Raw genomic sequence first — 52,611 nt, forward strand, 5'->3', positions numbered from 1 at the left:
GACGCAGTCACTGTCCACAAAGGCCACGAGGTCGGTTTCGACGTGGTCGAGAGCGGTGTTCCGCGCGGCCGCGGGTCCACCGTTGACCTCCCGGCGTACGAGCTTGGCCCCGTGCGCGGCGGCGGTCGCGGCGATGGCGGCGGGATCGGCCGAGCCGTCGTCGACGACGAGCACGGGGTGCCGGCCGTCGAGCGCGGCCAGGCAGCGAGCCAACGGCCCGGGCCGATCGAGGACGGGGACGACGACGGTGAGCTCCGCGGGCGCGGCCGGGTCGGGCGGCAGGGGATGGGCGAAGCCGGCGTCGGTGAGCCGCCGGGCGAGGGTGCCGGTGGTCGCGGAGCTGACGGGGCCGCGGGCGAGTTCCTGCCAGGCTTTTCGGCCGGCTGGGGTGAGGCGGAGGACCCGGGCGGGGGAGCCGCCGAACCAGAGGTCTTCGCGGAGGGGCTTGGTGTCCTGGTCGAGGGTGATCCGGAAGCCCGGGGGCAGGGGAGTGGTCACGGGGTCGGCCCTCCGACGAGACGCGTGGGCCGGACGGCCGGGTCGAGAACGGTTCGGAGGCCGCCGGGACCGGAAGTCCCGCCCGGCAGCCGGATGCCTGGTTCGGCTCGAAAGCCCACCGGCACCTCCTCGCGCAAGGGGGTCACAGGGCCAGCCCTCCGTCCACCGGCACCACCGCGCCGGTCGTCGCGCCGCTCTCCGGTGCCGCGAGAAACGCCAGGACCCGAGCGATCTCCGCCGGCTCCAGCAACCGGCCCACCGGCTGCTGTGCGGCGAACTCCCTCGCCCCCGGCAGGCCGTACAGCCGGGCGCTCTCGGCGAGGATCGGCGTGTCCGTCGAACCAGGGCTGACCGCGTTGGCCGTCACCCCCGTGCCGCCCAGCTCGACACCCAGCGCTCGGATCAGGCCCGCCACCCCCGCCTTCGCCGCGCAGTACGCCGCGAGCATCGGCAACCCGCTCGTCGCCGCCGCGGAGGCGACTGCCAGGAATCGTCCCGATCTCGGCTCCGGACGGCGCAGCAACGCCGGGATCGCCGCCCGGGCCAGGTTGACCACCCCGCGCAGGTTCACCTCCAGCACCGCGTCCTCCTGCTCCGGTGGCATCTCCCACAAAGGCACGCCGCCGGCGATCACTCCGGCGGCCGCGATGGCGACGTCGAGTCCTCCCCACCGTCGTTCGGCTTCGGCCACCGCCGCGGCCAGCGCCGAGGGATCCCGGACGTCGGCGACGAACGTCTCCGAGGAGACCGCGGCCAGTTCTGCCGGCGACCCCAGCGCATACGGCAGCGCGGGGTCGTCGGCGGCGATGTCGACCGCCAGCACCGCGTACCCCTCGCGCGTCAGGTGCCGGACGGTCGCGGCTCCGATCCCGCGGGCCGCTCCGGTGACGAGGGCGGTCCTCATCGCCAACCGTCCACATGGGACACCAACTGCGTGACGAAGGAGCCCAGCAACGCCTGTCCTTGCTCGGACGTCGCGGCGGTCGGGTCGCCGAGCACCCCGGTCCGGCTCACCGCGCGCACCCCGCCCTCCCGCAGCAGCGGCAGCACCTCCCCGAGGGGACGCCGATCGCCCGCCACCGCTTGGTCCATCCGCACGGACGACGGCCGCAAAGCCAGCTGCAGCGCGGTTTCCGGGCGCCCGGCGTGCGGATCGCCGTCCCAGCGCGGCTGGAACACCTCGACGTCCCGCGACTCCGCCCGCAGCCGGGCGACGGCCCGGGCGACCGGCGCCGCGTTGCCGCCGTGTGCGGAGACGAACAGCAGCCGTCCGAACGTCTCCGCCGCGGACCGGCCCAGCTCCAGCAGCAGCAGTTCGGTCGCTTCCTGCCCGATCGAGAGCGTGCCGGCGAACCCGGCGTGCTCACCGCTGGACCCGAACGCCACGGCGGGCGCCACCAGGACGTCCGGGCGCTTCTCCGACAGCCGGTCGCACAGCGCGAGCGCGATGTCGGTGTCCGTCGACAGCGGCAGGTGCGGGCCGTGCTGCTCGGTCGCGCCCACCGGCACCGCCAGGATCGCGCCGGACGCCGCCCGCGAGGCGACGTCCGGCCAGGCCAGGTCCGCGAGCCGCACGGTCAGCTCCGGAATCCCGCGAGCGGGCTCTCGTCGCAGGCCCGTTCCGGCGGACGGCGCATCCCGATGGTGACCGGGACCGGGCGCCGCCGGTGGGAGTGGTCGAGCGACGGCTTCGGGACGCTGGTGACGCCCGCGAGCGCCGGCTCGCCGTGGCCGCGCACGCACTCCGGGTCGGGCCCGTCGAGCGGCAGGCCGGTGAAGAACTTGGCCGCCATGCAGCCGCCGCGGCAGGCGTCGAACGCCGAGCACGACTCGCACGCCCCGCCGCTCTGCGGCGAACGCAACGACGTGAACAGCTCGGATTCCCGCCACACGCGGGTGAAACCGCCCTCGGAACGGGTGTTGCCGGCGAGAAAGGTGTCGTGGATGGCGAACGGGCACGCGTAGACGTCGCCGACCGGGTCGACCAGGCACACGACCCGCCCGGCGCCGCACAGGTTCAGCCCCGGCAGGTCGCCTTCGCCGTAGCCCGCGAGGTGGAAGAACGAGTCGCCGGTGAGGACGTTCTCGCCGCTCGCCACGAGCCAGTCGTAGAGCTGCCGCTGCTGGGCGGCGGTCGGGTGCAGCTCGCCCCAGGTGTCGGCGCCGCGGCCGGACGGGCGCAGCCGCGTGATGCGCAGCTGGGCCCGGTGGCGGTCGGCGAGGGCCTTGAACTCGTCGAGCTGGCCGACGTTGTGGCGGGTCATCACCACGGAGATCTTGAAGTTCTCGAAGCCGGCGTCGGCCAGGTTCCGCATCGCGCGGATCGCGGTGTCGTAGGACCCGGGGCCGCGGACGTGGTCGTTGACCTCGGCGGTGGCGCCGTCGAGGGAGATCTGGACGTCGACGTAGTCACTGGCGGCCAGCCGGCGGGCCACCTCGGGCGTGATCTTGACGCCGTTGGTGGAGAACTTGACGCCGACGTGGTGCGCGGTCGCGTAGTCGACCAGTTCCCAGAAGTCCGGGCGGACGGTCGGCTCGCCGCCGCCGATGTTGACGTAGAAGACCTGCATGCGCTCGAACTCGTCGATCAGCGCCTTGCACTCCGCGGTGGACAGTTCGCGCGGGTCGCGCCTTCCGGAGGAGGAAAGGCAGTGCACGCAGGAAAGGTTGCAGGCGTAGGTCAGTTCCCAGGTGAGGCAGATGGGCGCGTCGAGCCCGTACTGGAACTCGTCCACAAGGGACATCAGAGACTCCTCGGCTGGATCATGTGCGACGCGGCGAGGGCGGCCAGCGCCGCGCGGTACTTCGGCAGCTCCCCGGCGGCGACGCCGGCCTCGGCGCAGGCCGCCCGCGCGTCCGGGTGCCGGGCGAGGCCGCGGACGACGTCCAGGAGCGCCGGGCTCTTCAGGAAGGACAGCCGGCGGGTGCCGAAGTGGTACAGCAGGGCGCCGAACCGCTCGGGCCGGATCGAGACCCGGTCGTCGAGGCGCCACGCGCCGTCCAGGTCGAAACCCGCCGGCGAGTCCTCAGTAGACACCGCACATGCCGTCGATCGAGACCTCTTCGACCAGGAGTTCCTCCGTGAGGACCTCGTCGGTCTCGGCGGGTTCGGTGGTGGTGGGGTTCTCGGTCATCCTGACTCCTTCGGCAGCGATGATTTTCGGCACTGAGTGACGAATAGGAGGGAGAGTAGTGTCACCCAGTGTCAATAATCAAGGCCCTCGACGAAACGGCACCCGGATGACCGATGACACGCTCGCCCGCCCCGCGACCCGCCGGGGCCGCCCGCCGGGCACCAGCGCCCGGGAGCTCGAGGTCGCCGCGCTGCGCTTGTTCGGCGAGCAGGGCTTCCACGAGACGACGGTCGACCAGATCGCCGCGGCGGCCGGCGTCAGCAGGCGGACGTTCTTCCGCTACTACGACGCCAAGGCGGACGTGCTCTGGAACGAGTTCGACACCGAGGTCGAGACGATCCGCTCCCTGCTGGCGGAGACGCCGGCGGAGCTGCCGGTGTTCGACGCGGTCCGCCGCGCGGTGCTGGAGGCCAACCACTACCGCGCGGACGACGTGCCGGAGCTGCGCCGCCGGATGACGCTGTTGAGCACGGTGCCGGACCTGGCCGCGAGCGCGGCGGTCCACTACGACGCGTGGGAGCGCGCGGTGAGCGCGTTCGTCGCCCGCCGGTCCGGGCAGCCGGAGGACTCGCTCTACCCGCTGGTGGTGGGGCGCGCGGTACTGGCGGCCTGCCGCGCGGCGTACGACCGCTGGTCCGCGCGCGCCGACGCCGACTTGACGGTGTACCTGGACGCGGCGCTGCGAGCCCTCGCGGCCGGGCTCACCGACGACGTGCTGGGGAGGGAACCGGACCCGGTGGCGGGCTGACGCGGCGCGAGCCTGGTGTGGTGGCACCGGTCCCGGGCACGGTGGCCGTCATCGTCGACGACCGCGTGTCCCGGTACCGCGCGCCGGCCGCGCGGCCGCTACCAGTCTGTTTCGGCGAGGACGCCGGGGAGGCCTTCGGTGAGCATCCGCCGGCGGACGCGGTGCAGCAGCCGGGACATCACGAATCCGCCGGCACCGCGGAATCCCGTGTGGCGGTAGGTGAGGCGGGTGCCGGTTCCGGATTCGGTCAGGTGGTACGTCACGGTGCTGGGTGGGTCGGTTTCCTGGTTGCGCCAGCTGAAGCTCAGGAGCCCGGGTGCGTCGGCCGCGAGGATCTCGCAGCGGACGATGCCGTCCCAGCCGGGGACCGGCTTTCCGACGAACCGGAATTTCGTGCCGACTTCGGTCGCGAAGCCTTCGGGACGGCCGCCGCGGCCGGTCGACGTCCACCGCGGGACCAGGGCCGGGTCGGTGAGGGCGCGCCAGACCCGGGCGCGGGGCTGCGGGTAGTCGCGGACGATCTCGAACTCGCTCATTTCAGTCACTCCATTCTCTACAGTCACTGTAAACAGTACTCCTGCTGTACGATGTCCTGGTGCTGAAACCCGAGACGCTGCGAGAGCGGCGGAAGCGCGAACTGCGGCAGCAGCTGTCCGACACGGCGACCGTGATGTTCCTGGAGCGCGGGTTCGACGCGGTCCGCGTCGCGGACGTCGCGCGCGCGTGCGGGGTCACGGAAAAGACGGTGTTCAACCACTTCGGCAGCAAGGAAGAGCTGCTGGCCGACCGCTGGGACACCCACGTGGACGCGCTGGGCGCGCGGCTCGCGGAGGCGGAGCCGCTGGACGCGGCGCTCGAGGTGCTCGGCGAGGAGCTGGACTTCCTGGTGGCGTCGGCGCGGCGGCACGGGTGGGAGGAGATCCGCCGGTTCGGCGAGCTGGTCCGGACGACCCCGGCCCTGGTGGCCCACCACCGAGCGGCCCGCGACCGGCTGACGGAGGCCGCGGTGCAGGCGCTGGCCACCCGAGCCGGCACCACGCCCGACGACCCGGTGGTCCGCATCACGGCGGCGGCGGTGACGGGGTTGTGGAACGTCTACGCGCTGAGCCTCCAGCGACACCTGCCGAAGGGCGCGGCCCGCGCGGCTCGCGAGGTCCGGGCGGACCTGGCCCGAGCGGCGGACGCACTGCGCCGAGGACTCTGACCGCGATCAGCCGGTGCGATCCGGCGGCCGGACAGCTTCGCTCGGGCGGCGGAGGCACTGCGCCGAGGACTCTGACCGCGATCGGCCGGTGCGTGACGCGAGCCGACCCGTGGGCCGGACAGCTTCGCTCGGGCGGCCGGACAGCTTCGCTTGCTCGCGCCGGGCGTATCCGGTCGCCAAGCTCGGTGCGCCGCGCGTTCGGGCCCGCCGCGGGCGGCCCGCCGGGCAGCCGAGACCCGCCTGCCCACGCCGAGCGCATCCCGGCAGGAGGCCCGAAACCCCCGACCTCAGTGGGGGAGCGGCCCCGTCAACTGCCGCTCCGACGTCACCTGGAACGTGCACACCGCCGCGGACTTCCCGGCCAGCCAAGCCTTGCTGTCCGGATAGAAGACCCCCACCGAAGCTTCGACCGGCGGCACGTAACCCGGCCCGAACACCGCCGCCCGCTGGGCGTCGCAACCCGCCTTCGCCTGGGCCTCCAGCATGTCCTCGCCCGGGTACTCGCCCTCGAAGTACCCCTTCAACGGCACCGTCGCGAACGCCTCGCCGTCGTGCGGCACCGTGCACGCCACCTTCGTCGCGTCGAGGCTGTACGCCGGCGGTGCCGTGTAGCACTCGCCGGGCTTGAGGCCGACGATCGTGGGAGTCGTCCCCAGCAGCTCGGCGCGGTTCACCAGGACAATCACGCCGATCGTCAGCGCGCCCACCCACAGCAGGCTGATCACTATCCCGGCGATGGCCATGCCGCGGCCGGCCTGGTTGGTCCGCCCGATCTGCACCAGCGCGACGATGCCGAAGATCAGCCCGAGCACCAGCGAGAACCCGCACACGCCGAGGATCCCCAGGATCAGCGACGCGACCGCGAACGTGTTGCGCCCTCGTGGGCCGGGCGGCGCCGGGGCCACCTGCATCCACTGCGGCGGGTTGGGCGGCGTGGCACCACCCGGGTACTGCTCGGACATCGATCCCCCCTCGGCCGGACGCCGCCGAACGGACGCCCGGCCTGAGCATAGTGGCGGATCGTGACGCGATGTCACACCTGGCCGCTTGTCGCTCGATGGGGTGACTGCTTACAGTTTTCCCTCCGGCTTCGCGGGGAGGAAGCATGCATGCCAGGCGGCGCTCGATCCGGTTCAGCGGCACGGAAGTCACCATCAGCGCGGCCGTCAAGGACGGCTTCTTCGGCACCGATCGCAAGCACACCTTCGACGTCAAGAAGATCAAGAGCATCAGCAACTCCGCGCCCGGGTTCTCCCGTCCCGGAAAGCTGACGTTCACCGTCGAAGGCGCCTCCGACGAAGTCGTCGAGAATCCGGCGAGTGGCGGCGACCGGGTGGACATGAACACGTTCTGTTACGGGAGCCTGGACGCGGGCCGGGTGCGCAAGCTGGTCGCGGAGATCGAGAAGGCCAGGGACGCGACGTAGGCGTACCCGTTGCGCTCCGAGGCGGCCTAGCTATACCGTGAGCAAACTAGAACAGGTTACAGTTTGTGGCGGGCCGGACCGAGGAGCGGACATGGCGAAGAAGGCGCCGCGCGGCGACGAAGCCGACTACGTCGTCGTCGGGTCGGGGAGCTCGGGGGCGGCGATCGCGGGCCGGCTGGCGCAGTCCGGGGCCAGCGTGATCGTCCTGGAGGCGGGCAAGAGCGACGAGCAGCTGCTCGTCAAGAAGCCCGGGCTGGTCGGCCCGATGCACGCGGTGCCCCAGCTCAAGGCCCTCAACGACTGGGGTTTCTACGGCGTCCCGCAGAAACACGTTCTCGATCGCCGCATGCCGGTGCCGCGCGGCAAGGTCGTCGGCGGCTCCAGCTCCATCAACGGCATGGTCTACGTCCGCGGCAACCACGCCAACTTCGACTCCTGGGCCGCCGAGGGCAACACCGGCTGGGACGCCGACAGCGTCAACGCGGCGTACAAGCGCATGGAGGACTTCGAGGACGGCGAGAACGCCTTCCGCGGCGCCGGCGGCCCGATCCGGGTCACCCGCGCCAAGAACCCCCAGGAAGGCTCGCTGCAGTTCATCGACGCGACGTCCGACGCGCTCGGCTGCAAGATCCTCGACGACTACAACGCCGAGTCCCAAGAAGGCGTCAGCCGGATGCAGCAGAACGCCGCCGAAGGCTTGCGCTACAGCGCCTCGCGCGGCTACCTCCACCATCTCGCCCCGCCGACGCTGGAACTCCAGACCGGCGTGCTGGCCAAGAAAATCCTCTTCGGGAACGGCCGCGCCGTCGGGGTCGAGGTCGTCGACGGCGGCCGGCACCGCACGATCCGGGCGGGCAAGGAGGTCATCCTCTCGGCCGGGTTCGTCGGCTCCGCGCAGCTGCTCATGCTGTCCGGGATCGGCCACGCCGAGCACCTGAAGGAACACGGCATCGACGTCCTCGCCGACCTCCCGGTCGGGGACAACATGCACGACCACATGTTCCACGCGCTGACGTTCCACGTGTCCTCCAGCAAGAACAAGGGCTCCGCGCCGTACTTCGCGCGCGGCCTGGCCCGCGAACTGCTGCGGCCCGGCACCACGTTCCTGGCCAACTCGGTCTTCGAGGCGGTCGCGTTCCTGAAGACCTCGCAGGCCGAAGCCACCCCCGACCTCCAGCTGCACCTCCTGCCGTGGGCGTACGTCTCGCCCAACCAGGACGCGCCGATCCGGCACGACGTCGACAAGCGCCCGGCGCTCACCGTGCTGTCGACGCTGATCTACCCGAAGAGCCGCGGCACGCTGCGGCTCGCCTCGGCCGATCCCACGGCCGCGCCGCTGATCGACTTCCAGTACCTCTCCGAGCCCGCCGACCTGGAGGTGCTCGCCGAGGGCTCGGAGATGGTCCGCGAGATCTTCGCGTCGAAGGCGTTCAAGGGCGCTGTCAAGGAAGAGATCCACCCGGGCACGAACCTGCGCGGCCAGGAGCTGCGCGACGCGATCCTCAACCGCGCGACGTCGGTCTACCACGGCGTCGGCACCTGCCGGATGGGCGTCGACGAGCTCGCCGTCGTCGGTCCCGACCTCAAGGTGCGCGGTGTCGAGGGCCTGCGGGTCTGCGACGCCTCGATCATGCCGTCGATCACCGGCGGCAACACCAACGCGCCCGCCATCATGATCGGCGAACTGGGCGCCCGGCTCGTCCTCGGGAGCGGATCGTGACCGTGACTCCGCTGCACCTCACCCGTCCGGCGTCGGTGACCGACGCGTTCCTGGCGCAGCTGGTCGCCCGCGTGCCGGGATCGTCGGGGGAGACCTGGAAGCTCACCGAGGTCTACACCGGAGAGGTGCTCGTCGAGCTGCCGCAGTCGACCCCGGCCGACATCGAGTCGGCGTTCGCCGTCGCCCGTGAGGCGCAACGGAAGTGGGCGGCGACGCCGCTCAAGCAGCGCCTGGCGGTGTTCAAGCGGGCACACGCGCTCTTCGTCGACCGCGCGCGGGCCGTCGCCGACCTCATCCAGGTCGAGAGCGGCAAGAACCGGCGGATGGCGATCGAAGAGACCTGCGACCCGGCCATGGTGATGAGCCACTACCTGCGGCGGGCCGCCAAGCTGCTGGCGCCGGTCAAGCGCGGTGGCCCGGTGCCGATGCTGACGTCGTCGACCGAGGTCCGGCAGCCCAAGGGGGTCGTCGGCATCATCGCGCCGTGGAACTTCCCGTTCGCCACCGGCATTTCCGACGCGGTCCCGGCGCTGATGGCCGGCAACGCCGTGGTCCTCAAGCCGGACAACAAGACGGCGCTCTCCCCGCTCTACGGCATCCGGATGCTGGAGGAGGCCGGCCTGCCGGAGGGTCTGTTCCAGGTCGTCTGCGGCGAGGGCCCCGACGTCGGCCCGACGCTCATCGACCAGGCCGACTACGTGATGTTCACCGGCTCCACGGCCACCGGACGCGTGATCGGCGAGCGGGCCGGGCGCAACCTCATCGGCTGCTGCCTGGAGCTCGGCGGCAAGAACCCGATGATCGTCCTCGACGACGCCGACCTCGCCGAAGCCGTGCCGGGCGCGATCTTCGGCGCGTTCGGCAACACCGGCCAGATCTGCATGCACATCGAGCGGATCTACCTGCCGGAGTCGCGCTACGACGAGTTCAAGGACGCCTTCGTCGCGGCCACGGCCGCGCTGGACGTCCGGGCCGCCTACGACTTCGGGCCCGACATGGGCTCGCTCGTCTCGCCCGACCACCTGCGCCGCGTCAAGGAGCACGTCGACGACGCGGTCGCGAAGGGCGCGACCGTGCTCTGCGGCGGCAAGGCGCGCCCCGACCTCGGGCCGGCGTTCTTCGAGCCGACGATCCTCGAAGGTGTCACGACGGACATGGCCTGCGGGGTCACCGAAACGTTCGGGCCGGTGATCGCGCTGCACAAGTACCGCACGGTCGACGAAGCCGTCGAGCTGGCCAACGACACCGACTACGGCCTCAACGCCTCGGTCTGGAGCCGGGACATCGGTGCCGCGCGGGCGGTCGCGGCCCGCCTGGAGTCCGGCAACGTCAACATCAACGACACCCTCGCCACGGCGTTCGCCGCCAAGGGGACGCCGTCCGGAGGGGTGAAGAGTTCCGGGGTCGGCGCCCGCCACGGCGACCAGGGCCTGCTCAAGTACACCGACGGCCAGAACCTGGCCGTGCTGAAGAAGCAGGTCATGGGCCCGCGGCCCGGACAGGGCTACGAGAAGTACGTCGAAAGCATGCTGTCCGGGCTGAAGCTCATGCGGCGGTTGCGGATCCGCTGATCAGTTGAGCTTCCGGGTGTCGGCGGGCAGGCCGCCGCCCGCGTAGACGTCTTCGGCGAGCTTGGCCAGCGCGGTCAGGGCGACGTTCTGGCTCCACGGGCCGTAGGACACGCGGGAGACGCCGAGCTCCTGCGCGCGCTTCAGCGGGATCGAGCCGGGGATGCCGATGAGGTTGACCTTGCGCTCGCCCAGTTCCTCGACGAGCCGCGCGACCTGGGCCTCGTCGAGCTTGCCGGGCACGAAGAAGTTGGACGCGCCCGCGTCGAGGTAGGCGCGGCCGCGGGTGATCGCCTCGGTCAGCGCGGTCGCGGGGTCGGTCTTGATGAAGGCGTCGGTGCGGGCGTTGAGCACGAAGTCGACGCCCGCCTTCCGCGCGGCCTCGACGGCCGCTTCGACCGCCTTCACGGCCTCACCCAGCGGCTTCATCTGGTCTTCGAGGTTGGCGCCGACCGCGCCGACGTCGATGGCCCGGGCGATGGTGCCGCCGGGGTCGCCGTAGCCGGCTTCGAGGTCGGCGGTGACGGGCAGGTCGCCCGCCGTCCGCACGATCAGCGCGACCTCGGCGATCATCTCGTCACGCGGGATCTTCTCCCCGTCCGGGTAGCCGCGCGAGGCGGCGATGCCGTGGCTGGGGGTGGCGAGGGCCTGCGTGCCGGGCGTCTCGGCGACGACCTTGGCGGTGATCGCGTCCCAGACGTTGACGACGAGCAGCAGCTCGGGCGCGGCGTGCAGCTCCTGCAGCCGGGTGGCCTTCTCGGCGGTGGAAGTCATGCCGCCCAATCTAGGGCGAGCCGGCGATCTTCGCTTCAGCCGTCGACCAGGAGTCCACGCAGTGGTCCCTGCAGCCGGCCCGATCGCCGGGAGACGCCGGGGAGCAGCACGAGCCGGTGGGTGCGGGGTTCGCCCCGGTTCTCCCGCTCCAACTGCTCCTCGGCCAGGGGCCGCCAGAGCCGGTCGACGACGTCGGCCGGGTCGCCGTCCACCTCGGTCACGTCCCGGCCGAGGTGCTCGGCCCACAGGCGCAGCCGCGTCGTGCGGGCCAGCTGGGCGTCGTCGGTCGCGATGTTGACCTCGGTGTCGTTGAACAGCGAGTGCTCGTTGAGGTTCGCCGACCCGACGGTCAGCCACTCGTCGTCGACGATGCCGAGCTTCGCGTGGACGTAGACGGGGGAGGAGGCGTCCCCGTCGTGCGCGCTGATCGTCGTCGCGAGCAGCCGGCCGTGACCGCCGTCGGCGTCGAGGAGGCGGCCCAGCTGGCCGCGGGTGGTGTCGGCGCCGTTGCTCGGCTTGCGCGGCAGCAGCAGGACCATGCGGAAGCGGTCGTCCGGGGGATTGCTCAGCTTGTCGAGGAGCACCTCGGCGATCTCGGGCGACCAGAGGAACTGGTTCTCCAGGTAGACGAGCCGGCGAGCCGAGCGCAGGGCCCGCAGGTAGCCGTCGAGGATCGTGAACTCGCCCTTCGGCGCGAAGTCGTACGTCGAGTTCGGCACCGTGCGCAGCAGCTGAACGCGGGTGCCGCCGGCCGGCCCCGGCACCTTCGGCGCCGGCAGGTCCTCGTCCGCGACCTCCGTCCAGCGCCGCCGGAAGTGGTCCGCGACGTCGGCGACGACCGGCCCTTCGAGCCGGGACGCCAGGTCGTGCCAGCCGATGGGCCGCGGCGGGTGGTCCGGGCTGTCGTGGCGGTCGCCCTCCAGCGCGGTGAAGTCGACGCCGCCGACGAACGCGACCGCGTCGTCGACGATCACGAGCTTCTCGTGGTGGCAGTGCATGGTCCGCTCGCGGGAGTCAAGCACACAGCGCACGGCCGAGCCGTCGGTGAACTTCAGCTGCTCGCGCTGGGCGAGGCCGCGCGTCGGCTGGAACGCAGGCACCGGCGGCCCGGCCCACATCAGCACCCGGACCTCGACGCCGCGCTCGGCGGTCTCGGCCAGCAGCTCCCGCAGGGTGAGGGCGCCGGGCTCGCGCGTCAGCCGGAAGTCGGCGCTCGCGTGCCAGTTGGCGATGTGCACATGGGACTTGGCGTTCCGGATGGCGTCTTCGATCGCCGGCAGCGTCTCCTCGCCGTCGATCAGCACCTCGACGCGGTTGCCGTCGCGGACGGGCGCCCGGCCGCCGAAGCGGTCACCACCCGGCTCGAGCACGTCGCCCCAGCCCAGCGACCGGAGTCTTCGCTGGTGGTGAGCGCACAGGACGTGCTCGAGCCCGTCACCGAGCCGTTCGTCCACCTTGTCCAGGAAAGCGTGGAAAGACTTCACGCGTCCTATGGCACTACAGATCGGCCCGGTCCGCCGATCAGCGGCTGCCGCGAAGGGTGGCGCGGCCGGCGTAGCGCGCTTCGGCGCCCAGCTCCTCCTCGATGCGGATGAGCTGGTTGTACTTGGCCGTGCGGTCGGAGCGGGACAGCGAACCCGTCTTGATCTGGCCGCAGCCGGTGGCGACGGCGAGGTCGGCGATCGTGGTGTCCTCGGTCTCGCCGGAGCGGTGCGACATGACGGCCGAGTAGCCCGCCTTGTGCGCGGTGTCGACGGTCAGCAGCGTCTCGGTGAGCGTGCCGATCTGGTTGACCTTGATCAGGATCGAGTTCCCGATGCCGCGGTCGATCCCGTCCTGCAGCAGCTTGACGTTGGTGCAGAAGACGTCGTCGCCGACGAGCTGCACGCGGTCGCCGATGCCGTCGGTGAGCTGCTTCCAGCCGTCGTAGTCGTCCTGCGCGAGGCCGTCCTCGATGGAGACGATCGGGAAGCGCGTGGTCAGGTCGGCGAGGTAGGCGACGTGCTCCTCGACGCTGCGCTTGCGGCCCTCGCCGCGGTAGTCGTAGACGCCGTTGTCGTAGAACTCCGACGCGGCCGGGTCGAGCAGCAGCGCGATGTCCTCGCCCGGGGTGTAGCCGCTCTCCTCGATCGCGCGCACGACGAACTCGAGCGCTTCGTCGGCGGAGGCGAGGTTGGGCGCGAAGCCGCCTTCGTCGCCGACGTTGGTCCCGTGCCCGGCCTTCTTCAGCGACGCGCGCAGGGTGTGGAAGACCTCCGAGCCCATCCGGACGGCCTCGGCGAAGGTCTCGGCGCCGACCGGGCCGATCATGAACTCCTGGAAGTCGATCGGGTTGTCGGCGTGCGCGCCGCCGTTGACGATGTTCATCATCGGCATCGGCAGCTGGTGGGCGAAGACGCCGCCGACGTAGCGGTACAGCGGCAGCGTGTTCGCCGCCGCGGCGGCCTTCGCGACGGCCAGGGAGATCCCGAGCGTGGCGTTGGCGCCGACGCGGGCCTTGTTCGGCGTTCCGTCCGCGGCGATCAGGGCGGCGTCGACCTCGGACTGCGCTTCGGCGTTCAGCCCGATGACGGCGTCGGCGAGTTCGGTGTTGACCGCGGTGACGGCCTTGCGGACGCCCTTGCCGTGGTAGCGCGCCTGGTCGCCGTCACGGAGTTCGACCGCCTCGCGCGTGCCGGTGGAGGCGCCCGACGGGACGGCGGCCCGGCCCAGCGAGCCGTCCGCCAGCACGACGTCGACCTCGACGGTCGGGTTGCCCCGGCTGTCGAGGACCTCACGACCATGAACACGGGCGATTGCCGTCATTTCAGCTCCTCGAAGAAGTTTCCCCAGGGGCGCCGGCGGCGCTGCCGTGCGCGGGTCCGCGACGCAGGCTAGCAGAGAGCTTCTGAATCGATAAGGGCCAATTCACGTGCGCGCATCGCGTGCTTGGCGGGGCATCACGGGTGACTGGACGGGCATCACGTGTGCTTGGCGGGGCATCACGCCGGGACTCAGTCGTCGGCGGTCTGGCTGCGCTGGTGCTCGGTGATGTCGGTCAGCGTGCGCTTGAACCGCTCGTAGGTCTCCTGGCCCAGGCGGTCCGCGTGGCGGCGCTGGATGGCGGCCATGATCGCGTCCGCCGCGCTCATCTGGGCGAGGCCGCGCGCGGTGGGGCAGATCAGCTTCGCGCGGCGGTCACTCGGGTCCGGCCGCCGCTCGACGTAGCCCAGTGCCTCCAGCTCGTCGATCAGCGTCCCGATGATCTGCTTGTACTGCCCCGAAAGCCGGGACAGCTCGGTCGCCCGGACACCGCCGGGGTCCAGGTAGGCGAGCACGGCGCCGTGCCGGTGCTTCAGGTCGTCGAACCCTTGGGAAGCCAGCGTCGTGAACAGTTCCCGCTGCACCGCGAACAGGAGGCGTCCCGAAAGGACACCCAGGTCGGGGTCCGTCGCGTTGCGTTCCGCGCGGGTGACCATCGGCTGTCCTCCTCACCGTCGGCCCCCACCTTAACGATCGTCAGGAGCCGAGCGTGGGAAGGAAGGCCGGGGCCCGGCGCGCCGGGGCGGCCCGCTCGAACGCCGCCGCGAAGGCGAGGACCCGGGCGTCGGACCAGCGGCCCGCGAAGAACGACACGCCGATCGGCAGCGGGCCCGCGAACCCGGCCGGGACCGACACGTTCGGGTAGCCCGCGACGGCCGCCGGCGTCGACGAGCCGAGGACGAACGCGTCGCCCGCGGCGTAGTCCGTCTTCCACGCCGGGCTGTTGGTCGGCGCGACGATCGCGTCCAGGTGCAGGCGCGCGAGCGTCTCGTCGATCGACCGCTGCGCCAGCGACGTGGCCGTCGCGCGCTGCTGCCGGTACGTCGGGTCGGTCGGGGCCGGCGCGGCCGCCGCCTGCTCGAACAGCTCCTGGCCGAACTTCGACAGCTCCACCGGGTCGCGCCGGTTGAACGCGATCAGCTCGTCGAGCGTGGCGGGGTGGCCGGGCCGGTGCGTGAGGTAGGCGTCGAGGTCGCGCTTGAACTCGGTCAGCAGCGCCGGCGTCTCGGCGGCGCCGATCCGGTCCTGGTAAGGCAGGTCGACGTCGACGACCGTGGCCCCGCGCGCGGTCAGCGTCCGGACGGCGTCCCCGACCACCCGGTCGACGTCGGCGTCCAGGCCGGCCAGCCGCCAGACGCCGATCCGGGCCCCGCGCAGGGCACCGGGGTTCAGGAGGGCCGCGTAGTCGCGCGGCTGCCCGGCGGGGATCGCCGCCGTCGCGGGGTCGGCCGGGTCGCGGCCCTGCAGCACGGACAGCGTGACGGCGGCGTCGACGACGTGGCGCGCCATCGGCCCGGCCGTGTCCTGCTCGGCGGAGATCGGCACGACGCCGGTCCGGCTGACCAGCCCGAGCGTCGGCTTCTCGCCGACGACGTCGTTCGCACCGGCCGGGCAGACGATCGAGCCGTCGGTCTCGGTGCCGATCGCGACCTGGGCGAGCGTGGCCGCGACGGCGGCGCCGGAGCCCGACGACGAGCCGCACGGGTTGCGGTCGAGCACGTACGGGTTGTTCGTCTGGCCGCCGATCCCGGACCAGCCCGACGTCGAATGCGTCGACCGGAAGTTGGCCCACTCGGAGAGGTTCGTCTTGCCGAGGATGACGGCGCCGCCGCGCTGGAGCCGGTTCACCAGCGCCGCGTCGGCGGCCGGGCGGCTGCGCGGCAGGGCCCGTGAACCCGCGGTCGCCGGCTGGGCGCGGGTGTCGATGTTGTCCTTGAGCAGCACCGGGATCCCGTCGAGCTGCCCGAGCGTCCGGTGCGCGCGGCGCCGGGCGTCGCTGGCGGCGGCGGCCCGGAGCGCGCCCGGGTCGACGGCGACGACCGAGCGGACCTTGCCGTCGACGCTGTCGATGCGGTGCAGGTAGGCCGTGGTCAGCCGGACGGCGGTGAGACCACCGTGGTCCATCCGCTGCTGGAGTTCGGGGATGGTCGCGGCGTCGAGGTCGAAGCCGAGGCCGGTCGCGGCGGCGGCGGGAACCGGGGCCAGGAGGGAACCGGCGAGGACGACGAGCACGGCGGCCGAGCGCAGACGATTCACGGCGTCCATGCCACTCCGGAACGCCCCCGCGGTCAACCCTCCGTTGGTCGGGCGCCTCCTCTGTCCACAAGGGACTCGATGCCGGGCGGGAGGCTCGCGCGGTCGGCCACGAACCCGACGATCGCGGTGCGCAGCGCGCGCACGGCCCGGGTGGGCTCGACCTCCTTGCGGTAGGCCAGCTGCACGATCCGCGTCATGCCCGCTTCCGGCGCGAACCGCGTCATCACGAACCGCTCGCCGGCCACGGTGCTCGGCACGACGGCCGACCCGACGCCGGCGCGCACCAGCTCCAGCACGGCGTCCATCTCGCCGCCCTCTATCGCGAACGACGGCTCGAACCCGGCCGCGCGGCAGGCGTTGACCGTCGCTTCCCGGACGTCGTAGCCGCGGCGGAACATCACCAGCGGGACGTCCGCGAGGTCCCGGACGTCGAGGCGGCTGTGCCGCACCGGCGCGTCCGCGGGGGAGATCACCACCAGTTCCTCCAGCAGCAGGGGCGTCGCCGCCAGGTGGGGGTCACCGGACATCCGCGCACCGGCCAGCAGAGCCAGGTCCAGCGCGCCTTCGGCGAGCCGCTGCCGGAGATCGCCCGACCCGCTTTCGTGCAGCTCCAGCTGGATGCCGGGGTACCGGCGGCGGAACGCCGAGAGCATCGCGGGCAGCAGGCCGGTGCACAGGCTGGGCGGCGCGCCGAGGCGCACCCGGCCGCGGTCCAGCTCGTCGAGTTCCCGGATCGCGAGCCGCGCGGACTCGGTCTCCGCCAGGATCCGCCGCGCGATCGGCAGCAGCACCTCGCCGGCCTCGGTGAGCGAGACGTTGCCGCGGATCCGGTGGAACAGCGGCGCGCCGAGGTCGTGTTCGAGCGTGCGGATCTGCTGGGACAGCGAGGGTTGCGCGACCCGCATCTCTTCGGCCGCGCGGGTGAAGTGCCGGTGCTCCGCGACGGCCACGAAGTAGGCGAGCTGGTGCAGCTGCATGAACCCACGATAGCTGGTGGCTATCGAATGTAGAGCTATCATGTCTTTGACCTCTGATGAATCCGCTCTTACCGTCGATCGGGTGGTAACTGACCTCGAGCGCCGATCGAACGTCCGCCGGTTCTGGGACTCGACGATCGGCAAGAAGATCGTCATGGCGGTGAGCGGCGGCCTGCTGCTCGCGTTCGTGTTCGCGCACATGGTCGGCAACCTCAAGACGTTCCTCGGCGCCGACGACCTCAACCACTACGCGCACTGGCTGCGGACGATCGGCGAGCCGGTCCTGCACTACGCGTGGTTCCTCTGGATCCAGCGCGTCGTGCTGCTGATCGCGCTCGTCCTGCACGTCACGGCGGCGGTGCAGCTGGTCCGGCGCGACCTGCGGGCGCGGCCGGTGCGCTACGTCCACCGGCGGCCGGTGCGCGCGACCTTCGCGGTGCGCACGATGCGCTGGGGCGGTGCGACGCTCGCGGTGTTCGTCGTCTGGCACATCCTCGACTTCACCGTGGGCACCGTGAACCGGGACTTCGTGCCCGGTGACCCGTACCACAACCTCGTCGCGGACTTCCAGGTCTGGTGGGTCAACGTGATCTACCTAGTCGCGCTCGCGATGCTCGGCCTGCACATCCACCACGGCTTCGCCAGCGCCGCGCGCACGCTGGGTGTCACCAGCGCGCGGCGGGAACGGGCGATCAAGATCCTCGGCAGCACGACGGCGGTCGTGATCGCGGGCGGCTACGCGCTCGTCCCGGTCGCGATCATGACGGGACTGGTGGATTGATGACGGACTACCTGACCGGCGACCCGATCGCCGACACCAAGGCTCCCGGGGTTCCGCTGGAAAACCGCTGGGACGAGCGGAAGTTCGCCGCGAAGCTGGTGAACCCGGCGAACCGGCGCAAGCACCGCGTGATCGTGGTGGGCACCGGGCTGGCCGGCGGGTCCGCGGGGGCGACGCTGGCCGAGCAGGGTTACCACGTGGTGCAGTTCTGCTTCCAGGACTCGCCCCGGCGGGCGCACTCGGTCGCGGCGCAGGGCGGGATCAACGCGGCCAAGAACTACCGCAACGACGGCGACTCCGTGTACCGCCTGTTCTACGACACGGTGAAGGGCGGCGACTTCCGCTCGCGGGAGTCCAATGTGTACCGGCTCGCGCAGGTGTCGGCCCAGATCATCGACCAGGCGGTGGCCCAGGGCGTGCCGTTCGCGCGGGAGTACGGCGGCCTGCTCGACACGCGCTCGTTCGGCGGCGTGCAGGTGCAGCGGACGTTCTACGCCCGCGGCCAGACGGGCCAGCAGCTGCTGATCGGCGCCTACCAGGCGTTGTCGCGGCAGATCGACGCCGGGAACGTCGAGCTGCACCCGCGGACGGAGATGCTCGACCTGGTCGTCGTCGACGGCCGGGCGCGCGGCATCGTCGCGCGGGACCTGGTGACCGGGGAGATCGAGACGCACCTCGCCGACGCCGTCGTCCTCGCGAGCGGCGGCTACGGCAACGTCTTCTACCTCTCCACCAACGCCAAGGGCTCCAACGCGACGGCGATCTGGCGGGCGCACAAGCGCGGCGCGTACTTCGCGAACCCGTGCTTCACGCAGATCCACCCGACGTGCATCCCGCGGTCGGGGGAGCACCAGTCGAAGCTGACGCTGATGAGCGAGTCGCTGCGCAACGACGGCCGGATCTGGGTGCCGAAGCGCCAGGGCGACACGCGGCCGCCGGGGGAGATCCCCGAGGACGAGCGCGACTACTACCTCGAGCGGCTCTACCCGAGCTTCGGCAACCTGGTCCCCCGGGACATCGCCTCGCGGGCGGCGAAGAACGTGTGCGACGCGGGCCTCGGCGTCGGGCCCGGCGGCCTGGGCGTCTACCTGGACTTCGCCGACGCGATCGCGCGCATGGGCCGCCCGGCGATCGAAGCCCGCTACGGCAACCTCTTCGACATGTACCAGCGCATCACGGCGGAGGACCCCTACCGCACACCGATGCGGATCTACCCGGCCATCCACTACACGATGGGCGGGCTGTGGGTGGACTACGACCTGCAGAGCACCATCCCCGGGCTGTTCGTCATCGGCGAGGCCAACTTCTCCGACCACGGCGCCAACCGGCTCGGCGCGTCGGCGTTGATGCAGGGCCTGGCCGACGGCTACTTCGTGCTCCCGACGACCCTCAACGACTACCTCGGCGGCACCCGCCTGGACTCCGTGTCCCCGCGACACGAAGAAGTCACCCGGGTGGAAACCGAAGTGCGCGAACGGATCTCACGCTTGCTCGGCGTCGGTGGCACGCGGTCGGTCGATTCGTTCCACCGCGAGCTGGGCCTGCTGATGTGGGACCACTGCGGGATGTCCCGCAGCCGCGAGGGCCTGCGCAAGGCCCTGGACCGGATCCCGGGACTGCGCGCGGAGTTCTGGCGGGACGTCCGCATCCCCGGCGACGCGGGGGAGCTGAACCAGGAGCTGGAGAAGGCGAACCGGGTGGCGGACTTCCTGGAGCTGGCCGAGCTGCTGCTGATCGACGCGCTCGCGCGGGAAGAGTCCTGCGGCGGCCACTTCCGTGAAGAACACCAGACCGACGGCGGCGAGGCGCGACGCGACGACGAGGGGTTCTCCTACGTCGCCGCGTGGGAGTACGGCGAGAAGCCCGTGCTGCACCGCGAAGACCTCACCTTCGAGCACGTGCACCCGACCCAGCGGAGCTACACATGAAACTCACCGTCCGCGTCTGGCGGCAGGCCGGCCCGGCCACCGAGGGCAGGCTGGTGTCCTACCCGGTCGACGACCTCAGCCCGGACATGTCCTTCCTCGAGCTGCTCGACGTGCTCAACCAGGAGCTGATCGCGAACGGCGACGAGCCGGTGGCCTTCGACCACGACTGCCGCGAGGGCATCTGCGGCTCGTGCGGCGTCGTGATCAACGGGCAGGCGCACGGTCCCGAGCGCACGACGTCCTGCCAGCTGCACCTGCGCTCCTTCGCCGACGGTGAGGTGGTCGACGTCGAACCGTGGCGTGCCAAGGGGTTCCCGGTGATCAAGGACCTGGTGGTCGACCGGTCGGCGCTGGACCGGATCGTCCAGGCCGGCGGGTACGTCAGCGCCCCGACCGGCAGCGCCCCGGACGCCCACGCGACCCCGGTGCCCAAGCCGGACGCGGACCTGGCGTTCGACAACGCGACGTGCATCGGCTGCGGCGCCTGCGTGGCGGCGTGCCCCAACGGCTCGGCGACGCTGTTCACCGCCGCGAAGGTGACGCATCTGTCGCTGCTGCCGCAGGGGCAGCCGGAACGCGCCCGGCGCGTGCTCGACATGGTGGACACGATGGACGCGGAGGGGTTCGGCGGGTGCACGAACACCGGTGAGTGCGTGGCTTCGTGCCCGAAGGGGATCCCGTTCGCGAGCATCGCGAACCTCAACCGGGAGTTCCGGAAGGCGAGCCGCTCGGGCCGTGGCTGAGCGGCTCGCCATCCTGGGTTCAGCGGTCGAGCGTGACGGTTCGGCTCAGCGCTTGAGCTTGGCGTACACGATCACGTTGTCGAGGTAGTTCCGGTTCGCCGCGTCGTACTTGCCACCGCAGGTGATCAGGCGCAGCTCGGGCTCGGAAGTGTTGCCGTACACCGCTTCCGTCGGGAACGACTTCTTCGCGATCTGGTCGACCTTCGTCACCTCGAACGTCAGCTTCCCGCCGTCGGCGCGGTCGACGTGCACGGGGTCGCCCGGCTTCAGCTCGTGCAGCCGCCAGAAGATGCCCTTGCGGTGGTCGCCGTCGATGTGGCCGAGGATCACCGCGGGCCCGACCTCGCCGGGCGTCGGGCCGTACTCGTACCAGCCGGCCTGCAGCGGCTGGTCGACCGGCGGCACCTCGACGGTGCGGTCGGGGTTGAGGCCGAGCGACACCAGCGTCGACTTCGCGTCGATCGCGGGGACGTCGAGCGCGGTCGGCAGGGACCGGGTCACGCCGGCGGCGGCCGGGGCCGGCGGTGGGGCGGCGGGGGTCGCCGCCGCTCCGCAGCCGGCGAGCAGCAGCGCGGAGACGATGGCGAGGAGGGCGCGGCGCAGCATCGCCTCAGCCCTCGACGGCGAGGCTGCCGTCGCCGGTCTGCGGGGCACCGGCGGGAACGACGACGACCTGGCCCGGCCCGGTCGGCTTCGGCGGCGCTTCGGGCGCGCGCTCCTTCGACGGTCCGCAGGTGACGGAGGCGAGCTTGACGTCGCCGCTGCCGAGGGCGCCGGTGGCCTTGCCGCCGAGCAGCTTGACGTGCAGGGCCGTGACTTCGAGGCTGCCGTCGTAGCGCTGGATCTGCTCGTTGACGGTCACCTCGGCGACGCCGGGGATGCCGAGCTTCTGGTTCGGCGAAGTGGCGGCGGGCAGCGTGCCGAGCCGGCCGAGGTTGACGCCGGCCAGGTCGCTGCTGCCGGTGACGTGCCCGTCGGCCGACGCGCAGCGGGCGCTGATCAGCCGGATCGACGGCACGCGCCCGGCGGCCGCGGCGAGCAGCGGCAGCGTCACCTCGGCGACGCTCGCCTTCGCGGCCACGGACCCGGCGCCGTCGACGACTGAGCTGCTGATGGCCTTCGCGGTGACGAGCCCCTTGAGCGGGGCGTCGGCGACGCTCGCTTCGGCGGGCCCGGCGCTGCTCGACTTGGCCAGCTGCCCGGTGTCGACGGTGATCCCCTTGCCGCCGGTGAGGACGCCGGGCAGCAGGGAAACGCCCGCCGACGCGCCGAAAGCGGACCCGGTGACGGCGTCGTCGGCGGTGGCGACACCGGTGGCGCCGGCGAGCACGGCGACGGTCACCCCGGCCAGGCTCCCGGCTCGGAGCAGGGTCGTGCGCATGAAGAAAGTCCTTTCGCCGGAACGGAAAACGGGGAGACACCGCGGCGGGACGTGACCCGGCGGCGAGGGAAAGCCCGGCCACGCTATCAAAATCGCTACGCGGGGCAAGGATTCCTTGTGGTGACGGGGATGCCGGTGGTGCGCGATACGTGATCTTCGGATTCGGTAACGACACGAAGCGGTCATCTGAAGCTTCGGATTTTCACAATCCACGGACGCGGAGTAATGCCCGTTGCGGCATTCGAGGGGGTTCACCGCAGAATCGCACACGGACGAGTGATTACCTGGATGGGCGGCAGCGAACACTCAGCGTGATGTGACCACCACGGGCGTTTGCCGTGGCTCAGACCCGGTACGGGCCGTGGTTCCCGAGGTCCGGGCTCACCTGCGGAGACGGGCCACCCTGTCCCGAAACCGGGGTGACCGTCGTCTGCTCGATCCCGGCGGGCGGCCGGTCGGCGTCCCGCTCCTGGAAGCTCGTCTCCACGATCGTGTCCTGCCGCCGGTGGCCCAGCACCGCCAGCGTCGCCCCGTGCACCAGCGCCAGCAGCAACAGGAACACGCCCAGCCGGCCGACGAGCGCGGCCGTCGAGCCCGACCAGCCCGGGCCCACCACCGAAAGCAACGCCAGCACGCCGAACGCGACCAGATGGAAGACCGTCACCACCATCCGCGCCATCGCGCCGGTCGCTCCGCCGCCGGTGCCGCCGCTCAGGTAGCGGCGGCCGCCGCGGTACAGGATCTGGCCGTCGGCCACCACGAAGATCAAGCCGATGATCAGGAACCCCGGGAGTTCGTTGTCGGGCATCGTGTCCTCCTCTTTCCGCGAGGGGTACCCGGGGACGCCGCGGCGATGAGCCGCTTCACCGGATCGAGCGACGACCGTCCTGGAGGAACTCCAGGTTTACGATCACGACCATGCGATTCGCCATCAAGACCTCGCCCCAGAACACCGAGTGGGCGGACATGCTCGCCGTGTGGCAGGCCGCCGACGAGATCGAGCTGTTCGAGTCCGGCTGGACCTTCGACCACTTCTATCCCATCTTCTCCGATTCGACCGGGCCGTGCCTCGAAGGCTGGGTCACGCTCACCGCGCTCGCGCAGGCCACCAAGCGGCTGCGGCTGGGCACGCTGGTCAGCGGGATGCACTACCGCCACCCGGCGCTGCTCGCGAACATGGCCGCGACCCTCGACATCGTTTCGGGCGGCCGCCTCGAAATCGGCATCGGCGCCGGCTGGAACGAAGAGGAGTCCGGCGCGTACGGCATGCGGCTCGGCTCGGTCAAGGAGCGCAGCGACCGCTTCGAGGAGGGCTGCGAGGTGCTCGTCGGCCTGCTGACCCAGGAGAAGACGACGTTCCAGGGCGAGCACTACCAGCTGACCGACGCCCGGTGCGAACCCAAGGGCGTGCAGAAGCCGCACCCGCCGATCTGCATCGGCGGCAGCGGTGAGAAGCGCACCCTGCGCACGGCCGCGAAGTACGCCCAGCACTGGAACTTCGTCGGCGGCACGCCCGAGGAGTTCGCCCACAAGCGCGACGTGCTGCACCGCCACTGCGCGGACATCGGCCGCGACCCGGCCGGGATCACGCTGTCCTCGCACGTCCGCCTCGACCCGGACGGCGACTACGCCAAGGTGGCGGCCGAAGCCGAAGCGCTCGGCGAAGCGGGTCTCGACCTCGCGATCGTGTACCTGCCGCCGCCGCACACCCCGGCCGTGCTGGAGCCGCTGGCAAAGGCCCTGGAACCGTTGCGCTGACGCGAACCTCACCCGGGCGTGCGGAGTGGATCACCCGGGCGAGTTGCCGCGAATTGCGCGGCTCCGCGACCGGTGGGAGCGTCGGGAAACCGCACTGATTTCCCACCACGGAACCAGGAGTCGCGCATGACCACCACCGAGATGCCCGCCGTCCACGAATGCACCGTCAGCGGGTGTTCCTACAACCACGACGGCTGCCACGCGTTCGCCATCACCGTCGGCGGCGACAACGGGTCCGCCGACTGCGGCACCTTCGTCCCGTTGAACACGAAGGGCGGCCTCGACCGCGTCGTGGCCCAGGTGGGCGCGTGCTCGCGAGCGGACTGTAGGCACAACTCGTCGCTGGAGTGCACGGCCTCGAGCGTCCGGGTCGGGCCGGGCGCGGGCGCGCACTCCGCCAACTGCCTCACCTTCGAGAAGTAGCGCTCCGCGCCCCCGGCGCCGGTCGATCCCCGACCGGCGCCGCGGCGCGCCGCCGGACGAGGTGCAGCCCGCCGGCGGCCACGACGCCGGCCGCCGTGATCACTCCGGTGGCCCAGGGACTCAGGGACTTCGACAGGCTCGGCGCCGTGCTCGGCCCGAGGAGCCAGACCGCGAGCGGCACGACGTAGGCCGCCGCCATCAGGCCGCTCCACCAGCGGGCCGCGCGCGACCGCAGGGTGCGGGCCACCACGATCGCGACCGGGATACCGGCGATCAGGGCGAACTGGCCGAGAACGAAGATCGGGAACGCCCACGCCGCGACGAGCACGGCCTTCGACGGGCGGGTGGGTGCGGACATCACTGCTCTCCCCGGCGACGCTGGGTGCGGGCCTCGGCGGCGGTCTTGAGGTCGGCCAGCCAGCGGTCGAGGCCGGGCGCGAGGTACCGGATGGCCGTGGCGGGGTCGGCTTCGATCTGCGCACCCGTCCAGCTCTCCTCCGTGCGGACGACGACGCCGCCGCGGGCCGGCGTGAACGTCCAGACGTGGACGCCCCGGTCGATGCGCAGGCCGTCGCCGGTCGCCGGGCCCGTCCAGCGGATGCACCGTTCGGGCTGGACCTGCCGGACGGTGGACGTGATCACGAGCGTGGTGGCGGGGGAGGAGGGCGTCGCCGGAGCGGGCGTCGTCCAGCGGAACCGCGAGCCGGGATGCAAGGGGCCGGGATCCAGCCGCTTCGCGCTGGTGACGGCGGCCTGCCAGTCCGGCCACCCTGCCACGCCGGTCTGCACCTTCCAGACGGTGCTCACGGGTGCCTTGACGAACGTCTCGGTCCGGTGGTGGAGCTGGGCGGCGGGGTCGATGCCCTGACCGCGGCAGGTCAACGGGCCCGGAGTGGCCGCGTTCGCCGGAGCGGCGGCGAAGAGGGCCGCGGCGGCCAGCGGGACGGCGAGCAGGGCGGAGCGCCGCCGAGTGGTCGCGAACATGGGGTTCTCCTCGTCGGTTAGTGGTTCTTGCTGTAGTTAGAAGCTATAACCAGACTGTGCTTAGTGTCAATAAGAAAAGTGATAGCCTCTAACCAACCGGAGGGAGCCGCTCATGACGGACGCGGGACCGAGCTCACGCGAGCGCTACCGGGCGCAGGTGCGCGCGGAGATCAAGCAGCACGCGTGGGAGCAGATCGCCGAGGCGGGCGTGCCGGCGTTGTCGCTCAACGCCATCGCCAAGCGCCTCGGGATGAGCGGGCCCGCGCTGTACCGGTACTTCGCGAGCCGGGACGGGCTGATCACCGCGCTGATCCGCGACGCGTACCGGAGCATCGCCGACACCGTCCGGGAGGCCCGGAACGGCGGGGCGGACCTGGCCGGCCTGGCGCACGTCATCCGGGACTGGGCCCGGCAGGACCCCCAGCGCTACTTCCTGATCTACGGCACGCCGGTGCCCGGCTACCACGCCCCCGGCGACACCACCGCGATCTCGCACGAGGTGATGGCGGTGCTCATCGACGCGTGCGGCGAGCGGGGAAGCGGAGGTCCGGAAACCGCGTTCGACGGCCACCTCGCCGACCACCGCGAGTGGGCGGGCGGCGACCCGGCGCCGACGGTGGTGCTGCACCGCGCGCTGGCGTTCTGGACGCGGCTGCACGGGGTGCTTTCACTCGAGCTGGCCGGTCACTTCGCCGGGATGCGGTTCGATCCGGGCTTGCTGATCGACGAAGAGGTGGCGGCCCTGGCCCGGTCTGCGGTCACGGGGTGAAGCAGCTCAGCGACGGGAGTGCCGCCGTGGAGCTGTCCGACACTTCGACCAGCCACACCAGCAGGTGGATCACGACGCAGACGACGTCGTCCGGCTCCCCGCGGGACGCCAGCTCCACCTGGATGTCGCGGCTCTCCACGTCGTCGCCCAGTGCCGCGAGCAAGGCTCGCAGCGCGGCCAACGGGCCCGGCGGCAGCCGGTCCACCTCGACCGGCCGGGCCTGGTCGTCCGCCACCACGATGGTGAAGATCGACCCGGGACCGGCCGGGTGCCGGGCGTGGACCACGCCCGCGCACCGGTCGACCAGCTCGGCGACGACTTCGGCGGGGGCGTGCGGGGAGCCGGCTCGAGTGAGCGCCCCCAGCGTGTCGGCGACCTCCTCGTACGCTCCGGCCATCGCGGCCTCGACGAGGTCGGCGGTGAACTGCCGGATCGGCCCGCCGGGGTCTCGGTTCTCCGTCATCCGGTCGAAGTACCCCGCGGCGACGGGCCTAACCGGTCAGCGCCGCTCCGGTAGCGCGAAAAGGGTGTGCTGGGCGGGATCGTCCGGTTCGCCGCCGAGGCGCAGGCACTTGCGGCAGGTCACCGGCAGGTCGACCGGGGTGATCTCGCCCGCCGCGCCGAGCCCCGACCACCCCTGGTGGCAGGCGGGCGCGGGCAGGGTCAGCTCGTCGAGCCAGGGCACCCACGCGACCCGGTGCGCGACGCCGGACCGGCCGATCCGCAGCCGCATCCCGGTGAAGAGGCGGTGCTGCGCGGCCGCGAACCGCTCGGGATCGACGCGGGTCACCGGGAACAGCGGGATCGGTTCGCTCACCAGCCCAGTATGCGGGGCCCGGGTGCGTGTGCGCGGTGACCGGCCGGTCGGGGGGCGTGCCGCCCGGCCACCGCGAACAAAGGACTAGAGGGGACGCCGTCACGGCTATGACGGCCGGACGGGCGGTTCACCGGTTCGAGTGACGGACGCGCCGGCGTACCTCAGCCGGCCGGGGAGGCGGCCAGCCAGTCGAGGTTGATCGAACCGGTGTCACCCGCCGCGTACGACAGCGTGACCACCGGGTCCCGCCCGGCGAGCGGGACGTCGGCGAAGGTCGTGGTGCCCCAGGCGTCCCAGCTGTCGGAGACCTTCGGGAAGCTCACCTGCCGCAGCGGGCGCCCGTCCACCGACAGCGTCATCGTGCGGGTGTCGCTGTTGGCGTTGGCGTAGCGCACGGTGATCGCGGCCGACCCCGGCGCGTCCGACGTCCGGTGCAGCGTGAACGACGACGCCGCGCCCGGCGACCAGAGCCCGTCGAGGAACGCGCGGCCGGAGTAGCCGGTGTGGTTCACGTTCGTCTTCACACCGCCGGTGTTGACCGCGTCCTCCGCTTCGAGGTGGCCGGGGGCCGGACAGCCGTCGACGGTGCCCGCGGTGTCGGCGCACCGGTCGGCGGCGTCGGGTACGCCGTCGCCGTCGCGATCGCCGGCGACCGCGCCGGTCAGCGTGATCGCGACGGTGTGGCTGCCGCTCAGCGTCGACGGGATGGCATTGCCCGGCGCGGAACGGCCGTCGATCGTGAACGAGCCGATCTTGGTGCCCGCCCCGCGCAGCGTGATCGTGAGGTTCGCGGCGCGGTAGCCCAGGTTCCGGAGGGTGACGTCACCCCAGCCCGCCGGGAGGTCGGGCGCGAACGCGAGGCCGCGGTCGGTGAACGTCAGCCCGAACAGGCCGGTGTGGATCATGTCGAGGAACGCGGTGGCCGACCAGGTCTGGTCGGGTTCGGAGCCCCAGTGGAACTTCACGGTGTCGCCGAGCCGCTGGTAGCCGCCGTCCACGACGCCGGTGTGACCGTTGTAGATCTCCCAGAAGCCGCTGTTGTTGTCCGCCAGCTTGGCCAGGCGCGCGGTCTCGGCCGCGAAGGCGCTCTGGTTTCCCTGCCCGGCCAGCGCTTTGGCCCACAGGCCCTGCACGAGCGGCCAGACGATCGCGTTGTGCCGCCCCGGTTGCGCGTCCGAATAGCGGTTCCAGTTCGGGAAGGTGTCGGGCATGCCCCACGGCATCTCCTGGGCGCGGGCGAGGATCGACCGCGCCTGGGCCGGGTTCGCGATGCCGAAGAGCAGGGCGAACGCCAGCCCGGTGCCTTCCTGGTAGGCGCCGCGGGAGCCGTCGGCGAGGAGCTGGTAGTCGTACAGGCCGGTGTTCGCGTTCCAGAAGCGCTGGTTGATCGCGGTCTTCAGCGCGGCGGCGCGGGTCCGGTAGCCGGCGACCTCCGCGCCGGGACGGCCGAGCTTCTCCGCCATGTTCGCGGCGTTGACGTAGGCGGCGTAGTAGACCTCGTTGGTGCTCAGGTACATTCCGCTCGCCACGCCGGGCCACGGCATGCTCCCGGTGCTCACCGACTCGGTGGCGTCCGCGGGCGGCGCGGGATAGCCGGCGATGCCGTCGTTGAAGAAGGACGCGCCGGTGAACAGCCCGTACTTCGCGTTGAACCCCGCCGTGGTGGCGTGTTCGCGGATGGCCAGCGTGTCCGCCGTGGTGCGGTAGGCGTTTTCGAGGAACCCGCCGTCGCCGGTGACCAGGTAGTGGTGCCACGCGGCGGTCGCCCAGACGACCTGGTCCCACTGCTGGTCGTCCTGCTGCACGCGCAGGGCGCCGCCGGCGTCCTTGTCGACGACCGCCCACAACGTGTTCTCCGCCAAGGCGGGGGCGAGGAGGCTGGTCGCGTTCCAGCTGTTGATCGAGGCGTCGCGCGTCCAGGGCTGGCCGTACCCGCCACCTGCGCGGACAATGCCGGTGGCCGGGTCGAGCAGGCCGCTCTTGTCGTACTTCGCGTCGTAGCCGATCGTGTTGGTGTGCAACAGGTTGTCGAGCGCCGCCTGGTACGCGGTGCCGAACAGGGCCTGGCTGGCGGGGTTCGCGAACTCGAGCTTCGGCGGCGCCGGGCTGGCGACCGCCGGACCGGCGATCACCCCACCCGCGACTGCCACCGCGACGAGCGTCGAACGGACCCGTTTCCTCATGCGCGTACCTCTTCCGGCGCCGGGGGACCGGCGTCATTGCACCACGGTGCGCGGGTTTTTCCCGGGCAACGCGGGAATCCTGTCCGTTCCTGTCCGCCCGTGCGGGCCGCCGTCACGGTCCGGTAAAGACCGTTGTGCCTGGTAGCACCGTGTGATCGGGTGTCGGGACCATGATCGCGGCCGGCGAGGAGGATCGGTGACGTTCTTCCTCTCGCGGCTGTTCGCGCGCTGGGCACCGAACCGGGGCTGGCTCGTGCCGGTCGCCGTCGTCGTGGTCGTGTTCGCGACGAGCTGGCCGCTGATGGCGCTGGCCGAGCCGGCGGGCAGCGAGCTGGTCCGGCCCGGCAACTACTGGTGGTACTTCGTCGTCACGACGACCACGGTCGGCTACGGCGACTTCTCGCCCGAGACGCTCGCCGGGCACTTCGTGGGCGCGTACGTCATCGCCGGCGGGCTCGCCACGCTCACGACGGTGTTCACGAAGCTCGCTTCGGTGCTGGAACAGGCGAAGGGACGGCGGATGCAGGGGACGGAGGCGGTGCGCGCGACCGGGCACACGGTGCTGATCGGGTACGCGGCCGGGCGGACCGAGCGGATCGTCGCCCAGCTGCTCGCCGACGGCGTGACCGGGCTGGTGCTGTGCGCGCAGGTGCCGGCGCACCCGATGCCGGGGCAGCCGGTGGACTTCGTCCGCGGCGAGCCGACGGCCGCCGAGGTGCTGGAGAAGGCGGGCGTGCCGCGCGCGGCCGCCGTCCTGGTCGACGTGGCCGACGACAACGAGGCGCTGGCGGTCGCGGTGACCGTGGTCCACGCGAGTCCGGCGTCGCACGTCGTGGTCACCCTGCGCGACCTCGAGCGAGCCGAGCTGGTGCGCTACGTGGACCCGCGGATCCGCTGCGTGCAGTGGCACACGCCCCGGATGGTGACCGAGGAGCTGACGTCGCCGGGGATCGCCGAGGTCTACGCGGAGCTGATGACGGCCGGTGGAGCGGACACGTTCTCGGTGACGCTCCCGGAGTCCCTCGGCCGGCTGCCGGCCTCTCGCTGCCGGACGGCGCTCGGGCGCGCGTACGGCGCGACGGTGCTGGCCGCGCGCACCGGGGAAGGGCTGGTGGTGAACCCGGGCTGGGACGCGGAGCTGGCGGCGGGCGCGGTGCTGTACTACGTCGGCCCCCGCCGCCTCACCGGCGGCGAGATCGAGACGGCGTTGCGGGACGCGGAGCTGTGATTCACGCGCTTTGTCCGGATTTCTGGAGGCTGGTGGTGGCCGGTTCGGGCTGCGGGTTGCATACTGCGACCATGGCGCGAGGGAAAGCGGAGGTCGCGCGGTGAGTCCCCGGGAGGGGCCACCCCGCCCGAAGTTCGGCAGGATCGACCCGTTCTGCCTGATGGCGGTGCTGCCGGTGCTGCTGGTGGCCGGCATCATCGGGTCGCTGGTCAACGTGGCACTGGGGCTGGGCTGCGCGGCGTTCGCGGCGCTGATCGTGCTGTTCGACTCGTGGGCGAACCGCCCATCCCGGGCCCCGGTCCGCGAGCCCGAGCCGGAGAGGCGCGAGCGAGCACCCCGCCCGGCCGGAGCCCGCCCCCCGGTGCGGCGCCCGCCGCCGCCGAGGCCGCAGGTCCCGCGTGGACAGGCACCACGAGCGCAGGCGCCGCGGCCGCAGGTGCCTCGTACGCAGGCGCCCCGGGCTCGGCAAGCGCCGCGCGAGGCGCCCTACCACTGAGCGAGGGTTCGCGCACCGCGGGTAGCCGGACGTGGACGCACCGCGGCGCTCGCTTTCCCGCGGTCGCGCCCGATCGGAGTTCGCTACGGGGCCCGAGCCGCCGAGCATGCGGCATTGCGCACTGCTACACCGCGCGCCGGTCAGCCGCTCGCCGCTCCGGTGCGGTCCGAAGCGGACGGCGAGCCTCCCGTCACACCGTTCCCATGTCCAGGGAAAGCCAGTGCTCGGGCCGCAGGAAGACCACGATGTGCTCGGCCATCTGCGTCCGCTCGAACTCCAGGTAGCCGTCCACCTTCTCCTCCGGCAGGTACCGCGCCGCCATCTCACGGGCCCGCTCCGGGGTGTCCGGTTCCGTCCTCGTCACCGGGCCCTCCACCGAGACGTACCGGACCGTCGGGGTGGCCCGCTGCGCCAGCAAGCCGAACCGCCCGGCCGCGTCGATCGCCTTCATCTTGCGCGAGCCCGGTGCCGTGCGGACCCACAGCTCGCCGCCCGGGGTGTACTGGTACCACAGGGGAACCGTCAGGGGCGCGCGGTCCGGCCGCTCGGTCACCGACAGCGCGCCGATGTGGGGTTCCGCCAGGAACTGCTCGCGTTCCGCTACCGAAAGTGCCATATCCGTGACGCTACCGCGCACCACCGACAAGTGCGCGCGGTGAGGCAGGTGCTCCGGAACGAGCCCGGGGCCCCGGCGCGGATCCGCGCCGGGGCAGCGGCCTCACTGGCAGGCTTCGCAGTCCGGGTCGTCGATGCGGCAGGCCGCGCCGTCGGTCAGCTCGAAGTCGAAGTCGTCGAGCGCGGGCACCACCGGGGTGGTGGACGTGCTCTCCGGCGTCGTGGTGGCGGACATGGCCCTCCCTAGGGATTCGTACGGTTCCTACCCTCTGTAGCGCCCAAGATCCGCCCGCATTCCGTGACGCGGAGCACACCGGTTCTGGTAGCTTCCCGGCATGCGCCTCGCCTTCGCCCGGACGCTCGCGATCATCGCATCCCTCCTCGTGTTTTCCCTGGTCAGCCCGCCTGCGAACGCGTCTTCGCGGCCCGGCTGCGAGTGCTCGACCCCGTCGATCGACCGGCTGCAGCAGTGGCTCGCGAGCGGCGAAGGCGCCACCGTCCCGCCCACCGGCACCCTTCTCGTCCCCGAAGGCCACCGGTACGCGGCGAAGGTGACGTTTCTGAATGCCGAGTGGCACGTGGTCGTCGTCTGGCTCGGCAACCAGTTCGACGCGCAGGCCGACCTCTCCCACTCGACCGGGTTCTGGCTGACCTACCGCGCGACCGACGACCTCTACGTCCAGCTGCGCCCGGCGTCCCACTGGAGCGGCGGTGACAAGTGGCTGACCCCGGTGCCCTCGACCCGCGGGAAGCTCGTCACGAAGTTCTTCAGCTTCCGGCCCGAGGCTTGGACGTCGCTGCCGGAGCTGGGCACCCCGGCGTACTCGTTCGCGTCGGCCCTCGCCGAGGCCCGCGGCCTGGTGTTCGTCGGCAAGACGCCCAACCGGCTCGAGTTCCGCGGCCTGCGCGTCGACGGCTACCGGCCGCCCTGCCTCTGACGATTGCCGGCGGTCAGGCGTGGGCGGCGATGGCGTCGCCGGCCGTCGCGTAGGTCGGGAAGAAGTCCGCCAGCCCGGTCAGCGTGAGCGTTCGCGTGAGCCGGGCCGGCACGGCGACCAGCGCGACCTTCGCCTTGGCCGCCTCCGCGACGTTGCGGGCCGCGATGAGGGCCGAAATCCCGCTGGAGTCGCAAAAAGTCACGTCCGCCAGGTCCACCACCAGCAGCTGGCCGGCCGTCACGGTGAGCTCCGCGATGCGCGCGCGGAGCCGGGGCGCGGTGGCCACGTCGAGCTCTCCACGGACGGTCAGGACGGGGCCGGTGGCGGCCGGTTCGGTCGAAGTCGAGAAGGGGCTCGTCATGGCTGGTCGCCTCCGGGCAGGGGGATGCTGAACGCCAGCAGCGCGGTGTCGTCCTCGACGCCGTCGCCGAAGCCGGCCAGCAGGGCGGTGACCGCCTCGACCACCGCGGGGGCGGTGGTCGGAGCCAGGCCGGTCAGGTCGTCGCGCAGCTGCTCCTCGCTGTAGCGAGTGCGGCCGCGCGTGCGGGCTTCGGTCAGCCCGTCGGTGTAGAGGAGCACGGTGTCCCCGGGCTCGAGGCGCACGTCCACCGCGGCGAAGCGCGCACCGGGCAGGGCGCCGACCAGCTGGCCGCCCGGGAGCGGCAGGAACGACGTCGTCCCGCCGGCCCGGATCAGCAGCGCCGGCGGGTGGCCGCCGCCGGCCAGGGTCACCGTCGCGCTGTCCCCGTGCGGGCGGATGCGGCCGTGGATGACGGTGCAGTAGCGCGGGTCGGTGCCGTGGAACTGCCGGTTGAGCACCGTGTTGAGGGTGCCGAGCGCGACGGTCGGGTCCGGGTCGTGGACCGCGGCCGCCCGCAGCGTGTAGCGCGCCAGCGACGTCACCACCGCGGCCGCGGCGCCCTTGCCGGAGACGTCGCCGAGGAAGAACCCCCACGTGTCGCCGGTGACCGGGAACAGGTCGTAGAAGTCGCCGCCCACCTGGTCGGCCGACGCGGGGTGGTAGTACGCCGCCACCCGCATCCCGGGCACTTCCGCCAGGGCGGGTGGCAGCAGCGTCTGCTGCAGCGTCCTCGCCAGCCGCTGCACCCGGTCGCGCTCGCGCTCGGCCTCGTCGCGCGTCCGCAGCAGCTCCTGTTCGTAGGCGCGGCGGTCGCTCGCGTCGAACACCGTGGTGCGGATCAGCTGCGCCTCGCCGTCGGAGCCGGTCTTGACCGTCGAGGTCACCAGCACCGGCAGCCGGGCGCCGCCCGCCGTCTTCATCTCGAAGGCGACGCCGCCGAGCTCGCCCTGCATCCGCAGCAGCGGTGCGAAGTGCGTCTCGTGGTAGAGCCGGCCGCCGACGGTGAGCAGGTCGGAGAACCGGCGCCGGCCGACGATCTCGTCGCGTTCGTGACCCAGCCAGGCGAGCAGCGTCCCGTTGATCTTCGCGATCGTGCCGTCCAGCAGCGTCGAGAGGTACCCGCAGGGCGCGTTTTCGTAGAGGTCCTCCGCGCTGTCTTCCAGCAGCGCGGAAAACGCCGGGCCGGTGTTCTCCCGGTCGCTCGCGCCGGCTTCGCACATCACGGGCCGCTCACGAACGCCGTGATCGCGGCCGCGGTGGCCTCGGGGGCACTCAGCTGCGGGCAGTGCCCGGTCGCGTCGAGCGTCACCAGGCGGCTGCCCGCGATCCGCGCGTGGGTGAACCGCCCGACCTCCGGGGGCGCGATGGCGTCGTGGGCGCAGTCGAGGACCAGCGTCGGCACGGAGACCTTCGCCAGGTCGGCGCGGTTGTCGGAGAGGAACGTCGCGCGCGCGAAGACCCGCGCGATCGCGGGATCGGTCCGGCAGAAGCTGTTCGTCAGCTCCTCGCCCAGCTCCGGGCGCTCCGGGTTGCCCATGATCACCGGCGCCATCGCCGCCGACCAGCCCAGGTAGTTCGACTCCAGCGCGTCGAGGAGCTCGTCGATGTCGGCCCGGCTGAACCCGCCGCGGTAGTCCTCGTCGTCGATGTAGCACGGAGACGGTGTGAGCAGCACCAGCTTCGCGAACCGGGCCGGCTCGCGGTTGGCGGCCAGCACCGCGATCATCGCGCTGACCGAGTGCCCCACGAGCACGACGTCGGTCAGGTCCAGCTCCTCGCACAGGGCGAGGACGTCGTCGGCGTACCCGTCGAGCGTGCCGTAGCGCTCCGGCGTCCATTCCGACAGGTCCGAGCGGCCGGCGCCGGTGTGGTCGAACAGCACCACGCGGTACCGCTCGGCCAGGGCGGGGACGACGAGGCGCCACAGGTTCTGGTCGCAGCCGAAACCGTGGGCGAGCAGGACCGTCGGCCCCGTTTCGCGTCCGGTCACGACCACGTTGTTCCTGGTGCGCATGCTCACCGGGCACATCCTGCCACCCGGGCACCCGCGGCGTCGGCCGAGCCACGGCGTGGTCGGACCCGCCCGGCCGCTACGGGCGCGGGCGCGCCGGGCTTTCCCTGCTCAGCGCGGGCGAGGCGGTGAAGGCCAGCAGCGCCTCGGCGGTCCGCGGCGGGTCTTCCAGCATCGGCGAGTGACCGACGCCGGGCAGCGGCACGACCCGCGCGCCCGGCACGGCGCGATAGGCCGCGAGGGAGCTCGACGGCCGCCACCGCCGGTCGTCTTCGCCGAAGAGCACCAGCACTGGCGTGCCCAGCGCCCGCAGCCGGTCCGGGATCGCTTGCCGCGCAAGGTATTCGACGGCTCCGCGCTGGGTCGCGGTGAACGAGGTGAAGGTCATCCCGCGCACGTCGTCCACGAGCGGCGCGGGCGCCTCGTGGCCGGGCCGGCCGAACGCGGACGCCATGGCCTGGCGGATCTGCTCGTCGGTCAGCCGCGCCCACTGCTCGGCGTCGAACGCGACCTGCGGGCCGATGTAGGTGTCCAGGCTCGGCCCGGTGTCGACGAGCACGAGCGCGGTCACCAGCGCGGGCCGCCGCTCGGCGAGGGCGGTGGCGACCAGGCCGCCGCTGGAGTGCCCGACGACCACGGCGTGCCCGGCGCCGAGCCGGTCCAGCGCCTCACCGGCCCGGCGGGCCTGCTCGGGGACGTCGTACGCGGCGTCGTCCGGCTTGGCCGACCGGCCGTGCCCGAGCAGGTCGATCCGGACCACGCGGTGGGTTCCGGTCAGCAGGGGGAGCAGCGCGTCCCACGAGCGGGCCGAGGACGCGGAGCCGTGGATCAGGAGCAGGACCGGGGCGTCGCGGGGGCCGTCGTCGGTCGTGTGGAGGTTCGTCATGGGCCGACCCTGGCCGCTCGGGAACGCCGGTGGCTTGGACGAATGTTCCGCGTAGCTTGGGACCATGGGGCCGGCCGGCGAGGTGCTGTGGGACGTCGCGCTCCCGGCGTCGCCCTCCCGGCTGCCCGGGGCCACGATGGCCGGGTTCGCCGATCGCGGCCGCACCCCGGCGGGCCTGCGGCTGATCCCGCCGCCGGCCGTGACACTGGCCCTGGTGTTCGGTCCCGGCACCGTCGTCCTGTCCGGCGCGGCCGGGCGGGGGAGCGTCGTCGCCGGGCTCGGGTTCGGCACGACCCGGGTGCGGCAGGCGGCGGACTTCTCGTGCGTCCAGGTCCGCCTGCCCCCGGCCGTCGCGGGCGCGGTCCTGGGTGTCCGCCCGGCCGAGCTGGGCGGCGCTTTCGTGGCCCTGGACGACTTGTGGGGCCGCGACGCGGCCCGGCTCGCCGAGCGCTTGAGCGAAACGTCGTCGTGGGACGAGCGGTTCGCGCTGACGGACGCGGTGCTCGCCCGCCGCGCCGAGGCCGGACCGGCGGCCGATCCGGAGGTCGCGTGGGCGTGGCGGCGCCTGGTCCGCACGCGCGGTCTGGTCCGCGTCGAGCGGCTCGCTTCCGAAGTCGGCTGGAGCCGCAAGCGCCTGTGGTCCCGGTTCCAGGCGCAGATCGGCCTGCCGCCCAAGCGCGCGGCGCGGCTGGTCCGGTTCGACCACGCCGTGCACCGGCTGGTCGCGGGTCAGGAGGCGGCCTTCGTCGCCGCCGACGCGGGGTACGCCGACCAGTCGCACCTGCACCGCGATGTCCGGGCGTTCACGGGAATCACGCCGGCGACGGTGGCGGGCGAGCCCTTCCTGACCGTCGACGACGTCGCGTGGCCGTCTTCGCGGTAGTCGCTGTGCGGTTACTGTGCGCGGGGCGAATTGTCCGATACCTATCTTTTGTCCTGTACGACGAAAGTCGGTACCGCCGCTCCCGGTCGCGGCTCACCCTCGGGCGCACCGGAACACCGGACCCCACCGCGACCGGCGCGGCCATCCCTCGCGCCGGTTCCCCCGTGAAAGCGAGTCCCGGCATGCGCACAAGACACCTGCTCGCCCGCTCCGCCACCGGACTGGCGGCCGCCGTCGCGGTCGCCGGCTTCCTGACGAGCCCGGCCACGGCCGGCACCGTCGACGGCTACTCGCCCGACGTGCAACGCGACGCGGTCGCCTCCCTCGCGGCGGACGCCGGGATCAGCGAGTCCGCCGCCGTCGCGGTCCTGCGGACGCAGGCGGCCGGCGTCGAGACCCTGCACCGGGTCACCGCCGCGCTCGGCGCCCGCGCCGCGGACGGCTACCTCGACGCCGCCGCGAAGCCCGTGGTGAACGTGCTCGACCAGGCGGCCGCCGACCAGGTCGTCGCCGCCGGCGGCCAGGCCCGGCTCGTCAAACACTCGAGCGCGGCGCTGGCGGGCGCGCAGAACGCCCTGGAGGCCCTGCCCGCCGTCGCGCACACGTCGGTCGGCCTCGACCCGAAGACCAACCAGGTCGTGGTGACCGTGGCGGACGCCGCGCGCGGTACCGATGCCTTGCTGCGGGCCGCTTCCGCGCTCGGTGACCGGGTCCGGGTCGAACGGGTCGCGGGCGGGATGCACGCCGCGATCTACAACGGCGAGGCCATCACCGGCGGCGGCACCCGCTGTTCGGCCGGCTTCAACACCAACCGCGGCGGCGTCAACTACATCGTCGACGCCGGCCACTGCACGCGCGCGGTCTCGCAGTGGAACGTCGGGCCGTCGCAGGGTTCGAGCTTCCCGGGCAACGACTACGGCCTGATCCGCAACACCACCGGCAGCGCCCCCGGCGCGGTCACCCTGTGGAACGGCTCCACCCAGCGGATCAGCTCCGCGGGCACGGCGACGGTCGGGCAGCGCATCAGCAAGAGCGGCAGCACGACGCACCTCACGTCGGGCTCGGTCACGCGGACGAACGTCACCGTGAACTACGCCGAGGGATCGGTGTCCCAGCTGATCCAGACCAACGCGCTGGTCAACCCGGGCGACTCGGGCGGTTGCCTGTTCGCCGGCAGCGTCGGCCTGGGCATCACGTCCGGCAAGGGCACCGGGACGTCGTTCTTCCAGCCGGTCGGCGAGGCGCTGAGCGCGTACGGCGTGGCGCTGAACTAGCGGCTAGTCCCGGCGGCTCCGGCCGAACGCCATCCGGTAGATCACCAGGATGATCAGCGCGCCGAGGACCGCGAGGCCCCAGGTGCGCAGGTCGAAGAAGGTGCCCAGGTCGGTGTGGAACAGGGTCTTGCCGACCCAGCCGCCGACGAAGGCGCCGCCGATGCCGAGCAGGATCGTGATGATGCAGCCGCCGGGGTCCTTGCCCGGCATGAGCACCTTCGCGATCACACCCGCGATGAGTCCGAGCACGATCCAGCTGATGACGCCCACGGGTGCCTCCGTCCGCCTGTCTTCCTGACCGCAAGAGGATGGCAGGCGGACGGCGCCCCGGCGCGTCGAGCCACGCCGACGTGATCGGATTCTCAGCCGGCGATGGCCCGGTAGCCCGAGCACAGGACGCGCAGCCAGCCGATTTCGCCGTCTCGCGCGGTGTAGTAGGCCTGCTGCTCGACGAGGTGGCCGACGCCGTCGCGCTCGACCCGCAGCCGGTAGGTGACGTGCTCGCAGTCCGCGACCCGCCCGGTGGTCACCGAGCACAGCTCGAGGATCGTCCGGCCGGGGCCGAACCAGTGGCCGAAGATCACGTCGTCGACGATCTCCGCCGGGTCGGTGGCCGTCCAGTGGCGGCCCGGGGTCAGTGCGGCGAAGTCGACTTCGCCGGCCAGCACCGCACGCAGCGCGGCGGAATCGCGGGCCGCGAGCGCACGGGCGAATTTTTCGCCTGCGGTGGTCATGTCAGTAGCTGAACGTCGTGACGGGCTCGTCGCCGATCCACTCCCACATCGGCACCGTGCCGCCGAGGGACGCGTTCGCGACGAGGGTGTCGTCGGTGAGGTGGCGGGCGGTGAAGCAGATGGGACAGACGAGGAAGCGGCCGCCGGCGGCCTCGTAGCGCTTGACCAGCTCGGTCAGCGGCGGACAGCCTTCGCACGCCGTGGCCTGGGCGAAGCCGTCGAGCGCGAGCCGGACCGCCTCCTTGGTGAGGAACATCAGGGTCGCGCGGTGCTGTTCGGCGGCCCCGACGGCGACGAGGAACGCGACGGTGACCTTCTCGGGGTCTTCGAGTCCGGTGGTGAGGCTGATGACGGCTCGGGTGGGCATGGCGGGCTCCTCGGTTCGGCTGTTCGCAGGAGCTCAGCCTCGTTCGCGCCCGGCCGCCGTCGCATGGGGCGGATGCCTCATCTTCCGGGGAGACCGCTGATGCCGTGTTCGAGGGCGAACAGCCCGGCACCGGTCCGGTTGGACACCCCGGCCTTGGCGTAGATGTGCTCGACGTGGTTGCGGACGGTCTTCTCGCTGATCGACAGCGTCCGCGCGATCTCGCGGTTCGAGCCGCCGCCGGCGAGCAGGCGCAGCACCTCCACCTCGCGGCCGGTCAGCCCGGCGGGGTGCGACGGCCGTCGCCGCGCGTGCCCGGCGGCCAGCAGGACGGCGTCGACGGCGTGCGCGTCCAATCGGGACTCCCGCGCTTGCTGCCGCAGGATTTCCGCCGCGTCCACGGCGTCGCGCGCCGGGCGGTGCGGGCGCGGTTCGCGCAGCGCGTGGTAGACGTCGGCGGCGGCGAGCAGCCGGGCGTGCGGCGCCAGTGCCACCCCGGCCGCGCCGAGCGGGTAGCCGGAGCCGTCGAGCCGTTCGTGGTGCGCCGCGGCGATGACGGCGACCTGCTCCAAACCCCTTACGCGGCGCAGGATCCGGCCCGTCAGGTAGGGGTGCAGCCGGACGCGCTCCCATTCCGCTCCGGACAGCGGGCCGGGCTTTTCCCAGATGCTGTTGGGCACGCCCATCCGGCCGAGGTCGTGCACCAGCCCGGCGCGCCGGACGAGCCGGACGTCCGCTTCGGACATCCCGCTGAGGCGGGCGGCCTCGGCGGCGAGATCGGCGACCCCGCGCGAGTGCCCGAGGGCGAACGGGCACTTGAGGTCGGCGAAGTCGCCGATCGCGGTCAGCAGGTCGTCGAGCTCGGTGTCGGTGAGCGTCCGGTCGGGAGCCTGCGCCAGCGCGGTCGTCCAGACGTCGTCTTCGAGCAGGCCCGCCAGGATTTCTCCGGCGGCGTCCGTGAAGGCCTTGACGACGGCGGGGTCGAACTGGGTGCCACTGCGCGCTTCGGCCATCGCGACGGCGGCCGGGACCCCGCCGCGCCGGAGGTACACCTCGGCGACCTCGGCGAGGTGCACCACGCGCACTTCGATCGGGAGGCCGTCGCCGCGGGCGCCGGTGGGCAGGCCGCTGCCGTCCCAGCGTTCGAAGGTGCCGGCCAGCGCGGTGCCGACCGCCGCGCCCAGTCCCAGCCGGTCGGCGAGCCGCCCGGCGGAGGTGCAGTGGGAGTGGATCAGCGCGGCGAGGCGGCCGCGGGCCCTGGCGAGGAACGCGGCGGCGAGCACGGCCCGCGCGACCGGGGCGCGGTCGCGGCCGGCGTGCGCGGCGAGCAGGCGCAGGAACGGCCAGCCCGTCCAGTCGACGCGGTAGGTGGCGGAGCGGAAGGCGATGTCGTCGCCGAACCACCCGGCCAGCTCGTGGGAGTCGGCGTGACAGCCGATCCAGGCGACGAGGGTGGCGTGGAAGGCCGTGTCGCGCTGGTCCTCGTCGAGGCCGAGCCGCTCGGCGAGCCGGGTCGCGATCAGCGCGGAGCGCAGCATGTGCTCCATGGGCTGGCCCAGGCCGAGATCGATGGCGAGCGACAGCGCGGCGAGCACCTCGGCCCGCCCCGGCCCGCTCGGCTGGACGGCCATGGGATCGCCTCTCCTTCGGGAGAAGCGTGCCACCCGGACGGCCGGTGACCAAGCTGCTCCGTCCGGGTGACCATCTGTAATGCCCCGGTCGCTCTCGGCGTCTGACTTCTCGGTGCCTGATCCTTCGGGACCCCCGACGACGCGGAGGCCGTGGATGAAGATCGACCTGTTCAACGAGATCCAGAACCCGCGGCCCTGGCCCGAAGGACACGAGCAGCTGCGGTTCCGGCAGGCGATCGAGCAGGCCGTCCTCGCCGACGAGCTGGGCTACGGGTGCTGGTGGCAGGTCGAGCACCACGGCGCGGGGGAGTTCAGCCTGTCGTCCGCGCCCGAGCTGATGCTGGCGGCGCTTTCCCAGCGCACCAGCCGGATCCGGCTCGGCCACTCCGCCGTGCTCGCGCCGGGGCGGTTCAACCACCCGATCCGCGTCGCCGAGCGCGCGGCGACGCTCGACCACCTCAGCGGCGGCCGGGTGGAGCTGGGCCTGACCCGGTCGACGATCCCGGAGTGGCGCCTGTTCGGCATCGAGCCCGACGAGGCCCGCGCCCAGACGCAGCAGGCGTTCGAGATGGTGCCGAAGATGTGGACGTCCGAGCGGTTCTCGTGGGCGAGCGACGCCTACCGCGTCGACGACGCCGGGATCGGCCCGAAGCCGCTGCAGAAGCCGCACCCGCCGCTCTGGCAGGCGGCGGCGAGCCCGGCGTCGTTCGAGGAGGCCGGGCGCCGCGGGGTGGGCGTGCTGGGCACGACGATGTGGGAGTCGCTGGAGCGCGCGAGCCGCCTGATCGGCCTGTACCGCGCGGCGGCCGCTTCGTGCACCGACCCGGTCGGGGCGTTCGTCAACGACCAGGTCGGGTTCTTCACGTTCGTCCACTGCGCGGACACCGACGAGGAGGCGATGCGAAACGGCGCGGCGGCGGCCGCGGCCTGGTACACGGTGACGGCGTTGACGTTCTTCGAAGCGGCGACGGAGTTCGTCCGCGCCAACGCCCGCAACGAAGAGCTGATGAAGTCCCCGGGCTTGACGGGCGACTTCCTCCGCGGCGAAGCGGCGGCCGCGCCGTCGGAGGCGAACCTGCTGATCGCCCGGATCCTCCAGGGCGAGCCGGTCCGCGACGAGGAGGTGTTCGAGGTGCTGAGCGCGCAGGATTCGCTGATCGTGGGCAGCCCGGAGACGTGCCGCAAGAAGCTGCGCGCGTACGCGGATCTGGGGATCGACCGGCTGATGTGCCTGCAGCAGATCGGCGGGATTCCGCACGAGAAGGTCCTGAAGAGCATCCGGCTGATCGGCGAGCTGATCCCCGACCTGGAATGAAGACGGTGGGGCGGCCGGTTGTCGCACGAGTCGTTGTCGGGCATCCTCCGTGCATGGCCGTCGTCGTGTCGTTCATCGCTGTGTTGGTCAGCACGTTCGTCTTCGTCTACAACCGGCGAATGTCTCGCAGGGATCTCCTTCTCGACTCTCACGAAAGGCAACTCTTGCCGGAGAACCAGCACGGCCGGCGGGTGGTCTTTCAGATGAGGGAGACCGGTGACTTGCCGGACGCGCTGTCCGCAGAAGACTTCCGGTCGGCCAACCATGCGCTCGCATCCATGAACATGCTGGGTTTCCTCTGCTGTCGCCGGTATGTCTCGATGCGTGACGCGATCGCGCTGTGGGGACAGACTGTAGTGCGGGTAGTCGATGCCGCGGAGAAGACCGGTTTTCTCGCGCTCCGTGACTCGCAGCAGGAAGGAACACCGGTCTGGCCTTACCTTCGCGAGTTCGCACTGATCGCGCGAGCTCGGTCGCACCTGTACCTCAATCCTCTGCGAGTCAAAGGTTTTCGGAGACGACCGCGATTTCAGGTTCAGGCGCACATCCCGCCGGTATCCGACGAGGAGTAGTGGGGCGGCAGGGCAGGAGGTCCTGTCCTGCCGCCCTGGGGCGCGACGCTCACGCCGGCTACGCCGTGAAGCCGCCGTCGACGGGGAGGACCACTCCGCTCAAGTGGCTCGCCCGGTCGCTCAGCAGGAACGCCGCCGTCGAGCCGACTTCCGCGCCCGTGCCCGCTTTCCGCAACGGTGTCGCCGCGATGCGGGCCTCGACCCCGCCCGGGATCGTGCGGCGCAGTTCGTCCAGCATCGGCGTTTCCGTCGGGCCCGGGGCGATCACGTTGACCCGGATGCCCAGCGGCCCGAAGTCGTGCGCCGCGGTGCGGGTCAGGCCGATCACCGCGTGCTTCGTCGCCTGGTACGCGCCCATGCCCGAACTTCCGCGCAGGCCGCCGATGCTGCTCACGTTCACGATCGACCCCGAGCCCTGGCTCTCCATCGCGCGGACCTCCGCACGAAGGCACAGCCACGTGCCCTTGACGTTCACCGCCATGATCCGGTCGAAGTCCTCCTCCGACACCGAGTCGAGACGGCCGCCGCCGCCCATGGCCGCGTTGTTGAACGCTCCGTCGAGGCGGCCGAACCGCGAGACCGTCGCCGAGACGAACGCGTCCACATCGGACGCCGAGGTGATGTCGCCGGTCGTGTACGCGACGTCGTGGTCGGACAGCTCCGCCGCGAGCTTCGCCAGCGGTTCTTCGTTCCGCGCCACCAGCATCACCGAAGCGCCGTCCGCGGCGAACACCCGTGCCGCCTCGGCGCCGATGCCCGAACTGGCCCCGACGACCAGGACCACCTTGCCGGTCAGCAAGCTCATGCCTCTCCTCCTCGTAGTGCCAGCATCGCGCGGGCGTCGGCCGGGGTCGCGATGGGCTTGCCGAGATCCTCCACCACCGCCCGGATCTTCCGGACTTGCTGGGCGTTGCTCTCGGCGAGCTTGCCCTTGCCGATCCACAGGCTGTCCTCCAGGCCGACCCGCACGTGCCCGCCGAGCCACGCGCTGTGCGTGCCGAAGCCCAGCTGCTCGCGGCCGGCGGCGAAGGCCGAAAACGCGTAGTCGTCGCCGAACAGCTTGTCCGCGATCCGCACCATGTGCTCCAGGTTCGCGTGGTCGGCGCCGATCCCGCCGAGGACGCCGAACACGCCCTGGATCAGCAACGGCGGCTTCGCCAGGCCCAGCTCGACGAAGTACGCCAGCGAGTACAGGTGCCCGATGTCGTAGCACTCGTACTCGAACCGGGTCCCGGACTCGCCGAGCGTCCGCAGCGTGTGCTCGATCTTGTCGAACGTGTTCACGAACGGCTTCGAGTACGTGTTGAGCACGTACGGCTTTTCCCAGTCGTGCTTCCACTCCGTCACCTTGTCGGCGATGCCGGAGTAGACGAAGTTCATCGACCCCATGTTCATCGACGCGAGCTCCGGCCGCAGCCGGTAGGCGGCCGCGAGCCGTTCGTCCATCGTCATCGAGGAGGCGCCGCCGGTCGTGATGTTGATGACGGCGTCGGTCTCCGCGGTGATCCGCCCGACGATCTTCTCGAACACGTCGGGATCGGGCGTCGGCCGCCCGTCCGGCTCCCGGGCGTGCAGGTGGACGATGGCCGAACCCGCCTCGATCGCCTCCAAGGCCGCGTCGGCGACCTCGTCGGCCGACAGCGGCAGGTGGGGGCTCTGCGACGGGATGTTCACCGAGCCCGTGATGGCGGTGGTGATGATGACTTTCTCGGCCGTGCGCATCAATCCTCCTCTGGTGCGAGCGCCCGGTAGGCGTCCAGCTTCGCGTCGTCCAGCGGGCCGACCAGACTCAACGCCACCTGGGTGGCGCCCGCTTCGTACTGCGCCCGCACCGTCTCGCGCACCTGGTCGGGCGTGCCGTACGCGACGAGCGCGTCGAGCAGGCGGTCGGACCCCGGCGGCGCGAGGTCGGCTTCGGTGAACCCGAGCCGCTTCAGCTTCGCGATCTGGTGGGGGAGCGTCAGGTAGTAGGCGAGCCGGTCCCGGGCCACTTCGCGCGCGGCCGCCCGGGAGCGGCCGACCACCGCCCACTGGACCACCGAAAGGAAGAGGTCCCCGATCGTTTCGCGCGCCCAGCGCGTGTGCTCCGGCGTGACGAGGAACGTGATCAGCCCGTCGGCGCGCTCGGCCGCGAGCCGGGTGATCCCGGCCGAGTACGCCCCGAGCACCTTCGGCACGCCGTGCGCCACCTTGTCGACGCCGTCGAGGTACTCGCGCAGGAACGGCAGCGGTCCGACCCCGCGTTCACGGACCGCGCCGCTCACGCCGAGCCCCAGCACGTAGCGCCCGGGATACCCCGCGGCGAGATCCCGTGCGGCCGACCCCGCCGACTTCGGCACGCGCTCGAGAGCCCGCGCGACGCCGTTGCCGACGATCAGTCGTGAGGTCGACGCCAGGACCAGGGACGCCGTCGTGAACGCCTCCCGCCCGGCGACCTCGGGAATCCACACCATGCGGTGGCCGTACTCCTCGAGCGCCCGCACGAACCGCACCACGCCGTCGTGGTCGAGGTCGTCCAGCTCGGCGATCGACAACGCCGTGCGCGGCAGGGACAGCGTCATGCGGTCGCGTCCCGGAACGCCGTGACGAGGTTTCGCGCGGCCTCGGCCAGCATCGTCGTGTCGTTGCTGAGCAGGACGAAGTCGCAGCCGTCGCGCACGGCCTGCGCCGCCTTCTCCGGCACCCCGCCGAACGCCAGCCCGCACTTCTTCCCGGCGTCGTGCGCGGCCGCGATCGCCGAGGCGACGAGGTCGAGCACGTCCGGCGACGCGGGTGACGAGCCCATCGACATCGACAGGTCCGCCGCACCGACGAACACGGCGTCCACGGTGTCCAGGGCCAGCATCTCGGGCGCGGCCTTGATCGCCTCGACGCTCTCCAGCTGCGGGATGCACAGCACGTCGTCGTTGCCCGTGGCCAGGTACTCGGCGTTGGGCCGCAACCCCCACGCCCCGGCCCGGCTGGTGCCGCCGGCGCCGCGGACGCCGTGCGGCGGGAACCGGCACGCCCGCCCGACGGCCGCCGCCTCCTCGACCGTGTCGACGTGCGGGACGAGGATGCCCATCGCGCCGGCGTCGAGGATCTTCTGGATCGTCGACGGCGTCTTGTCCGGCACCCGCACGATCGGCGTCAGGCCGAGCGCGGCGGCGGTGTTGATCAGCCGGTACGCCGTCACCAGGTCCAGCGGCGCGTGCTCCAGGTCGACGACCACGAAGTCGAACCCGGCGAACGCCATGATCTCGGCCGGCTCGGTCGAGGCGATCTTCAGCCAGGTGCCCACGGGCGTGGCGTCGCGGGTGAACAGCCCGCCTCCGGTCCGCCCGCTCACGGCATCGGGTAGTCGTCGGCGTTCAGGACCCAGCCCGGTTTCTCCGAGAAGTCCACCCGCGGCGGGCTGAAGATGTCGATCAGCTGGTTCACGCCCGGGTCGCTCGCTTCGGACGTGTGCACGGTCGGCGGCGGGATGACCGTCACCGACGGGCTCCCGATCCGGACGTGCTCGTCCTCGCGCCAGGTGCTGCTGTCGGGCAGCCACGGTGTCCGGATGTGGTGCACGTATTCGCCCTGCACGGCCAGCGAGAGCTGCTCGAAGTCGTCGTGGTGGTGCGGAGACAGCTTGTGCGGGTCGCGCGGGCCGTCCTGCAGGGGCAGGAAGTTGACCATGAAGGAGCGGGTGCGGAAGATCCGCCCGAACCGCTTCGGGTCGTCCGGCACTTCGGACAGCGGGTAGAAGCGGACCCGCTCTTCGGCGGGCGCCGGCCAGCGTTCCAGCAGCGTGACGCGCGGGTGGGCTTGCGCGTACGCGTCGGCGTTGGCGACACGATCCCGCCACGCGGGTTCGGTCGCCTCGACCAGCCTGACGAGCGGGCCGTCGCCGTGGACGCTGATCCGCGACGCGCCCGGCGGGACGACGACGAGCCCGGGGGAGTCCACCTTGGTCGCGCCGTCGCCGGTCAGCACGGTGAACGCGGGGGAGGCGTCGGTGACGATGATCGCGAGCTCGCCGTCCAGGGTGCCGTTGTCGAGGTCGTCGCCGTCGCGGGCGTCGGTGTGGACGAGGATGACGTTCTGCGCGCGCACCACCGGCGTCGCGCGCAGGTCGAGGTACTGCGCGGCGGTGATCGCGGCGCCGCTGTCGGGCCGGGCCGCGGTGGCCAGCGCCGAACGGGGATCGTCCTTTTCGTACACGGGAGGTCCTTTCAGGCGTCGAGGTTCAGCAGGTACGTCGGGTTGTCCCGGACCATCCGCCGCAGGTCCTTCTCCGGCAGGCCGAGGTCGAGCAGCGCTTCGCCGACGCGCAGCCACGCGTCGACCGGCTTCGGGTTGGCCTTCTGGCCGAAGTCCGACGCCAGCACCGTGTGCTCCGGGCCGAGCGCTTCGATCCAGGTCAGCAGGTTCTTCGGGTCCCACTTCTGGGTGCCCTCGGGGTCGTACATGCCGACCTCGTGCTCGATGAACGCGCCCAGTTCGATCAGCTCGCGGCACAGGGCCGGGTCGGCGCCGATGACGAAGTCCGGGTGGCTGACGACCATCCGCTTCATGCCGCGCTCGTGCGCCTCCTGGAACAGCGTCTTGATGTACTCGGGGTACATGTGGCCGCCGTTGAGGACGGCCTGCTGCTCCTTGATCTCGTCGAGGATCTCGATGGCTTCGGGCTTGAGTGCGCCTTCGCCGTCGACGATGTCGATGCGCTCCAGCGTCAGCGGGACGGTGGTGGTCGGGAAGGCGCCGTCTTCGGGGTGGCAGTCGATGTGCCGGCCGGAGGAGATGGTCGGGAACCAGACGACCTTGCCGCCCATGCGCAGGGTCATGCGCACGGCGTGGACGTTGAGCCCGCCGACGGTGCTGTTCAACGCGATCCCGCCGAAGGCCTGCGCCTTGACACCCTCGAGCCGGCCCTTCATCGCGAGGACGTCCATCTGGGTGTTGTGGTGGTGGGACTTCGCGACCATGGCGCGCATCCCGATGCGCGCGCCGTCCTGCGCGGCCTCGACGTGGTCGAAGCGGCGGGGGAACGGGCTGGGGCCGGAGTGGACGTGCATGTCGACCAAGCCGTCCAGGACGGAGGCGATGGCGGGACGCGAGCTCATGAGCGGCCTTTCGGTTCACATTATGAAGTCAAAGTTCACTATAAGACCGCCTGTCAACCCTGTGACCGCTCTTGTGCATCGACGAGTCCATATTTAGAGTGTCTGACGTTCACTTGGTGAACATTCAGTTCGGAGTAACGGAGGACGCTGATGTCCACACCGCCCAGCGCCGCAGAGGCGGCCGCCCGTCCCGGCACCCCGCACGGCCCGGACGCGACCAAGGTGCGCGCCGCGGTCCGTGGCGGGACGCTCGCCTACTTCGTCGACCAGTTCGACATCTACCTGCCGATCGTCGTGCTGGCCCCGGCGACGGCGTACTTCCAGGCGGCCAACCTCAGCGCGAGCACGACGGCGCTGCTGGCGTCCCTGGTGTTCGCCTCGACGCTGATCGGCCGCCCGCTCGGCGCGATCATCTTCGGCCACTTCGCCGACACGGTCGGGCGCAAGCGCACGACGCTCGTCGCGGTCGGCGGCTTCGGCATCATCACGCTGCTGACCGCGTGCCTGCCCGGGCACGAGACGATCGGGATGTGGTCGGTCGGCATCCTCATCGCGCTGCGGTTCGTCGACGGCATCTTCCTCGGCGGCGAGTACACGACCGCGGTGCCGCTGGCGATGGAGTGGAGCCCGAAGCACAAACGCGGGCTCTACGCCTCGATCATCACGTCGACCTCGCCCGCCGCCTACGCGGTGATCGCCGCGATCACGCTGCTGATGCTGCAGCTGCTGCCGGCCGCCGGCCTGCACAGCGCGTACGTCCAGTGGGGCTGGCGGATCCCGTTCTTCGTCGGCGCGCTGCTGGCGGCGGTGCTGTTCCGCTACTACCAGAAGCAGGTCCACGAGCCGCCGTCCGAACTGACCGGCGAGAAGCACAAGATGCCGTTCGTCCGGCTGGTCAAGAAGTACCCGCGGGCGCTGGGCCAGGTGTTCATCCTGATGACCGGCACGTGGCTCGCGACCAACATGGAAGCCGCCGTGACCCCCGCGCAGCTGAAGGCGCACCTCCTGCTCTCCAGCAAGGAGGTCACGCTGACCATGCTCGTCATCAACGCGGCCGCCGCGTTGTCCTACCCGGTGTTCGGCGTGCTGTCCCAGCGCATCGGCCGTCGCCGGTTCTACATCGGCTACGGCTTCTCGATGGCCGTGATCGGCGCGGGTTCCTACACGCTGCTGATGGCCTCGAACGGCGGCTTCGGCGCGGCGCTCGGCTTCGGCGTCCTCATCGGCGTGTTCACCGTCGGCACGTTCGGCCCGATCGCGGCCTACCTGACCGAGCGGTTCCCGGCGAGCATCCGCTCGACCGGCTACGGCGTCGGCTACAGCCTCGCGCTCATCGCTCCGGCGTTCTACCAGTTCTACCTGCAGCGGTTCGACGGCTTCATGCCCGCGCACCTCGCCCCGGGCGTCCTGATCGTCCTCGCCGGGCTGCTGATCAGCCTCGGCGGCTTCCTCGGCCCGGAGACCAAGGACGTCGACATGGCCGACGACAGCACGATCCCCGCACTGTCCTGAATGGACTTCGGATGGATGTCGCGGGACTCGCCACCGCCAACCCGGTGTGGGTCGGCTCGTCGGAGCTGACCATGACCCTCGACGGGCTCCTCGCGTGCATCGACGCGGGCGCCGGGGCGGTGGTGGCGAAGTCGGTGAACGAGAGCGCGGCGGCCCGGCGGCAGCTGGACATCGCGGACTACGCCTTCGTGTCCTGGGACGGGCGGGTGCGGCCGCCGGGTGCGGCCCGGCCCGGCGACGGGCTGCTGAACCGGTCCGGGCTCGCGCAGGTGGACCTGGACCACTGGCTCGGGACCCTGGCCACCGCCGTCGCCCGCGGCGCGCCTCGCGACTGCCCGGTGCTCGGCAGCATCACCCTCGGTGACCCGGCCGCGGCCGCGCGCATCGGGCGGGCGATGGCGGCCGTGGTGCCGGCGGTGGAGCTCAACATCGGCGCACCGCACGGGCGTGAGGCGCGGGCGGTGCGCCAGCTGACCGAAGTGGACGGTGTGGGCGAGGCGGTGCGGACCGTCCGCGACGCGGTCGACGTCCCGCTGTTCGTGAAACTGCCGGGTCAGGCGTCGGACGTCGTCGCGCTGGCCCGCGCGGCCCGCTCGGCGGGAGCGGACGCGGTCGGCCTGGTCGGCCGCTACCCGGGCTTCCTGCCCGACCTCGACGGCGGCGCGGTGCTGGGGTCGTGGGGCGCGTGGAGCTCGCCCGGGTGCCTGCCGATGAGCCTTTACTGGGTGAGCAAGGCATTTTCGGCGCTGGACGTGCCACTGGTCGGCACGAACGGCGCCCGCTCGGCGGCGGACGTACTGCGGTTCCTGGCGTCGGGCGCCCGTGCGGTGGAGGTCGTCACGGCGTTGTGGGTCGGCGGGCCCGCGGTCATCGGGGCGATGGTGGCCGGAGTGGCGAAGTACCTCGCCGGCCGGGACTTCGACGAGTTCGTCGGCAGTGCGGTGGCCGGAACGCGGGAGTACGCGGAGGTGTCGCCGTTGCCTGCGCCGGCGTGGTTGCCCTACACCGCTCGCTGGACGTCGTCGGGTCGGTAGTGCCCACCCAGCTCGTGGGTGAGTTCCCGCGCGGTCTCGACCACCACCCGCAGCTCCGGTGTGTCGTCGGCCATCGACAGTGTGTTGTCCGGGCCCACGATCGCGATCGTCGCGCAGATGCCGTACTCGTCGAACACCGGCGCGGACACCGCCACTATCCCGGGCGTGCTCATCGCGGAGCAGTGGCCGACCGCGCGCACCCGGTCGACGTCGGCGCGCAGCTCGTCGCGCGCCGTGCCGGACAGGTTGCCGATCAGGCGTTCCATCGCCAGCTGGTCGGCGTGGTAGGCGAGGAAGACCTTGCTCTGCGCCGTGTCCAGCGGCAGGTGGCTGCCGACCCGCACGGACACGATGACGATCGTCGAGGGGTTCTCCTCCACTCGCGACACCACCGGGCCGCTGATGCCCCAGAGACTGAGCACGACACTGGTCTGCGTGGCGCGCGAGAGCGCCTGCATGTGCCGCGGCGCGAGGTTGACGACGCGGCGGTGCCCGATCGCGAACGCGCCCAGCTGCAGCAGCAGCCCGCCGGGCACGTAACCGCCGTCGGCACTGCGTTCCAGCAAGCCGGCCGCGACGAGCGAGGTGCAGTACCGGTAGGCCGTGGTGCGGTTCAGGCCGAGCCGCTCGGCGACCTGGGCGGCGGTGACATCGGGGGTGGCCGGGTCGAACAGCGAGAGGATCTGGCTGACCCGGCTCACCGCCTGGATGTCCGCCTGGTCGGCGCGGGCGTCCGGGGACCGCGTCGGTTTGGTCACGGGGAGCCCTCCGCCGGAAGTCTGGTATCGCTGTTCACTTCGTGAACACGGACATCAGGCTACCGGACCGGACGCTTCGGCCGCACCCTCGGAACCCGCACCCTCAGAACTCGGTGAGACCGACGTGGACGAAGGCCAGCAGCGAACCGGGCCCGACGAGCAGGCAGATCCCCAGCCCGCCGAACAAGGGCTCGTCGTGGCGGAACATCTTGACGAGCAGTCCACCGGCAACGGCGACGGTCGCGACGAGCAGGGTCAACACAACAGCGGGCATGACGGGAAGTCCTCCGGGCAGCAGTGAGCACGACACCGGGAAGCGGTGCCGGGTAAGGGATTCAGCTCACGAAGGACGGAGGCGCGCGGCTGGACCGCGCGAGCGGGGGAGCGCCGACCGAAGACGACTCGGCGGGCTGCTCGGCCAGTGACGACAGCTCGGGCGGCGGAGAGCCGGCGGAAGAAGGGCCGACAGCGAAAGGGATCGAAGCCGGCACGCGGGGCGCGGCGTTCCGGCCCGACAGAACGGACTGCGACTGCGTCGTGGCCACCGCGGGACCGTCGGAGACGGCCGAGACCGGGTGGACGACCGGTGCCCCGGACAGGAACAGCAGGACGGCGAGCAGCAACCCGAGGCGGTGCTTCCGCCCCGGGTCGCGCTGCTGTCCGAAGTGTCCGATGTGGTCAGGCTACCTCAGCCGCCGCCGTAGGTGGCCTGGGTGACCGCGAAGACGTTGCGGTTGCCCGCGCCCTCCTGCAGGGACCACAGCAGATCCGCGGCGGTGTCGTCCTCCCAGTACGAGAGGCTCTCCCCGCTGCCGACCCAGGCGAACGTCGACGAGCCCGCGGTCGGCGTCCAGTAGTACAGCTGCTTCGAGCCGGACGAGTTGAACCACCAGCGCCCGTTGTGCGACGCCACGCCGTTGAGCTTGTACCAGGGCAGCTGCAGCGCCTGGCTCGCCGTGGTCGTGGCCGCGAAGGTGCCGGACGAGGCGAACGGGTACCGGATCGCGCGCGGTGCGCGGTTCGGGTAGTCCGTGCAGCCGGACGAGCACGTGTACTCCGTCATGACGATCGACTTGCTCACCCGGTCGAGGGAGATCGACGACCACGCGAGGTTCGTGCCGGACGTCGTCTTCGACGTGATCGTGCCCACCTGGGGCAGGACGTACCCGTAGTTGTGCGCGTAGTACGTGCTGCCGGTCTCGTGCCCGATCTGGTCGGCCGTGCCGCCGGTGTCGGTCTTGAGGATCTTGCGCATGTCGAAGACGCGCATGCCCTTCCCGGTGTCGGCGACGTAGAGGTAGTCGCCGTACCAGGAAACGCCGCCCGCGTGGACCGGGATGTCCTTGAAGTCCGGCGCCGCCGCCGTGCCGGTCGGCTCGACGAGCAGGACCTTGCGGTACTTGTTCGGGTAGGTGGCGTCCCAGTCGACCAGCGTGATCCGGCTGCGGGTCTGGCCGCCGTCGCAGCCGTCCTTGGTGTACCAGCTGACCACGACGAGCTGGTGGCCGTCGTAGTTGCCGCTGTTGGCCGTGCCGACCGCGTCACGGCTGGTCGTGATGCCCTGCGGGTAGTTCGCGCAGTCGGAGTTGTCCCCGCTGTCGAACCGGAAACCCGTGGACAGCCCGGCGACGGAGAACGACGACGGCAGCGCCGTCCGGTCGTGGTTCGCGTTGTCCATGACCGTGTGGACGGCCGCGGTGCCCAGCGTCGAGACGAGTGCGGAGTTGACGGCGTCGAACTGGTTGTAGTTCGCCGCCAGAGTGTACTGCGAGGCGGGCAAGGTCGTCGGCCCGGCCGCGGCGAGCGCCGCCGGCGGTGCGGCGACCAGGCCCGCGAGGATGCCGGCCGCGAGGACGGCTTTGCCCAATCGGTGGCGCAATGACATGAGACCCCCAGTAGTCCGATCAATGCCCGGGACACAGTAGAACCGGGCGGGGTGAATGGGCAACAACTTCTTGACGAATAGGGGAAGATCTTTTCCGGCGTCTCACATTGAGACCTGCGAGGGGCAGGGTCACGTGGTGTGATCACAGCC

62 protein-coding genes (1 of these 62 running past the window's edge) are annotated in these 52,611 nt (G+C 71.8%); 20 read left to right on the plus strand and 42 right to left on the minus strand.

Annotated elements, in window-relative coordinates:
- From mftF to mftA, 6 genes are all read right to left on the minus strand, one after another.
- On the minus strand, window positions 1-498 hold the 5' end (the start) of the coding sequence (mftF, locus tag AA23TX_RS35800) for a mycofactocin biosynthesis glycosyltransferase MftF (RefSeq protein ID WP_155547108.1). Its footprint begins 915 nt before the window's first position; the window shows 498 of its 1,413 coding nt (coding positions 1-498); it begins with the start codon at window positions 496-498; its stop codon lies off the left edge, out of view.
- A 142-nt stretch (window positions 499-640) separates the two neighbouring features.
- Window positions 641-1,402 (minus strand): mycofactocin-coupled SDR family oxidoreductase, encoded by a 762-nt coding sequence (locus AA23TX_RS35805; RefSeq protein WP_155547109.1) that lies wholly within the window; start codon window positions 1,400-1,402, stop codon window positions 641-643.
- Window positions 1,399-2,073 carry a mycofactocin biosynthesis peptidyl-dipeptidase MftE gene (gene mftE, locus AA23TX_RS35810; protein WP_155547110.1) on the minus strand — a complete coding sequence of 225 codons (675 nt, stop codon included), beginning with the start codon at window positions 2,071-2,073 and terminating at the stop codon, window positions 1,399-1,401. The genes AA23TX_RS35805 and mftE overlap by 4 nt, the downstream gene beginning before the upstream one ends.
- 2 nt (window positions 2,074-2,075) lie before the next feature.
- The gene (gene mftC, locus AA23TX_RS35815; protein ID WP_155547111.1) at window positions 2,076-3,242 is read right to left on the minus strand and encodes a mycofactocin radical SAM maturase; all 1,167 of its coding nucleotides are present in this window, start codon (window positions 3,240-3,242) and stop codon (window positions 2,076-2,078) included.
- A complete protein-coding gene (gene mftB / locus AA23TX_RS35820) occupies window positions 3,242-3,535 on the minus strand; it encodes a mycofactocin biosynthesis chaperone MftB (RefSeq protein ID WP_155547112.1) in 294 nt (97 codons plus the stop codon). Before mftB ends, mftC begins: the two co-directional genes overlap by 1 nt.
- Entirely contained in the window at window positions 3,525-3,632 is a 108-nt protein-coding gene (gene mftA, locus AA23TX_RS35825) for a mycofactocin precursor MftA (RefSeq protein WP_155547113.1), read from the minus strand. Before mftA ends, mftB begins: the two co-directional genes overlap by 11 nt.
- Window positions 3,633-3,738: 106 nt before the next feature.
- Here mftA and mftR point away from each other — a divergent pair, with 106 nt between their 5' ends.
- A complete protein-coding gene (gene mftR, locus AA23TX_RS35830; RefSeq protein WP_155547114.1) occupies window positions 3,739-4,380 on the plus strand; it encodes a mycofactocin system transcriptional regulator MftR in 642 nt (213 codons plus the stop codon).
- A 98-nt stretch (window positions 4,381-4,478) separates the two neighbouring features.
- Here the strand turns inward: mftR and AA23TX_RS35835 are convergent, their stop codons facing one another.
- The gene (locus tag AA23TX_RS35835) at window positions 4,479-4,916 is read right to left on the minus strand and encodes an SRPBCC family protein (protein WP_155547115.1); all 438 of its coding nucleotides are present in this window, start codon (window positions 4,914-4,916) and stop codon (window positions 4,479-4,481) included.
- A 59-nt stretch (window positions 4,917-4,975) separates the two neighbouring features.
- Here AA23TX_RS35835 and AA23TX_RS35840 point away from each other — a divergent pair, with 59 nt between their 5' ends.
- Complete coding sequence (locus AA23TX_RS35840; protein ID WP_155547116.1) at window positions 4,976-5,584, plus strand: TetR/AcrR family transcriptional regulator; 609 nt, start codon at window positions 4,976-4,978, stop codon at window positions 5,582-5,584.
- Between the two features lie 287 nt (window positions 5,585-5,871).
- On the opposite strand, the gene AA23TX_RS35845 is transcribed toward AA23TX_RS35840, so the two are convergent.
- Window positions 5,872-6,546, minus strand: coding sequence for a DUF4190 domain-containing protein (locus AA23TX_RS35845; RefSeq protein ID WP_155547117.1), 675 nt, complete (start codon window positions 6,544-6,546; stop codon window positions 5,872-5,874).
- A 143-nt stretch (window positions 6,547-6,689) separates the two neighbouring features.
- On the opposite strand from AA23TX_RS35845, the gene AA23TX_RS35850 reads away from it, so the two are divergent.
- The 3 genes from AA23TX_RS35850 to AA23TX_RS35860 all read left to right on the plus strand — a co-directional run bounded on the left by AA23TX_RS35850 (window position 6,690) and on the right by AA23TX_RS35860 (window position 10,301).
- Window positions 6,690-7,010, plus strand: a complete 321-nt coding sequence (locus AA23TX_RS35850; RefSeq protein ID WP_155547118.1) for a hypothetical protein — start codon at window positions 6,690-6,692, stop codon at window positions 7,008-7,010.
- Window positions 7,011-7,101: 91 nt separating this feature from the next.
- On the plus strand, window positions 7,102-8,730 hold the full coding sequence (locus AA23TX_RS35855; RefSeq protein ID WP_155547119.1) for a GMC family oxidoreductase: 1,629 nt from the start codon (window positions 7,102-7,104) through the stop codon (window positions 8,728-8,730).
- Entirely contained in the window at window positions 8,727-10,301 is a 1,575-nt protein-coding gene (locus tag AA23TX_RS35860; protein WP_155547120.1) for a succinic semialdehyde dehydrogenase, read from the plus strand. The genes AA23TX_RS35855 and AA23TX_RS35860 overlap by 4 nt, the downstream gene beginning before the upstream one ends.
- Here the strand turns inward: AA23TX_RS35860 and AA23TX_RS35865 are convergent, their stop codons facing one another.
- The 6 genes from AA23TX_RS35865 to AA23TX_RS35890 all read right to left on the minus strand — a co-directional run bounded on the left by AA23TX_RS35865 (window position 10,302) and on the right by AA23TX_RS35890 (window position 17,107).
- Window positions 10,302-11,072 (minus strand): isocitrate lyase/PEP mutase family protein, encoded by a 771-nt coding sequence (locus AA23TX_RS35865; protein ID WP_155547121.1) that lies wholly within the window; start codon window positions 11,070-11,072, stop codon window positions 10,302-10,304.
- A 35-nt stretch (window positions 11,073-11,107) separates the two neighbouring features.
- Entirely contained in the window at window positions 11,108-12,556 is a 1,449-nt protein-coding gene (locus AA23TX_RS35870; protein WP_155547122.1) for a phospholipase D-like domain-containing protein, read from the minus strand.
- 37 nt (window positions 12,557-12,593) lie between these two features.
- Complete coding sequence (gene eno, locus AA23TX_RS35875; RefSeq protein WP_155547123.1) at window positions 12,594-13,877, minus strand: phosphopyruvate hydratase; 1,284 nt, start codon at window positions 13,875-13,877, stop codon at window positions 12,594-12,596.
- A 188-nt stretch (window positions 13,878-14,065) separates the two neighbouring features.
- Complete coding sequence (locus AA23TX_RS35880; protein ID WP_155547124.1) at window positions 14,066-14,530, minus strand: MarR family winged helix-turn-helix transcriptional regulator; 465 nt, start codon at window positions 14,528-14,530, stop codon at window positions 14,066-14,068.
- A gap of 40 nt (window positions 14,531-14,570) precedes the next feature.
- Window positions 14,571-16,139 carry an amidase gene (locus AA23TX_RS35885; protein ID WP_155547125.1) on the minus strand — a complete coding sequence of 523 codons (1,569 nt, stop codon included), beginning with the start codon at window positions 16,137-16,139 and terminating at the stop codon, window positions 14,571-14,573.
- 23 nt (window positions 16,140-16,162) lie between these two features.
- On the minus strand, window positions 16,163-17,107 hold the full coding sequence (locus AA23TX_RS35890; RefSeq protein ID WP_155547126.1) for a LysR family transcriptional regulator: 945 nt from the start codon (window positions 17,105-17,107) through the stop codon (window positions 16,163-16,165).
- Window positions 17,108-17,189: 82 nt separating this feature from the next.
- Here AA23TX_RS35890 and AA23TX_RS35895 point away from each other — a divergent pair, with 82 nt between their 5' ends.
- The 3 genes from AA23TX_RS35895 to AA23TX_RS35905 are packed head-to-tail and all read left to right on the plus strand — an operon-like array spanning window position 17,190 to window position 20,559.
- Window positions 17,190-17,888, plus strand: coding sequence for a succinate dehydrogenase cytochrome b subunit (locus AA23TX_RS35895; RefSeq protein WP_439328787.1), 699 nt, complete (start codon window positions 17,190-17,192; stop codon window positions 17,886-17,888).
- Window positions 17,888-19,816: a fumarate reductase/succinate dehydrogenase flavoprotein subunit gene (locus AA23TX_RS35900; protein ID WP_155547128.1), complete on the plus strand. Its 1,929-nt coding sequence runs from the start codon at window positions 17,888-17,890 to the stop codon at window positions 19,814-19,816. Before AA23TX_RS35895 ends, AA23TX_RS35900 begins: the two co-directional genes overlap by 1 nt.
- A complete protein-coding gene (locus AA23TX_RS35905) occupies window positions 19,813-20,559 on the plus strand; it encodes a succinate dehydrogenase/fumarate reductase iron-sulfur subunit (protein ID WP_155547129.1) in 747 nt (248 codons plus the stop codon). The genes AA23TX_RS35900 and AA23TX_RS35905 overlap by 4 nt, the downstream gene beginning before the upstream one ends.
- A 45-nt stretch (window positions 20,560-20,604) precedes the next feature.
- Here the strand turns inward: AA23TX_RS35905 and AA23TX_RS35910 are convergent, their stop codons facing one another.
- From AA23TX_RS35910 to AA23TX_RS35920, 3 genes are all read right to left on the minus strand, one after another.
- Window positions 20,605-21,165 (minus strand): class F sortase, encoded by a 561-nt coding sequence (locus AA23TX_RS35910; RefSeq protein ID WP_155547130.1) that lies wholly within the window; start codon window positions 21,163-21,165, stop codon window positions 20,605-20,607.
- A gap of 4 nt (window positions 21,166-21,169) precedes the next feature.
- On the minus strand, window positions 21,170-21,940 hold the full coding sequence (locus tag AA23TX_RS35915; RefSeq protein WP_155547131.1) for a choice-of-anchor P family protein: 771 nt from the start codon (window positions 21,938-21,940) through the stop codon (window positions 21,170-21,172).
- A 343-nt stretch (window positions 21,941-22,283) separates the two neighbouring features.
- Complete coding sequence (locus tag AA23TX_RS35920) at window positions 22,284-22,748, minus strand: hypothetical protein (protein WP_155547132.1); 465 nt, start codon at window positions 22,746-22,748, stop codon at window positions 22,284-22,286.
- A gap of 110 nt (window positions 22,749-22,858) precedes the next feature.
- Between AA23TX_RS35920 and AA23TX_RS35925 the strand changes: the two genes are divergently transcribed.
- Complete coding sequence (locus tag AA23TX_RS35925) at window positions 22,859-23,698, plus strand: LLM class F420-dependent oxidoreductase (RefSeq protein WP_196425674.1); 840 nt, start codon at window positions 22,859-22,861, stop codon at window positions 23,696-23,698.
- A 126-nt stretch (window positions 23,699-23,824) separates the two neighbouring features.
- Window positions 23,825-24,121: a DUF1540 domain-containing protein gene (locus AA23TX_RS35930; protein ID WP_155547134.1), complete on the plus strand. Its 297-nt coding sequence runs from the start codon at window positions 23,825-23,827 to the stop codon at window positions 24,119-24,121.
- On the opposite strand, the gene AA23TX_RS35935 is transcribed toward AA23TX_RS35930, so the two are convergent.
- Window positions 24,105-24,479 (minus strand): hypothetical protein, encoded by a 375-nt coding sequence (locus AA23TX_RS35935; RefSeq protein ID WP_230862920.1) that lies wholly within the window; start codon window positions 24,477-24,479, stop codon window positions 24,105-24,107. The genes AA23TX_RS35930 and AA23TX_RS35935 overlap by 17 nt on opposite strands.
- Window positions 24,479-25,105: an SRPBCC family protein gene (locus AA23TX_RS35940; RefSeq protein ID WP_155547135.1), complete on the minus strand. Its 627-nt coding sequence runs from the start codon at window positions 25,103-25,105 to the stop codon at window positions 24,479-24,481. Before AA23TX_RS35940 ends, AA23TX_RS35935 begins: the two co-directional genes overlap by 1 nt.
- A 112-nt stretch (window positions 25,106-25,217) precedes the next feature.
- On the opposite strand from AA23TX_RS35940, the gene AA23TX_RS35945 reads away from it, so the two are divergent.
- On the plus strand, window positions 25,218-25,874 hold the full coding sequence (locus tag AA23TX_RS35945; protein ID WP_155547136.1) for a TetR/AcrR family transcriptional regulator: 657 nt from the start codon (window positions 25,218-25,220) through the stop codon (window positions 25,872-25,874).
- Here the strand turns inward: AA23TX_RS35945 and AA23TX_RS35950 are convergent.
- From AA23TX_RS35950 to AA23TX_RS35960, 3 genes are all read right to left on the minus strand, one after another.
- The gene (locus AA23TX_RS35950; protein WP_155547137.1) at window positions 25,864-26,337 is read right to left on the minus strand and encodes a hypothetical protein; all 474 of its coding nucleotides are present in this window, start codon (window positions 26,335-26,337) and stop codon (window positions 25,864-25,866) included. The two genes, AA23TX_RS35945 and AA23TX_RS35950, sit on opposite strands and share 11 nt — an antisense overlap.
- 36 nt (window positions 26,338-26,373) lie before the next feature.
- Complete coding sequence (locus AA23TX_RS35955; protein ID WP_230862921.1) at window positions 26,374-26,691, minus strand: hypothetical protein; 318 nt, start codon at window positions 26,689-26,691, stop codon at window positions 26,374-26,376.
- Between the two features lie 161 nt (window positions 26,692-26,852).
- Window positions 26,853-28,874 carry an MGH1-like glycoside hydrolase domain-containing protein gene (locus AA23TX_RS35960; RefSeq protein WP_155547138.1) on the minus strand — a complete coding sequence of 674 codons (2,022 nt, stop codon included), beginning with the start codon at window positions 28,872-28,874 and terminating at the stop codon, window positions 26,853-26,855.
- A 196-nt stretch (window positions 28,875-29,070) separates the two neighbouring features.
- Between AA23TX_RS35960 and AA23TX_RS35965 the strand changes: the two genes are divergently transcribed.
- Both AA23TX_RS35965 and AA23TX_RS49785 read left to right on the plus strand, forming a co-directional pair.
- Window positions 29,071-30,102 carry an ion channel gene (locus tag AA23TX_RS35965; RefSeq protein ID WP_155547139.1) on the plus strand — a complete coding sequence of 344 codons (1,032 nt, stop codon included), beginning with the start codon at window positions 29,071-29,073 and terminating at the stop codon, window positions 30,100-30,102.
- 100 nt (window positions 30,103-30,202) lie between these two features.
- The gene (locus tag AA23TX_RS49785; protein ID WP_196425675.1) at window positions 30,203-30,598 is read left to right on the plus strand and encodes a hypothetical protein; all 396 of its coding nucleotides are present in this window, start codon (window positions 30,203-30,205) and stop codon (window positions 30,596-30,598) included.
- Between the two features lie 190 nt (window positions 30,599-30,788).
- Here the strand turns inward: AA23TX_RS49785 and AA23TX_RS35975 are convergent, their stop codons facing one another.
- Together AA23TX_RS35975 and AA23TX_RS50840 are read right to left on the minus strand one after the other, a co-directional pair.
- Window positions 30,789-31,214 (minus strand): pyridoxamine 5'-phosphate oxidase family protein, encoded by a 426-nt coding sequence (locus AA23TX_RS35975; RefSeq protein ID WP_155547140.1) that lies wholly within the window; start codon window positions 31,212-31,214, stop codon window positions 30,789-30,791.
- Between the two features lie 102 nt (window positions 31,215-31,316).
- Window positions 31,317-31,448, minus strand: a complete 132-nt coding sequence (locus AA23TX_RS50840) for a hypothetical protein (RefSeq protein ID WP_277875445.1) — start codon at window positions 31,446-31,448, stop codon at window positions 31,317-31,319.
- A 100-nt stretch (window positions 31,449-31,548) separates the two neighbouring features.
- Between AA23TX_RS50840 and AA23TX_RS35980 the strand changes: the two genes are divergently transcribed.
- Entirely contained in the window at window positions 31,549-32,151 is a 603-nt protein-coding gene (locus tag AA23TX_RS35980; protein ID WP_196425676.1) for a hypothetical protein, read from the plus strand.
- A gap of 13 nt (window positions 32,152-32,164) precedes the next feature.
- Here AA23TX_RS35980 and AA23TX_RS35985 read toward each other — a convergent pair whose 3' ends face one another.
- The 4 genes from AA23TX_RS35985 to AA23TX_RS36000 all read right to left on the minus strand — a co-directional run bounded on the left by AA23TX_RS35985 (window position 32,165) and on the right by AA23TX_RS36000 (window position 35,409).
- Window positions 32,165-32,512 (minus strand): STAS domain-containing protein, encoded by a 348-nt coding sequence (locus tag AA23TX_RS35985; protein WP_155547141.1) that lies wholly within the window; start codon window positions 32,510-32,512, stop codon window positions 32,165-32,167.
- On the minus strand, window positions 32,509-33,732 hold the full coding sequence (locus AA23TX_RS35990; RefSeq protein ID WP_196425677.1) for a PP2C family protein-serine/threonine phosphatase: 1,224 nt from the start codon (window positions 33,730-33,732) through the stop codon (window positions 32,509-32,511). Before AA23TX_RS35990 ends, AA23TX_RS35985 begins: the two co-directional genes overlap by 4 nt.
- Window positions 33,732-34,532, minus strand: coding sequence for an alpha/beta fold hydrolase (locus tag AA23TX_RS35995; protein WP_439328788.1), 801 nt, complete (start codon window positions 34,530-34,532; stop codon window positions 33,732-33,734). The genes AA23TX_RS35990 and AA23TX_RS35995 overlap by 1 nt, the downstream gene beginning before the upstream one ends.
- 70 nt (window positions 34,533-34,602) lie before the next feature.
- Window positions 34,603-35,409 (minus strand): alpha/beta fold hydrolase, encoded by an 807-nt coding sequence (locus AA23TX_RS36000; RefSeq protein WP_155547143.1) that lies wholly within the window; start codon window positions 35,407-35,409, stop codon window positions 34,603-34,605.
- Window positions 35,410-35,473: 64 nt separating this feature from the next.
- Here AA23TX_RS36000 and AA23TX_RS36005 point away from each other — a divergent pair, with 64 nt between their 5' ends.
- Together AA23TX_RS36005 and AA23TX_RS36010 are read left to right on the plus strand one after the other, a co-directional pair.
- Window positions 35,474-36,292: a helix-turn-helix domain-containing protein gene (locus AA23TX_RS36005; RefSeq protein ID WP_230862922.1), complete on the plus strand. Its 819-nt coding sequence runs from the start codon at window positions 35,474-35,476 to the stop codon at window positions 36,290-36,292.
- Window positions 36,293-36,474: 182 nt separating this feature from the next.
- Complete coding sequence (locus AA23TX_RS36010; protein ID WP_155547144.1) at window positions 36,475-37,566, plus strand: S1 family peptidase; 1,092 nt, start codon at window positions 36,475-36,477, stop codon at window positions 37,564-37,566.
- Window positions 37,567-37,569: 3 nt separating this feature from the next.
- On the opposite strand, the gene AA23TX_RS36015 is transcribed toward AA23TX_RS36010, so the two are convergent.
- The 4 genes from AA23TX_RS36015 to AA23TX_RS36030 all read right to left on the minus strand — a co-directional run bounded on the left by AA23TX_RS36015 (window position 37,570) and on the right by AA23TX_RS36030 (window position 40,295).
- Window positions 37,570-37,836, minus strand: coding sequence for a GlsB/YeaQ/YmgE family stress response membrane protein (locus AA23TX_RS36015; RefSeq protein WP_155547145.1), 267 nt, complete (start codon window positions 37,834-37,836; stop codon window positions 37,570-37,572).
- A 92-nt stretch (window positions 37,837-37,928) separates the two neighbouring features.
- Window positions 37,929-38,300: a hypothetical protein gene (locus AA23TX_RS36020; protein WP_155547146.1), complete on the minus strand. Its 372-nt coding sequence runs from the start codon at window positions 38,298-38,300 to the stop codon at window positions 37,929-37,931.
- 1 nt (window position 38,301) lies between these two features.
- Window positions 38,302-38,667: a DsrE family protein gene (locus tag AA23TX_RS36025; protein ID WP_155547147.1), complete on the minus strand. Its 366-nt coding sequence runs from the start codon at window positions 38,665-38,667 to the stop codon at window positions 38,302-38,304.
- Between the two features lie 77 nt (window positions 38,668-38,744).
- On the minus strand, window positions 38,745-40,295 hold the full coding sequence (locus tag AA23TX_RS36030) for an HD domain-containing phosphohydrolase (protein ID WP_155547148.1): 1,551 nt from the start codon (window positions 40,293-40,295) through the stop codon (window positions 38,745-38,747).
- A 154-nt stretch (window positions 40,296-40,449) separates the two neighbouring features.
- Here AA23TX_RS36030 and AA23TX_RS36035 point away from each other — a divergent pair, with 154 nt between their 5' ends.
- Window positions 40,450-41,610, plus strand: coding sequence for an LLM class flavin-dependent oxidoreductase (locus AA23TX_RS36035; protein WP_155547149.1), 1,161 nt, complete (start codon window positions 40,450-40,452; stop codon window positions 41,608-41,610).
- Window positions 41,611-41,663: 53 nt separating this feature from the next.
- The gene (locus AA23TX_RS36040; RefSeq protein WP_155547150.1) at window positions 41,664-42,182 is read left to right on the plus strand and encodes a hypothetical protein; all 519 of its coding nucleotides are present in this window, start codon (window positions 41,664-41,666) and stop codon (window positions 42,180-42,182) included.
- A 58-nt stretch (window positions 42,183-42,240) separates the two neighbouring features.
- Here AA23TX_RS36040 and AA23TX_RS36045 read toward each other — a convergent pair whose 3' ends face one another.
- The 6 genes from AA23TX_RS36045 to AA23TX_RS36070 are packed head-to-tail and all read right to left on the minus strand — an operon-like array spanning window position 42,241 to window position 47,272.
- Entirely contained in the window at window positions 42,241-42,987 is a 747-nt protein-coding gene (locus tag AA23TX_RS36045) for an SDR family NAD(P)-dependent oxidoreductase (protein ID WP_155547151.1), read from the minus strand.
- Window positions 42,984-43,904, minus strand: coding sequence for a 3,5-dioxohexanoate:acetyl-CoA acetone transferase (gene kce, locus AA23TX_RS36050; RefSeq protein WP_155547152.1), 921 nt, complete (start codon window positions 43,902-43,904; stop codon window positions 42,984-42,986). Before kce ends, AA23TX_RS36045 begins: the two co-directional genes overlap by 4 nt.
- Complete coding sequence (locus tag AA23TX_RS36055) at window positions 43,904-44,743, minus strand: LLM class flavin-dependent oxidoreductase (protein WP_155547153.1); 840 nt, start codon at window positions 44,741-44,743, stop codon at window positions 43,904-43,906. Before AA23TX_RS36055 ends, kce begins: the two co-directional genes overlap by 1 nt.
- Window positions 44,740-45,510 carry an HpcH/HpaI aldolase family protein gene (locus tag AA23TX_RS36060; RefSeq protein ID WP_155547154.1) on the minus strand — a complete coding sequence of 257 codons (771 nt, stop codon included), beginning with the start codon at window positions 45,508-45,510 and terminating at the stop codon, window positions 44,740-44,742. Before AA23TX_RS36060 ends, AA23TX_RS36055 begins: the two co-directional genes overlap by 4 nt.
- A complete protein-coding gene (locus AA23TX_RS36065; protein ID WP_155547155.1) occupies window positions 45,507-46,370 on the minus strand; it encodes a cupin domain-containing protein in 864 nt (287 codons plus the stop codon). The genes AA23TX_RS36060 and AA23TX_RS36065 overlap by 4 nt, the downstream gene beginning before the upstream one ends.
- 11 nt (window positions 46,371-46,381) lie before the next feature.
- Complete coding sequence (locus AA23TX_RS36070; protein WP_155547156.1) at window positions 46,382-47,272, minus strand: DUF6282 family protein; 891 nt, start codon at window positions 47,270-47,272, stop codon at window positions 46,382-46,384.
- A 150-nt stretch (window positions 47,273-47,422) separates the two neighbouring features.
- Here AA23TX_RS36070 and AA23TX_RS36075 point away from each other — a divergent pair, with 150 nt between their 5' ends.
- Together AA23TX_RS36075 and AA23TX_RS36080 are read left to right on the plus strand one after the other, a co-directional pair.
- Window positions 47,423-48,784, plus strand: a complete 1,362-nt coding sequence (locus AA23TX_RS36075) for an MFS transporter (RefSeq protein WP_155547157.1) — start codon at window positions 47,423-47,425, stop codon at window positions 48,782-48,784.
- 11 nt (window positions 48,785-48,795) lie between these two features.
- A complete protein-coding gene (locus AA23TX_RS36080) occupies window positions 48,796-49,818 on the plus strand; it encodes a dihydroorotate dehydrogenase (RefSeq protein WP_155547158.1) in 1,023 nt (340 codons plus the stop codon).
- Here AA23TX_RS36080 and AA23TX_RS36085 read toward each other — a convergent pair.
- The 4 genes from AA23TX_RS36085 to AA23TX_RS36100 form a co-directional block, all read right to left on the minus strand.
- Window positions 49,785-50,576 (minus strand): IclR family transcriptional regulator, encoded by a 792-nt coding sequence (locus AA23TX_RS36085; protein WP_155547159.1) that lies wholly within the window; start codon window positions 50,574-50,576, stop codon window positions 49,785-49,787. The genes AA23TX_RS36080 and AA23TX_RS36085 overlap by 34 nt on opposite strands.
- 103 nt (window positions 50,577-50,679) lie before the next feature.
- Window positions 50,680-50,850 (minus strand): hypothetical protein, encoded by a 171-nt coding sequence (locus AA23TX_RS36090; RefSeq protein WP_155547160.1) that lies wholly within the window; start codon window positions 50,848-50,850, stop codon window positions 50,680-50,682.
- 61 nt (window positions 50,851-50,911) lie between these two features.
- Window positions 50,912-51,199 (minus strand): hypothetical protein, encoded by a 288-nt coding sequence (locus AA23TX_RS36095; RefSeq protein WP_155547161.1) that lies wholly within the window; start codon window positions 51,197-51,199, stop codon window positions 50,912-50,914.
- Window positions 51,200-51,264: 65 nt separating this feature from the next.
- A complete protein-coding gene (locus tag AA23TX_RS36100; RefSeq protein ID WP_155547162.1) occupies window positions 51,265-52,461 on the minus strand; it encodes a hypothetical protein in 1,197 nt (398 codons plus the stop codon).
- Between the last annotated feature and the right edge of the window lie 150 nt (window positions 52,462-52,611).

This window comes from Amycolatopsis camponoti, from assembly GCF_902497555.1.
GTDB lineage: Bacteria > Actinomycetota > Actinomycetes > Mycobacteriales > Pseudonocardiaceae > Amycolatopsis > Amycolatopsis camponoti.

Excerpts from the sequence above, each read along its gene's own strand:
- AA23TX_RS36025 (WP_155547147.1), bottom strand. The coding sequence starts at position 38,667 with ATGCCCACCCGAGCCGTCATCAGCCTCACCACCGGACTCGAAGACCCC.
- AA23TX_RS35940 (WP_155547135.1), bottom strand. The coding sequence starts at position 25,105 with ATGTTCGCGACCACTCGGCGGCGCTCCGCCCTGCTCGCCGTCCCGCTG.
- AA23TX_RS35900 (WP_155547128.1), top strand. The coding sequence starts at position 17,888 with ATGACGGACTACCTGACCGGCGACCCGATCGCCGACACCAAGGCTCCC.
- AA23TX_RS35935 (WP_230862920.1), bottom strand. The coding sequence starts at position 24,479 with ATGTCCGCACCCACCCGCCCGTCGAAGGCCGTGCTCGTCGCGGCGTGG.
- AA23TX_RS35990 (WP_196425677.1), bottom strand. The coding sequence starts at position 33,732 with ATGTGCGAAGCCGGCGCGAGCGACCGGGAGAACACCGGCCCGGCGTTT.
- AA23TX_RS35980 (WP_196425676.1), top strand. The coding sequence starts at position 31,549 with ATGCGCCTCGCCTTCGCCCGGACGCTCGCGATCATCGCATCCCTCCTC.
- AA23TX_RS36035 (WP_155547149.1), top strand. The coding sequence starts at position 40,450 with ATGAAGATCGACCTGTTCAACGAGATCCAGAACCCGCGGCCCTGGCCC.
- AA23TX_RS36100 (WP_155547162.1), bottom strand. The coding sequence starts at position 52,461 with ATGTCATTGCGCCACCGATTGGGCAAAGCCGTCCTCGCGGCCGGCATC.
- AA23TX_RS36080 (WP_155547158.1), top strand. The coding sequence starts at position 48,796 with ATGGATGTCGCGGGACTCGCCACCGCCAACCCGGTGTGGGTCGGCTCG.
- AA23TX_RS36000 (WP_155547143.1), bottom strand. The coding sequence starts at position 35,409 with ATGACGAACCTCCACACGACCGACGACGGCCCCCGCGACGCCCCGGTC.
- AA23TX_RS35850 (WP_155547118.1), top strand. The coding sequence starts at position 6,690 with ATGCATGCCAGGCGGCGCTCGATCCGGTTCAGCGGCACGGAAGTCACC.
- AA23TX_RS36045 (WP_155547151.1), bottom strand. The coding sequence starts at position 42,987 with ATGAGCTTGCTGACCGGCAAGGTGGTCCTGGTCGTCGGGGCCAGTTCG.
- AA23TX_RS35925 (WP_196425674.1), top strand. The coding sequence starts at position 22,859 with ATGCGATTCGCCATCAAGACCTCGCCCCAGAACACCGAGTGGGCGGAC.
- AA23TX_RS35835 (WP_155547115.1), bottom strand. The coding sequence starts at position 4,916 with ATGAGCGAGTTCGAGATCGTCCGCGACTACCCGCAGCCCCGCGCCCGG.
- AA23TX_RS36075 (WP_155547157.1), top strand. The coding sequence starts at position 47,423 with ATGTCCACACCGCCCAGCGCCGCAGAGGCGGCCGCCCGTCCCGGCACC.
- AA23TX_RS35910 (WP_155547130.1), bottom strand. The coding sequence starts at position 21,165 with ATGCTGCGCCGCGCCCTCCTCGCCATCGTCTCCGCGCTGCTGCTCGCC.
- AA23TX_RS36005 (WP_230862922.1), top strand. The coding sequence starts at position 35,474 with ATGGGGCCGGCCGGCGAGGTGCTGTGGGACGTCGCGCTCCCGGCGTCG.
- AA23TX_RS36020 (WP_155547146.1), bottom strand. The coding sequence starts at position 38,300 with ATGACCACCGCAGGCGAAAAATTCGCCCGTGCGCTCGCGGCCCGCGAT.
- mftR (WP_155547114.1), top strand. The coding sequence starts at position 3,739 with ATGACCGATGACACGCTCGCCCGCCCCGCGACCCGCCGGGGCCGCCCG.
- mftA (WP_155547113.1), bottom strand. The coding sequence starts at position 3,632 with ATGACCGAGAACCCCACCACCACCGAACCCGCCGAGACCGACGAGGTC.
- AA23TX_RS35950 (WP_155547137.1), bottom strand. The coding sequence starts at position 26,337 with ATGACGGAGAACCGAGACCCCGGCGGGCCGATCCGGCAGTTCACCGCC.
- mftC (WP_155547111.1), bottom strand. The coding sequence starts at position 3,242 with ATGTCCCTTGTGGACGAGTTCCAGTACGGGCTCGACGCGCCCATCTGC.
- AA23TX_RS35805 (WP_155547109.1), bottom strand. The coding sequence starts at position 1,402 with ATGAGGACCGCCCTCGTCACCGGAGCGGCCCGCGGGATCGGAGCCGCG.
- AA23TX_RS36040 (WP_155547150.1), top strand. The coding sequence starts at position 41,664 with ATGGCCGTCGTCGTGTCGTTCATCGCTGTGTTGGTCAGCACGTTCGTC.
- AA23TX_RS36055 (WP_155547153.1), bottom strand. The coding sequence starts at position 44,743 with ATGACGCTGTCCCTGCCGCGCACGGCGTTGTCGATCGCCGAGCTGGAC.
- AA23TX_RS36010 (WP_155547144.1), top strand. The coding sequence starts at position 36,475 with ATGCGCACAAGACACCTGCTCGCCCGCTCCGCCACCGGACTGGCGGCC.
- AA23TX_RS35905 (WP_155547129.1), top strand. The coding sequence starts at position 19,813 with ATGAAACTCACCGTCCGCGTCTGGCGGCAGGCCGGCCCGGCCACCGAG.
- AA23TX_RS35985 (WP_155547141.1), bottom strand. The coding sequence starts at position 32,512 with ATGACGAGCCCCTTCTCGACTTCGACCGAACCGGCCGCCACCGGCCCC.
- AA23TX_RS35920 (WP_155547132.1), bottom strand. The coding sequence starts at position 22,748 with ATGCCCGACAACGAACTCCCGGGGTTCCTGATCATCGGCTTGATCTTC.
- AA23TX_RS35880 (WP_155547124.1), bottom strand. The coding sequence starts at position 14,530 with ATGGTCACCCGCGCGGAACGCAACGCGACGGACCCCGACCTGGGTGTC.
- AA23TX_RS36030 (WP_155547148.1), bottom strand. The coding sequence starts at position 40,295 with ATGGCCGTCCAGCCGAGCGGGCCGGGGCGGGCCGAGGTGCTCGCCGCG.
- AA23TX_RS36090 (WP_155547160.1), bottom strand. The coding sequence starts at position 50,850 with ATGCCCGCTGTTGTGTTGACCCTGCTCGTCGCGACCGTCGCCGTTGCC.
- AA23TX_RS35855 (WP_155547119.1), top strand. The coding sequence starts at position 7,102 with ATGGCGAAGAAGGCGCCGCGCGGCGACGAAGCCGACTACGTCGTCGTC.
- AA23TX_RS50840 (WP_277875445.1), bottom strand. The coding sequence starts at position 31,448 with ATGTCCGCCACCACGACGCCGGAGAGCACGTCCACCACCCCGGTGGTG.
- AA23TX_RS35930 (WP_155547134.1), top strand. The coding sequence starts at position 23,825 with ATGACCACCACCGAGATGCCCGCCGTCCACGAATGCACCGTCAGCGGG.
- AA23TX_RS35945 (WP_155547136.1), top strand. The coding sequence starts at position 25,218 with ATGACGGACGCGGGACCGAGCTCACGCGAGCGCTACCGGGCGCAGGTG.
- AA23TX_RS35865 (WP_155547121.1), bottom strand. The coding sequence starts at position 11,072 with ATGACTTCCACCGCCGAGAAGGCCACCCGGCTGCAGGAGCTGCACGCC.
- AA23TX_RS35845 (WP_155547117.1), bottom strand. The coding sequence starts at position 6,546 with ATGTCCGAGCAGTACCCGGGTGGTGCCACGCCGCCCAACCCGCCGCAG.
- kce (WP_155547152.1), bottom strand. The coding sequence starts at position 43,904 with ATGCGCACGGCCGAGAAAGTCATCATCACCACCGCCATCACGGGCTCG.
- AA23TX_RS36070 (WP_155547156.1), bottom strand. The coding sequence starts at position 47,272 with ATGAGCTCGCGTCCCGCCATCGCCTCCGTCCTGGACGGCTTGGTCGAC.
- AA23TX_RS35975 (WP_155547140.1), bottom strand. The coding sequence starts at position 31,214 with ATGGCACTTTCGGTAGCGGAACGCGAGCAGTTCCTGGCGGAACCCCAC.
- AA23TX_RS35915 (WP_155547131.1), bottom strand. The coding sequence starts at position 21,940 with ATGCGCACGACCCTGCTCCGAGCCGGGAGCCTGGCCGGGGTGACCGTC.
- AA23TX_RS35890 (WP_155547126.1), bottom strand. The coding sequence starts at position 17,107 with ATGCAGCTGCACCAGCTCGCCTACTTCGTGGCCGTCGCGGAGCACCGG.
- AA23TX_RS35885 (WP_155547125.1), bottom strand. The coding sequence starts at position 16,139 with ATGGACGCCGTGAATCGTCTGCGCTCGGCCGCCGTGCTCGTCGTCCTC.
- AA23TX_RS35960 (WP_155547138.1), bottom strand. The coding sequence starts at position 28,874 with ATGAGGAAACGGGTCCGTTCGACGCTCGTCGCGGTGGCAGTCGCGGGT.
- eno (WP_155547123.1), bottom strand. The coding sequence starts at position 13,877 with ATGACGGCAATCGCCCGTGTTCATGGTCGTGAGGTCCTCGACAGCCGG.